Source organism: Isoptericola sp. F-RaC21, from assembly GCF_038593535.1.
In the GTDB taxonomy this organism is placed as follows: Bacteria; Actinomycetota; Actinomycetes; order Actinomycetales; family Cellulomonadaceae; genus Isoptericola.
In genome coordinates this window covers 57,672-113,991 of sequence record NZ_JBCFYX010000004.1, presented here as the reverse complement: position 1 = coordinate 113,991, position 56,320 = coordinate 57,672, and the positions used below count along the sequence as shown (strand labels likewise).

At 74.7% G+C, this 56,320-nt stretch carries 54 protein-coding genes and 1 tRNA gene (2 of these 55 only partly in view); 32 read left to right on the top strand and 23 right to left on the bottom strand.

What is annotated here, in order from left to right; all coding sequences use genetic code 11:
• Positions 1-75 carry the final stretch of a GNAT family N-acetyltransferase gene (locus AAG589_RS15335; RefSeq protein WP_430568144.1) on the top strand. The gene continues 495 nt to the left of window position 1, outside the view, so only the last 75 of its 570 coding nucleotides appear in the window; its start codon lies beyond the left edge, outside the window; it ends in the stop codon at positions 73-75.
• 222 nt (positions 76-297) lie between these two features.
• Here AAG589_RS15335 and AAG589_RS15330 read toward each other — a convergent pair whose 3' ends face one another.
• Positions 298-1,131, bottom strand: coding sequence for an HAD family hydrolase (locus AAG589_RS15330; protein WP_430568143.1), 834 nt, complete (start codon positions 1,129-1,131; stop codon positions 298-300).
• A gap of 105 nt (positions 1,132-1,236) precedes the next feature.
• Here AAG589_RS15330 and AAG589_RS15325 point away from each other — a divergent pair, with 105 nt between their 5' ends.
• The 9 genes from AAG589_RS15325 to AAG589_RS15285 all read left to right on the top strand — a co-directional run bounded on the left by AAG589_RS15325 (position 1,237) and on the right by AAG589_RS15285 (position 7,992).
• Positions 1,237-1,863: a winged helix-turn-helix domain-containing protein gene (locus AAG589_RS15325; RefSeq protein WP_430568142.1), complete on the top strand. Its 627-nt coding sequence runs from the start codon at positions 1,237-1,239 to the stop codon at positions 1,861-1,863.
• Positions 1,860-3,179, top strand: coding sequence for an MFS transporter (locus tag AAG589_RS15320; protein ID WP_430568141.1), 1,320 nt, complete (start codon positions 1,860-1,862; stop codon positions 3,177-3,179). Before AAG589_RS15325 ends, AAG589_RS15320 begins: the two co-directional genes overlap by 4 nt.
• A gap of 91 nt (positions 3,180-3,270) precedes the next feature.
• Entirely contained in the window at positions 3,271-4,098 is an 828-nt protein-coding gene (ssd, locus tag AAG589_RS15315) for a septum site-determining protein Ssd (RefSeq protein WP_430568140.1), read from the top strand.
• Positions 4,095-5,255: a TadA family conjugal transfer-associated ATPase gene (locus AAG589_RS15310; protein WP_430568139.1), complete on the top strand. Its 1,161-nt coding sequence runs from the start codon at positions 4,095-4,097 to the stop codon at positions 5,253-5,255. The genes ssd and AAG589_RS15310 overlap by 4 nt, the downstream gene beginning before the upstream one ends.
• Positions 5,243-5,947 carry a type II secretion system F family protein gene (locus tag AAG589_RS15305; protein WP_430568138.1) on the top strand — a complete coding sequence of 235 codons (705 nt, stop codon included), beginning with the start codon at positions 5,243-5,245 and terminating at the stop codon, positions 5,945-5,947. Before AAG589_RS15310 ends, AAG589_RS15305 begins: the two co-directional genes overlap by 13 nt.
• The gene (locus tag AAG589_RS15300) at positions 5,944-6,537 is read left to right on the top strand and encodes a type II secretion system F family protein (RefSeq protein ID WP_430568137.1); all 594 of its coding nucleotides are present in this window, start codon (positions 5,944-5,946) and stop codon (positions 6,535-6,537) included. The genes AAG589_RS15305 and AAG589_RS15300 overlap by 4 nt, the downstream gene beginning before the upstream one ends.
• 149 nt (positions 6,538-6,686) lie before the next feature.
• Complete coding sequence (locus AAG589_RS15295; RefSeq protein WP_430568136.1) at positions 6,687-6,959, top strand: DUF4244 domain-containing protein; 273 nt, start codon at positions 6,687-6,689, stop codon at positions 6,957-6,959.
• A gap of 74 nt (positions 6,960-7,033) precedes the next feature.
• Complete coding sequence (locus AAG589_RS15290; RefSeq protein ID WP_430568135.1) at positions 7,034-7,351, top strand: TadE family type IV pilus minor pilin; 318 nt, start codon at positions 7,034-7,036, stop codon at positions 7,349-7,351.
• Between the two features lie 149 nt (positions 7,352-7,500).
• A complete protein-coding gene (locus AAG589_RS15285; protein WP_430568134.1) occupies positions 7,501-7,992 on the top strand; it encodes an Rv3654c family TadE-like protein in 492 nt (163 codons plus the stop codon).
• A gap of 56 nt (positions 7,993-8,048) precedes the next feature.
• Here the strand turns inward: AAG589_RS15285 and AAG589_RS15280 are convergent, their stop codons facing one another.
• Complete coding sequence (locus tag AAG589_RS15280) at positions 8,049-8,918, bottom strand: HpcH/HpaI aldolase/citrate lyase family protein (protein WP_446719751.1); 870 nt, start codon at positions 8,916-8,918, stop codon at positions 8,049-8,051.
• Complete coding sequence (locus AAG589_RS15275) at positions 8,915-11,509, bottom strand: DEAD/DEAH box helicase (protein WP_430568133.1); 2,595 nt, start codon at positions 11,507-11,509, stop codon at positions 8,915-8,917. The genes AAG589_RS15280 and AAG589_RS15275 overlap by 4 nt, the downstream gene beginning before the upstream one ends.
• 181 nt (positions 11,510-11,690) lie before the next feature.
• On the opposite strand from AAG589_RS15275, the gene AAG589_RS15270 reads away from it, so the two are divergent.
• Both AAG589_RS15270 and AAG589_RS15265 read left to right on the top strand, forming a co-directional pair.
• The gene (locus AAG589_RS15270; protein ID WP_430568132.1) at positions 11,691-12,560 is read left to right on the top strand and encodes an LPXTG cell wall anchor domain-containing protein; all 870 of its coding nucleotides are present in this window, start codon (positions 11,691-11,693) and stop codon (positions 12,558-12,560) included.
• Between the two features lie 154 nt (positions 12,561-12,714).
• Positions 12,715-13,503, top strand: a complete 789-nt coding sequence (locus AAG589_RS15265) for a transglycosylase family protein (protein ID WP_430568131.1) — start codon at positions 12,715-12,717, stop codon at positions 13,501-13,503.
• Between the two features lie 170 nt (positions 13,504-13,673).
• Here AAG589_RS15265 and AAG589_RS15260 read toward each other — a convergent pair whose 3' ends face one another.
• The 3 genes from AAG589_RS15260 to AAG589_RS15250 all read right to left on the bottom strand — a co-directional run bounded on the left by AAG589_RS15260 (position 13,674) and on the right by AAG589_RS15250 (position 17,099).
• On the bottom strand, positions 13,674-14,981 hold the full coding sequence (locus AAG589_RS15260; protein WP_430568130.1) for a M18 family aminopeptidase: 1,308 nt from the start codon (positions 14,979-14,981) through the stop codon (positions 13,674-13,676).
• 64 nt (positions 14,982-15,045) lie between these two features.
• Positions 15,046-16,476: a hypothetical protein gene (locus AAG589_RS15255; RefSeq protein ID WP_430568129.1), complete on the bottom strand. Its 1,431-nt coding sequence runs from the start codon at positions 16,474-16,476 to the stop codon at positions 15,046-15,048.
• Positions 16,473-17,099: a sigma-70 family RNA polymerase sigma factor gene (locus tag AAG589_RS15250; RefSeq protein WP_430568128.1), complete on the bottom strand. Its 627-nt coding sequence runs from the start codon at positions 17,097-17,099 to the stop codon at positions 16,473-16,475. Before AAG589_RS15250 ends, AAG589_RS15255 begins: the two co-directional genes overlap by 4 nt.
• A gap of 202 nt (positions 17,100-17,301) precedes the next feature.
• On the opposite strand from AAG589_RS15250, the gene AAG589_RS15245 reads away from it, so the two are divergent.
• Positions 17,302-19,590: a sodium-translocating pyrophosphatase gene (locus AAG589_RS15245; RefSeq protein ID WP_430568127.1), complete on the top strand. Its 2,289-nt coding sequence runs from the start codon at positions 17,302-17,304 to the stop codon at positions 19,588-19,590.
• Positions 19,591-19,755: 165 nt separating this feature from the next.
• Here the strand turns inward: AAG589_RS15245 and AAG589_RS15240 are convergent, their stop codons facing one another.
• Positions 19,756-20,334 carry a DinB family protein gene (locus tag AAG589_RS15240; RefSeq protein ID WP_430568126.1) on the bottom strand — a complete coding sequence of 193 codons (579 nt, stop codon included), beginning with the start codon at positions 20,332-20,334 and terminating at the stop codon, positions 19,756-19,758.
• A gap of 81 nt (positions 20,335-20,415) precedes the next feature.
• On the opposite strand from AAG589_RS15240, the gene AAG589_RS15235 reads away from it, so the two are divergent.
• A complete protein-coding gene (locus AAG589_RS15235; protein WP_430568125.1) occupies positions 20,416-20,793 on the top strand; it encodes an MmcQ/YjbR family DNA-binding protein in 378 nt (125 codons plus the stop codon).
• A gap of 146 nt (positions 20,794-20,939) precedes the next feature.
• Complete coding sequence (locus tag AAG589_RS15230; RefSeq protein ID WP_430568124.1) at positions 20,940-23,600, top strand: M14 family zinc carboxypeptidase; 2,661 nt, start codon at positions 20,940-20,942, stop codon at positions 23,598-23,600.
• A 58-nt stretch (positions 23,601-23,658) separates the two neighbouring features.
• On the opposite strand, the gene AAG589_RS15225 is transcribed toward AAG589_RS15230, so the two are convergent.
• Positions 23,659-24,531: a hypothetical protein gene (locus AAG589_RS15225; RefSeq protein WP_430568123.1), complete on the bottom strand. Its 873-nt coding sequence runs from the start codon at positions 24,529-24,531 to the stop codon at positions 23,659-23,661.
• A 43-nt stretch (positions 24,532-24,574) separates the two neighbouring features.
• The gene (locus AAG589_RS15220) at positions 24,575-25,117 is read right to left on the bottom strand and encodes a DinB family protein (protein WP_430568122.1); all 543 of its coding nucleotides are present in this window, start codon (positions 25,115-25,117) and stop codon (positions 24,575-24,577) included.
• Between the two features lie 99 nt (positions 25,118-25,216).
• Between AAG589_RS15220 and AAG589_RS15215 the strand changes: the two genes are divergently transcribed.
• From AAG589_RS15215 to AAG589_RS15200, 4 genes are all read left to right on the top strand, one after another.
• A complete protein-coding gene (locus AAG589_RS15215) occupies positions 25,217-25,792 on the top strand; it encodes a hypothetical protein (RefSeq protein ID WP_430568121.1) in 576 nt (191 codons plus the stop codon).
• A 43-nt stretch (positions 25,793-25,835) separates the two neighbouring features.
• Positions 25,836-26,465: a hypothetical protein gene (locus AAG589_RS15210; protein ID WP_430568120.1), complete on the top strand. Its 630-nt coding sequence runs from the start codon at positions 25,836-25,838 to the stop codon at positions 26,463-26,465.
• Positions 26,462-28,084: a DUF7059 domain-containing protein gene (locus AAG589_RS15205; protein ID WP_430568119.1), complete on the top strand. Its 1,623-nt coding sequence runs from the start codon at positions 26,462-26,464 to the stop codon at positions 28,082-28,084. Before AAG589_RS15210 ends, AAG589_RS15205 begins: the two co-directional genes overlap by 4 nt.
• A 187-nt stretch (positions 28,085-28,271) precedes the next feature.
• Positions 28,272-28,805 (top strand): hypothetical protein, encoded by a 534-nt coding sequence (locus tag AAG589_RS15200; protein ID WP_430568118.1) that lies wholly within the window; start codon positions 28,272-28,274, stop codon positions 28,803-28,805.
• Between the two features lie 57 nt (positions 28,806-28,862).
• On the opposite strand, the gene AAG589_RS15195 is transcribed toward AAG589_RS15200, so the two are convergent.
• Positions 28,863-30,287, bottom strand: coding sequence for a TrkH family potassium uptake protein (locus AAG589_RS15195; RefSeq protein WP_430568117.1), 1,425 nt, complete (start codon positions 30,285-30,287; stop codon positions 28,863-28,865).
• Positions 30,288-30,415: 128 nt separating this feature from the next.
• On the opposite strand from AAG589_RS15195, the gene AAG589_RS15190 reads away from it, so the two are divergent.
• From AAG589_RS15190 to topA, 3 genes are all read left to right on the top strand, one after another.
• On the top strand, positions 30,416-31,576 hold the full coding sequence (locus AAG589_RS15190; protein ID WP_430568116.1) for a S1 family peptidase: 1,161 nt from the start codon (positions 30,416-30,418) through the stop codon (positions 31,574-31,576).
• Between the two features lie 320 nt (positions 31,577-31,896).
• Entirely contained in the window at positions 31,897-32,880 is a 984-nt protein-coding gene (locus AAG589_RS15185; protein WP_430568115.1) for a phosphatase PAP2 family protein, read from the top strand.
• A 134-nt stretch (positions 32,881-33,014) separates the two neighbouring features.
• Entirely contained in the window at positions 33,015-35,759 is a 2,745-nt protein-coding gene (gene topA / locus AAG589_RS15180) for a type I DNA topoisomerase (RefSeq protein ID WP_430568114.1), read from the top strand.
• Positions 35,760-35,783: 24 nt separating this feature from the next.
• Here topA and AAG589_RS15175 read toward each other — a convergent pair whose 3' ends face one another.
• Complete coding sequence (locus AAG589_RS15175; protein ID WP_430568113.1) at positions 35,784-35,990, bottom strand: hypothetical protein; 207 nt, start codon at positions 35,988-35,990, stop codon at positions 35,784-35,786.
• 73 nt (positions 35,991-36,063) lie between these two features.
• Between AAG589_RS15175 and AAG589_RS15170 the strand changes: the two genes are divergently transcribed.
• Together AAG589_RS15170 and AAG589_RS15165 are read left to right on the top strand one after the other, a co-directional pair.
• The gene (locus AAG589_RS15170) at positions 36,064-36,522 is read left to right on the top strand and encodes a MarR family winged helix-turn-helix transcriptional regulator (RefSeq protein WP_430568112.1); all 459 of its coding nucleotides are present in this window, start codon (positions 36,064-36,066) and stop codon (positions 36,520-36,522) included.
• Between the two features lie 46 nt (positions 36,523-36,568).
• Entirely contained in the window at positions 36,569-37,630 is a 1,062-nt protein-coding gene (locus AAG589_RS15165; protein ID WP_430568111.1) for a Gfo/Idh/MocA family protein, read from the top strand.
• 7 nt (positions 37,631-37,637) lie between these two features.
• On the opposite strand, the gene AAG589_RS15160 is transcribed toward AAG589_RS15165, so the two are convergent.
• A complete protein-coding gene (locus AAG589_RS15160) occupies positions 37,638-38,036 on the bottom strand; it encodes a pyridoxamine 5'-phosphate oxidase family protein (protein ID WP_430568110.1) in 399 nt (132 codons plus the stop codon).
• A gap of 101 nt (positions 38,037-38,137) precedes the next feature.
• Here AAG589_RS15160 and tmk point away from each other — a divergent pair, with 101 nt between their 5' ends.
• From tmk to AAG589_RS15135, 5 genes are all read left to right on the top strand, one after another.
• Positions 38,138-38,860, top strand: coding sequence for a dTMP kinase (gene tmk, locus AAG589_RS15155; RefSeq protein WP_430568109.1), 723 nt, complete (start codon positions 38,138-38,140; stop codon positions 38,858-38,860).
• A complete protein-coding gene (locus AAG589_RS15150; protein WP_430568108.1) occupies positions 38,857-40,008 on the top strand; it encodes a DNA polymerase III subunit delta' in 1,152 nt (383 codons plus the stop codon). The genes tmk and AAG589_RS15150 overlap by 4 nt, the downstream gene beginning before the upstream one ends.
• A 118-nt stretch (positions 40,009-40,126) precedes the next feature.
• Positions 40,127-41,812 carry an enoyl-CoA hydratase-related protein gene (locus tag AAG589_RS15145; protein WP_430568107.1) on the top strand — a complete coding sequence of 562 codons (1,686 nt, stop codon included), beginning with the start codon at positions 40,127-40,129 and terminating at the stop codon, positions 41,810-41,812.
• Complete coding sequence (locus AAG589_RS15140) at positions 41,809-42,405, top strand: hypothetical protein (protein WP_430568106.1); 597 nt, start codon at positions 41,809-41,811, stop codon at positions 42,403-42,405. Before AAG589_RS15145 ends, AAG589_RS15140 begins: the two co-directional genes overlap by 4 nt.
• 139 nt (positions 42,406-42,544) lie before the next feature.
• A complete protein-coding gene (locus AAG589_RS15135; protein ID WP_430568105.1) occupies positions 42,545-44,134 on the top strand; it encodes an alpha/beta hydrolase in 1,590 nt (529 codons plus the stop codon).
• On the opposite strand, the gene AAG589_RS15130 is transcribed toward AAG589_RS15135, so the two are convergent.
• Positions 44,089-45,015, bottom strand: a complete 927-nt coding sequence (locus AAG589_RS15130) for a PrsW family glutamic-type intramembrane protease (RefSeq protein WP_430568104.1) — start codon at positions 45,013-45,015, stop codon at positions 44,089-44,091. The two genes, AAG589_RS15135 and AAG589_RS15130, sit on opposite strands and share 46 nt — an antisense overlap.
• A 147-nt stretch (positions 45,016-45,162) precedes the next feature.
• On the opposite strand from AAG589_RS15130, the gene AAG589_RS15125 reads away from it, so the two are divergent.
• A tRNA-Thr gene (locus AAG589_RS15125) sits at positions 45,163-45,238 on the top strand.
• A gap of 60 nt (positions 45,239-45,298) precedes the next feature.
• On the opposite strand, the gene AAG589_RS15120 is transcribed toward AAG589_RS15125, so the two are convergent.
• The 5 genes from AAG589_RS15120 to AAG589_RS15100 form a co-directional block, all read right to left on the bottom strand.
• Positions 45,299-46,408: a tyrosine-type recombinase/integrase gene (locus AAG589_RS15120; protein WP_430568103.1), complete on the bottom strand. Its 1,110-nt coding sequence runs from the start codon at positions 46,406-46,408 to the stop codon at positions 45,299-45,301.
• A 290-nt stretch (positions 46,409-46,698) separates the two neighbouring features.
• Positions 46,699-47,157: a hypothetical protein gene (locus AAG589_RS15115; RefSeq protein WP_430568102.1), complete on the bottom strand. Its 459-nt coding sequence runs from the start codon at positions 47,155-47,157 to the stop codon at positions 46,699-46,701.
• Positions 47,158-47,467: 310 nt separating this feature from the next.
• A complete protein-coding gene (locus AAG589_RS15110; protein ID WP_430568101.1) occupies positions 47,468-47,884 on the bottom strand; it encodes a hypothetical protein in 417 nt (138 codons plus the stop codon).
• A 582-nt stretch (positions 47,885-48,466) separates the two neighbouring features.
• Positions 48,467-49,450 (bottom strand): aldo/keto reductase, encoded by a 984-nt coding sequence (locus tag AAG589_RS15105; RefSeq protein WP_430568100.1) that lies wholly within the window; start codon positions 49,448-49,450, stop codon positions 48,467-48,469.
• A gap of 1 nt (position 49,451) precedes the next feature.
• Positions 49,452-50,156, bottom strand: a complete 705-nt coding sequence (locus AAG589_RS15100; RefSeq protein ID WP_430568099.1) for a TetR/AcrR family transcriptional regulator — start codon at positions 50,154-50,156, stop codon at positions 49,452-49,454.
• 74 nt (positions 50,157-50,230) lie between these two features.
• Between AAG589_RS15100 and AAG589_RS15095 the strand changes: the two genes are divergently transcribed.
• Positions 50,231-50,542, top strand: coding sequence for a DUF3467 domain-containing protein (locus tag AAG589_RS15095; protein WP_430552441.1), 312 nt, complete (start codon positions 50,231-50,233; stop codon positions 50,540-50,542).
• A gap of 42 nt (positions 50,543-50,584) precedes the next feature.
• On the opposite strand, the gene AAG589_RS15090 is transcribed toward AAG589_RS15095, so the two are convergent.
• The 3 genes from AAG589_RS15090 to AAG589_RS15080 form a co-directional block, all read right to left on the bottom strand.
• A complete protein-coding gene (locus AAG589_RS15090; RefSeq protein ID WP_430568098.1) occupies positions 50,585-51,979 on the bottom strand; it encodes an FtsX-like permease family protein in 1,395 nt (464 codons plus the stop codon).
• On the bottom strand, positions 51,976-52,701 hold the full coding sequence (locus AAG589_RS15085) for an ABC transporter ATP-binding protein (protein WP_430568097.1): 726 nt from the start codon (positions 52,699-52,701) through the stop codon (positions 51,976-51,978). The genes AAG589_RS15090 and AAG589_RS15085 overlap by 4 nt, the downstream gene beginning before the upstream one ends.
• Positions 52,702-52,811: 110 nt before the next feature.
• Positions 52,812-53,498 (bottom strand): UdgX family uracil-DNA binding protein, encoded by a 687-nt coding sequence (locus tag AAG589_RS15080; protein WP_430568096.1) that lies wholly within the window; start codon positions 53,496-53,498, stop codon positions 52,812-52,814.
• 102 nt (positions 53,499-53,600) lie between these two features.
• Between AAG589_RS15080 and def the strand changes: the two genes are divergently transcribed.
• Positions 53,601-54,287 (top strand): peptide deformylase, encoded by a 687-nt coding sequence (def, locus tag AAG589_RS15075; protein ID WP_430568095.1) that lies wholly within the window; start codon positions 53,601-53,603, stop codon positions 54,285-54,287.
• A gap of 24 nt (positions 54,288-54,311) precedes the next feature.
• On the opposite strand, the gene AAG589_RS15070 is transcribed toward def, so the two are convergent.
• The gene (locus AAG589_RS15070; protein ID WP_430568094.1) at positions 54,312-55,604 is read right to left on the bottom strand and encodes an ABC transporter substrate-binding protein; all 1,293 of its coding nucleotides are present in this window, start codon (positions 55,602-55,604) and stop codon (positions 54,312-54,314) included.
• A gap of 137 nt (positions 55,605-55,741) precedes the next feature.
• Positions 55,742-56,320: the 3' portion of an alpha/beta hydrolase family protein gene (locus tag AAG589_RS15065; protein WP_430568093.1), read on the bottom strand. 24 nt of this gene lie beyond the right edge of the window; the window shows 579 of its 603 coding nt (coding positions 25-603); its start codon lies beyond the right edge, outside the window; the stop codon is at positions 55,742-55,744.

Here is a 56,320-nt window from a genome sequence, read left to right as displayed (position 1 = left end):
TCGTGGCACGCCGAGCTGGGCTGGGTCGACGGCTACACGTACGGCATCCTCGCCGAGGAGTGGCTCGCGGGCTGAGGCTCCGGGCCGAGAGGCGCCGGACACGAGGACGGCGCCCGGGAGACAAGTCGTCCGAGCGCCGTTCTCGCCAGCCCGGACGCGGGTAGCAGGCGCTTGGTCCGATCACTGGGTAGGGTCGTTCCCACCGAGTGGGTCCTCAACCGGGGACTTCCTTAGCGTGGGTCCCGCGTCCGGCTGTCTCCTCCCATGGAACGCCCGCCCGGGCGGACCTGCAAGCGCTCAGGCGTGCCGACGCCGCCACCAGCGGCGGAGCAGCCAGGCGGCCACACCGGCGACGACGACGACGCCCGCGGCGAGGGCCACGGCGGGCGGCCGGATCGCGGAGCGGAGGGCCACGGGGCGGGAGAACGTGAGCACGCCCCAGCCGTTCTCGGCGGCCACGCGGCGCAGCGTCTTGTCCGGGTTGACGGCGAAGCCGTGGCCGACGGCGCCCAGCATCGGGGCGTCGGTGACAGAGTCCGAGTAGGCGTAGCTGCGCTCGAGGTCGTAGCCGCGCTCGGCGGCGAGCTCCCGCACGGCCTCGGCCTTCTGCTCCCCGTACGCGTAGAACTCGATCTCGCCGGTGTAGCGGCCGTCGTCGACCGCCATGCGGGTGGCGACGACGTGGTCGGCGCCCAGCACGGTAGCGATCGGCTCGACGAGCTCGGCGCCGGAGGCGGACACGATGACGACGTCGTGCCCGAGCTCGTGGTGCTCGGCGATGAGCTCCACGGCCTCGGCGTACACGTAGGGGTCGATGAGCTCGTGCACGGTCTCGGCGACGATCTGCTGCACCTTGCTCACCTCCCAGCCGGTGGCGAGCTCGGACAGGTGCTTGCGCATCCGCTCCGTCTGGTCGGCGTCGGCGTTGCCGGCGTAGAAGAGGAGGTGCGCGTACGCGCTGCGGAGCACGTCGCCGCGGGTGATAAGACCCCCGGCGTAGAACGGCTTGGAGAACGCTGCCGACGAGCTCGTCGCGATGATCGTCTTGTCGAGGTCGAAGAACGCGGCCACGCGCGCCCGGGGTGTCGCCGCCGGCGGCGGTGACGTCTCGCGCGGTCCCTGGTCGGTCACGGGCCCGAGCCTAGCCGGGCGGAGCGTCCCGACGTCCGGCATCTCATGCACGGTTCCTGTGCAGAACTCTTGTGCAGAATGACTGTGCATGATTACTGTGCACGCATGGAACCGACGCCGGAGCGCCCGTACACCCACCTCGAGCTGACCGCCGAGGCGGCCAAGGTGCTCGCCCACCCGTTGCGCTCGCGGCTGCTCGGCGCGCTGCGGCGTGGCGGCCCGGCGTCGGCGACGGCGCTCGCGGCCGAGCTGGCCACCAACACCGGCGCCACCAGCTACCACCTCCGCAGGCTGGAGTCCGTCGGCCTCGTGACCGACACGGGGGAGGGCCGCGGCAAGGAGCGCCTCTGGGCGGCGGCCACGCAGAGCCACGGCTGGCGCGACTCCGACTTCGGTGGCGACGAGGACGCGCAGACGGCGCTCGGCTGGCTGGTGCGCGACTACCACCGGCAGTTCGACACCAACTACGCGCACTGGCTCGACGTCGCGGACAGCTGGCCGAAGGAGTGGACCGACGTCTCCGGGATGACCGACACGTGGGTGGAGGTCACGCCGGAGCAGGCGGCCGCGATGGCCGAGGAGCTCGAGGCCGTGGTCACCAAGTACCTGCGCGTCGGCACCGGCGACCCCCGCGCCCGGCGCCTGCACCTGTGGCGGTTCCTCTTCCCGCTCGACGCCGACGACGTGCCCGACGCCGGCGCGGGGACCGTGGAAAAGGACGACGAGTCATGAGCCCGCAGCGGGTCTTTCTCCTCCTGACGGCGACCCGGTGGTTCCCGGTCGGGCTGGTCGTCACGGCCACCACGCTGCTGCCGATCGAGCGCGGGCTCACCGTGGCCCAGACACTCACGCTCGCCTCCGTGACGGGGTTCGTCGTGTTCGCGCTCGAGCTCCCGACCGGCGGCACCGCCGACGCCGTCGGGCGCCGCCCCATGCTGATCGCCTCCGCCGTCGTGCAGGTGCTGGCGGCCACCACGTTCCTGCTGGCGCAGTCGGTCTGGGCGTTCGTCGTGGCGGCCGCGCTCATGGGCATGTTCCGCGCGCTGGACTCGGGGCCGCTCGAGGCGTGGTTCGTCGACGCCGTCCACGCGAAGCACCCCGGGGCGGACGTCGACCGGACGCTCGCGCACCAGGGCACCGTGCTCGGGGTGTCGATCGCGCTGGGCGCGCTCGTGTCCGGCGGCCTCGTCTGGTGGCACCCGTTCGCCGGGTGGTCCGCGCTCGCGCTCCCGTACGCCGCCTACTGCGTGCTCGCCGTCGTGCACCTGGTGATGGTCGTGCTGCTGGTGCGCGAGGTCCGCGCGACGCCGGTCGCGGCGGTCGGGGCGGTTGCGACAGGGGCCCGCCGACGGTGGGGCGCGGCGCTGCGGTCGGTCGTGAGCTCGGCCCGGCAGGCGCCGGCGAGCGTCGCGTCGGGGCTGCGGCTGGCCCGGGACAACCGGGTGCTGCGCGGCCTGCTGCTCGTGGAGCTGTTCGCCGCCGCCGCGATGGTCGTGTTCGAGTCGTTGCAGCCGGTGCGGCTCGCGGAGCTGCTGGGCGGCACCGCCCAGGCGGGCGCCGTCATGGGCCCGGTGGCATCGGTCGGGTGGGGGACCTTCGCCCTCGGTGCGGCGCTGTGCGGCCTGGCGTCGCGGCGGTTCGGGGTGGCCCGCACGGCGATGGCGGCGCGCGTCCTCAACGGCCTGGGCGCCGTGTGGATGGGGCTCGCGGGCGGCCCGGCGATGCTGATCGTGGCCTACCTCGTCACCTACGGGCTGCACGGCAGCTCGGGGCCGAGCTACAACGCGCTGCTGCACCGGGAGGCGCGGCACGACAACCGGGCCACCGTGCTGTCCATGGCGTCGATGGTGGGGTTCGCGTCGTACGCCGTCGCGTCGCCCGCGCTGGGTTGGGTGGCGCAGACCGCGTCGACGCCGCTGGCGATGATGCTCGGCGGCGGGTTCAGCGTGCTCGGCGTGCTGTGCTTCCTGCCGGCGCTGCGTGCGGAGCGCGAGCGGGGCCGGCGGCCCGACGTCGTCGAGGTTGCCGAGGACGCCGCCGCGGCCTGACGCCGCGCGGAGCCCGCCCCCAGGGCACCTCCGTCCACAGACCGTCGCCCGTGGCCCGGGCGGGCTCTCCCGCCGGACCAGCCTGGGGCGCATGGACGACGCACCCACCCGCACGCTGCCCCGGCCGAGCACCGGTTCGACGGACGCCAGGCCGCCGACCCCCTGGCCCCCGCCCGGTCCCGCGCCGTGGGCGTCGGGGCAGGGGCGTCGCACGGTCGCCGTCGTCGGCGCCTGCGGCGGCGCCGGGGTGAGCACCCTGGCGGCCGCCCTGGCCCAGGGGCTGCGGCGGGCGGGCGAGGGGGCGGTCCTCGTCGACCTCGACCTTCCCGGCCCCGGCGTCGACGTGCTGCTCGGCATCGAGGACGAGCCCGGGGCCCGGTGGCCCGAGCTGGCCGCCGCCCGCGGCGACGTGGACGGCGTCAGGCTGGTCGCCGCGCTGCCCCGCTGGCGGTCGGTGCCGGTGCTCTCCGGTGCCCGGCTGAGCCCAGGGCGCCCCGACGACGCCGTGGTCGTGGACGTCTGCACCGGGCTGCTGCGCGGCGGCGAGACCGTGGTGCTCGACCTGCCCCGGCCCGCCGCCTGGAGCGCCGCCGCGCGGATGCTCGTCACCACCGCGGACGTGGTGCTGCTCGTCGCGCCGTGCACGGCGCCCGGCGTGGCCGGCGCGCTCGCGACGTGGGCAGAGCTCGTCGAACTCGGCGTGCGCGACCCGTGGCTCGTCGCACGGCGTCCCGCGCCCGGCCGCGTGGACGCCGCCGCGCTGGGGGACGCCGTCGGCCTCCCGGTGGCCGCGACCGTGCGTGCGGACCCGCGCCTGGCCGCCGCGGTCGACCGCGGCGACGGGCCGCCGGTCGGCCGGCGCACCCCGCTCGGTCGTGCCGCGGCCTCGCTCGTGTCGGTGATGGCGGGTGCGTCGTGACCGGCCGGACACTCGTCGACCGCGACCTGCTCGACGACGTCCGGGCGCGCGTCGGCGCGTCCGGCTCGGCACTCGACGACGCCGCGGTGCGCGACGCGCTGCGGGCCACCGGCCGGGTGTTCGGGTCGGCTGCGCTGACCGACCTCACGCGCGCGGCCCGCGCCGAGCTCACGGGCGCCGGCCCCCTGCAGGAGCTGCTCGACGCTCCCGACGTCACGGACGTGCTCGTCAACGGCCCGCACGACGTGTGGGTCGACCGCGGCGACGGCCTGCGGCGCGTGGACCTCGACCTCGGCACGCCCGCCGCCGTGCGCGCGCTGGCCGTGCGGATGGCCGCCGTCGCCGGACAGCGGCTCGACGACGCCGCCCCGACCGTGGACGCGCGCATGCCCGACGGCACCCGGCTGCACGCCGTCGTGGAACCCGTCGCGCCGGCCGGGGCGGTCATCGCCCTGCGGGTGCTGCGGCAGGCCGCGCACTCCGTGGGCTCGCTCGTCGCCGGCGGCGGGCTGCCGCCGCAGTGGGAGGCCGTGCTGCAGGGCCTCGTCGTCGGCCGGGCCAACCTGCTCGTCACGGGCGGCACCGGCACCGGGAAGACGACCCTGCTCGCGGCGCTGCTGTCCCTGGTGCCGCCCGCCGAGCGCGTGCTCGTCGTCGAGGAGGCCCGCGAGCTCGCGCCCCGGCACCGGCACGTGGTGTCCCTGGCCGCCCGGCGCCCCAACGTCGAGGGCGTGGGCGAGGTGACGCTCACCGAGCTGGTGCGCGGTGCGCTGCGGATGCGGCCGGACCGGATCGTCGTCGGCGAGTGCCGCGGCGCCGAGGTGCGCGAGCTGCTCCTGGCGATGAACACCGGGCACGACGGCGGGATGGCCACGGTGCACGCCAACGCCGTCGAGCACGTGCCCGCGCGGCTCGAGGCGCTCGCGGCGCTCGCCGGGATGCCGCGGGACGCGGTCGCCGCGCAGGCCGCCGCCGCCCTGGACGTGGTGCTGCACCTGCGGCGCCGCGGCGGGCGGCGGCACCTCGCCGAGATCGGCCTGGTCGGGCGGGACGACGACGGGCGGCTGACGGTCCGCCGCGCTGCCGAGTGGTCACCGGGAGCGGAGCCGCGGCGTGACGCCGCCTGGGAGGAGCTCATGGGGCGGTGGGCGTCGTGACAGGGCTCGCGACCGGACTCGTGGCGGGCCCCGGCCCGGCGGTGGTCGGCCTCTGGGTGGCGCTCGCCGCCTGGCTGGCGCTGGCCCCCGGCGGGCGGAGTGCGGACGCTCTCGCGCGCGGCGCCGCCGTGCGTCGGCGCGACCGGGCACGCGCGTGGCTGCACCGCGGGCGGGACGCGTCGACGGGGGCGGACGCGGTGCGCGTCGCCGTCGCCCAGGTCGTCGCGCTGCTGCGGGCCGGCGCTCCGCCGGCCGCGGCGTGGTCCCGGGCGCTCGCGGTGCCTGTCGACGCCACCGGCGTCCCCGACGAGGCGGCACTCGCGCCGGTGGTCGGCGGGGCCGGGCACGCGCGGTCGATCGCGACCGCGGCGGTGCTGGCGCGCGACGTCGGGGCGCCCCTGGCGTCCGTCCTCGACGCCGTGTCCGGGGCACTGGTCGCCGAGGCGGAGGCTCGCGGGGAACGGGAGGCGTCGCTGGCCGGGCCGCGGGCCACCGCGCGCGTGCTCATGTGGCTGCCCCTGCTGGGCGCGCTGCTCGGCTGGGTGCTCGGCGCGGACCCGCTGGCGACGGCGCTCGACGGCGGCGTGGGCTCGATCGCCGTCTGCCTCGGGCTGCTGCTGCTCGCGGCCGGATGGGCGTGGACCGGGCGGCTCGTCGCGGCGGCACGGGCGGCCGGGGAGGAGGCGACGTGAGCCCCTTCCTCGCCGTCGCGGGGACCGCGCTGCTCGCCGTCCTGCCGTGGTGGGTGGCGCGCCGTGCCGCCGACCGCCGGGTGCTCGGGCTGGGTGCGGACGGGCGTGCCGCTGCTCGTGGTGTCGGTGCCCGGCGCGAGCCCGTGGACGTCCCCGTGGTGCTCGAGCTGCTGGCCGCCGCGTTGCGCTCCGGCGCCGGAGTACCCCGCGCGCTCGAGGCCACGGGTGCTGCGCTGGACGTCGACACCACCGGCCGGGCCTCGTCCGACGGCGCCGCGCTGCGCAGGGCGGCGGACGCGCTGCGGCTCGGCGCGGACTGGGACGGCGCGTGGCGCGGCGCGCCGGACCGCCTCGGCCCGGTGCACCGGGCGCTGCGCGGGGCGTGGACCGACGGGGCGTCCCCGTCGGGCGCGCTGCGGGCCGCGGGCGAGGAGCTGCTGCGCGCTCGCCGGGCGGCGGCATCGACGGCGGCGGCCCGCCTGGCGGTGCGGCTGGTGCTGCCGCTCGGGGCGTGCTTCCTGCCCGCGTTCGTGCTGATCGGCCTGGTGCCCGTGCTGCTCGCGCTGGGCGTCGACCTGCTGTCCGGGTGACCGTGCCCGGCCCACGACGACCCGGGCGCCGCCCGGGTCCGCCGCGCCCGCCCGGCCGGGCGGACGCGGCACGACCTGCCCGGAACCGCCGGCGCAGGCCGCGAGAAGGACACCGCAACGAATACCGACGAGGGGAACACGGAGGAGCCATGACGAACGAGGACGAGGGCCGCGCGGCGGCCGACCACGAGCAGGAGCCGGGGGCCGCCGCGACGAGCGGCGCGAACGCCGGACCGGCCAGGGGCGCGGAGGCCGGGCCGGCCCCCGACCCGACGGACCCGGAGGCGGGGCTGGCGACGGCGGAGTACGCGGTCGCCACCGTGGCGGCGGTCGGGTTCGCCGGCCTGCTCATCGCGGTGCTCAAGAGCGACACCGTGCGCGGCCTGCTGGAGGGCATCATCAGCTCGGCGCTGTCGGTCTGATGCGCCCGCACCGCAGCAGAGGAGCCCGCGACCGGCGGGCACGCGACGTGCGGCCCGGTGGAGAGCGGGGCGCCGTGACGGCGGAGCTCGCCGTCGGGCTGCCGGTGGTGGTCCTCCTGCTGGTCGCGGTGCTCAGCCTCGCGGCCGCGTCCACGGCGCAGATGCGCGCTCTGGACGCGGCCCGGGCCGGGGCGCGCGCCTACGCCATCGGGGAGGACGACGCGGCGGCGCGGCAGGCCGTCGCGCAGGTCGGCGGCGACGACGCCGAGGTGAGCGTCTCCCGCGACGGCACGTGGGTGCGCGTCACGGTGACCCGGCCGGTCGTAGGTGGGTGGTTCGCGGGCGCGCCCGTGCGGGCCTCCGGCGACGCGACGGCGTGGGTGGAGCCGTGATGGCCGCGCCTGGGACGCCCGCGGGCAGTGCGCACGCAAGCGGCGCGCCCGCAGGCAGCGCGCCCGGAGGGGCCGCGCCCGGAGGGGCCGCGCCCGGAGGGGCCGCGCACGGAGGGGCCGCGCCCGGAGGGGCCGCGCACGGAGGGGCCGTGCACGGAGGCACCGCGCACGGAGGCACCGCGCACGAGGGCGGGGCGGAGCAGCAACGGACGTCCGCGAGCCGCGAGCGTGGCGCGGGGACGGTCGTCGTGCTGGCGCTGGCGGCGGTGGTCGTGTTGCTCGCGCTGGCCGTCGGCGCGCTGGGTGCCGCACAGCGGGCGCGAGGGGCGGCCCAGGCCGCTGCGGACCTGGGCGCGCTCGCCGCCGCGACGGCCTGGCGGCAGGGGGCCGATCCGTGCGCGACAGCGACCGAGGCCGTGCAGCGCAACGGCGGTCAGGTGGTGGAGTGCGCGCCGGAGGACGGCGGCACCGTCGGGGTCAGGGCGTCACGCGCGGCGCTCGGCCCGGAGGTGGGGCCGTGGGCGGGCGCGCTCGGAGACGCCACCGCGCACGCTCGCGCCGGGCCGAGGCCCGGCGGGTCACCCGAACAGGAGCGGGCGGGCGGGACCGAGCCGCCACCGCGGCCCGAGCGGTCGCCGTGAGGCGCGCCCGGGCCGCGGTGCGGCCGAGGCGCGCCCGGGCCGCGGTGCGGCGGCGATCAGGAGGGGTTGACGTGGAACAGCGCGGCGCGCTCGCTGATCTTGCGGGCGCGGGCCAGGCGGGGCTTGTCCGAGCCGTCGCGGATCACGGAGCCGGAGGCCTCGAAGTCGGCGAGGAAGTCGACCGCCCACGCGACGTCCGCGCTGGACGGGCTGAACGACTCGTTGATGACGGCGGGCGTCTCCAGGTCCAGGCAGAGCTTGCCGGTGAGGCCGAGGGCGACGCCGTCCGCCGACTGCTCGCGCAGCAGCGCGTGGCTGGTGCCGACGGTGGGGCCGTCGATCGGGCCGGGGAGGCCGCCGATGCGGCTGGCGGTGACGAGGCGCGAGCGCGGGTACGCCATCGCGAGGGACTCGTTGGCCGTGCCCGTGTCGCGACGGTAGTCGCCGGACCCGAACGCCAGCCGGAAGGCCCCCGGGGCGCGCGCGATGCTCACGGCGTCCTCGATGCCCAGCGCCGACTCGACCAGCGGGATCACCGGCACGCTGCCGCCGAGCCGCTGGGCCGTGTCGATGACCTGGTCCGGCGACTCGGTCTTGGCGAGCATGACGCCGCGCAGGCCGTCGGAGTCCCACAGGGCGCGGACGTCGTCGGCCCAGGCCTGCGAGCCGCGCTCGTTGATGCGCACCCAGGCGCGGCCGCCCGCGGCGAACCAGTCGAGCACCTTGGTGCGGGCCTCGTCCTTGCGGCTGTCGTCGACCGCGTCCTCGCAGTCGAGGATCACCTGGTCGGCTCGGGAGAGCTGGGCGGCGTCGAACATGTCGTCGCGCAGCGCGGACAGCAACAGCCACGAGCGGGCGTTGGCGGGGTCCACGCGCGTGTCCTCGCGGGAACGTCGGCGTTCGGCGAGGTCGATCTCGGTAGTCACCTCACGATGGTAGGTTCCGCCGGCGCGTGGCTCAGCACGGCATCCAACAAGCGCAGGGCCGCGGACTTGTCGAGGGGCGCGTTGTCGCTGCCGCACTTCGGTGACTGGACGCACGCCGGGCAGCCCTCCGCACAGGCGCACGCGGCGATCGCGTCGCGCGTGGCGCGCAGCCAGCGGGCGCCCAGCTCGTACCCGCGCTCGGCGAACCCGGCGCCGCCCGGGTACGCGTCGTACACGAAGACGGTGGCCTCGCCGGTGTCGGGGTGCACCTCGGTGGACACGCCGCCCAGGTCCCACCGGTCGCACGTGGCCAGCAGCGGCAGCAGGCCGATCGACGCGTGCTCGGCGGCGTGCAGCGCGCCCGGCGTCTCGTCGGGGGAGACGCCGGCGGCCCGCAGCACGAAGTCCGGCACCGACCACCACACGGCGGTCGTGGCGAGCGTGCGCGACGGCAGGTCGAGCGCCTCCGTGCCGAGCACCTGCATGTCCGGCAGCCGGCGGCGCTGGAAGCTCACCACCTGGCTGGTGACCTCCACCGGGCCGAGGCCCCACCGCACAGGCCCCCAGTCGCGGCCCTCGACGGGCCGGTGGCCCTCCTCGTCGATGGCGATCTCCATGACCTCGTGCGACCAGGTGCCGTGCTCCACGTCCTTGCGCACCACGAGCGCCACGTGGTCGGCGAGGTCCAGGCGGTCGACGACGAACGTCGCGCCCTGGTGCACGTACACGGCGCCGTCGTGCACCTGCCCGTCGGCCGACCCGGCGTCGACGGTGCCGAGCATCCGCCCCGTCGTCGCCTCGACGACCCGCACGGGCCGCCCGCCGGACCCGCGCAGGTCCGCCATCGCCGACGCGGGCTGCGCGTGCGTCCAGTACCAGCCGGACGGCCGGCGCCGCAGCGCCCCGCGCGCGACGAGCACGTCGAGCACCTCGCGCACGGCCCGCGGGTCGCCGAACGCGGCGAGGTCGTCGGCGCGCAGCGGCACCTCCTGCGCGGCGGCGCAGAGCTGGGGCGCGAGCACGTGCGGGTTGGCCGGGTCGAAGACGGTGGCCTCGAGCGCGGCGTCGAACACCGCCTCGGGGTGCGTCACGAGGTACGTGTCCAGGGGGTCCTCGCGCGCGACGAACGCGACCAGGCCCTCGGCCCCCGCGCGGCCGGCACGCCCCGCCTGCTGCCAGAGGGAGACGCGGGTGCCCGGCCAGCCGGCGACGAGCACGGCGTCCAGCCCCGAGATGTCGACGCCCAGCTCGAGGGCGTTGGTCGTGGCCAGCCCGCGCAGCTCGCCGGTGCGCAGCGCCTGCTCCAGCTCCCGGCGCTCCTCCGGCAGATACCCGCCGCGATAGCTGGCGACCCGGTTCTCGAGCCCAGCCGCCACGGGGCGCAGGTGGTCGCGTGCCTGCTGCGCCACCGACTCCGCCCCGCGCCGCGACCGGGTGAACGCGAGCGTCCGTGCGCCGTGGGCGGTGAGGTCGGCGAGCAGGTCCGCCGCCTCGGCGGTGGCCGACCGGCGCGGGTGCTCGGCCGCGCCGCGGGTCGTGAGCACCGCCTCGGCCTCGTGCTCGGTGTGCGCCGGGTCGAGCGGGTCGGGCAGCGCCCAGGGGTCGTCGTCGTGCGTGGGCGTGTCGCCGGTCGCCCGCGACCGGTCGAACGCCGCCACCTCCGGCGGCTGCCACAGCGCGAAGGTCCGCCGCCCCGCCGGCGAGGCGTCGGCGGTGACCGCGACGACCTCCTCGGGCGGGACCCCGACCAGCCGCGCCGTGCTCGCCGCGGGCTCCGCCGTCGTCGCGCTGGCCACCACGAACACGGGCGAACTGTCCGACCCTGGGCCTGCTCCGGTGGGTCGTGCGTCCGACAGGCCGGCGGGCGTCGCGCGCGTGCCGGACGCCCCGCCCACCGCGGTGAACCGGGTGTCCGACGGAGGGCGGTAGTGGGCCGCCAACCGCGTGAGCCGCCGCAGCACCAGGGACACGTGCGCACCGAACACGCCGCGGTAGGCGTGGCCCTCGTCGACGACGACGTACCGCAGCCCGCGCAGCAGGCGCGCCCAGCGCCGGTGGCCGGGCAGCAGCGAGAAGTGCAGGAAGTCGGGGTTGGTGAGCACCACGTCGGCGTGCTCGGTCACCCAGCGGCGCTCCTCGGTGGGCGTGTCGCCGTCGCACGTCGCGACGCGGGGCCGGTCGCCGGGCATCCCCGCGACCAGCCGCTCGAGCCCGGCGAGCTGGTCGGCCGCCAGCGCCTTGGTGGGGGAGAGGTAGAGCACGGTGGCGGGCTCGGGGCCGCGCACCGCCGTGAGCGCGGGCAGCCAGAACGCGAGGGACTTGCCCGAGCCGGTCGACGTCGCGAGCGCCACGTGCCGCCCGGACCGGGCGGCGTCCGCGGCCTCGACCTGGTGGGCCCACGGGCGCTCGACGCCCAGCGCGCGGTAGCCGGCGACGACGCCCGGGTCGGCCCAGGCGGGCCAGTCCGCCGTCACCCCGTCGCGAGCGGGGAAGGTGCGCACGTGCGTGAGCCGGTCCGCCCGCGCCCCGTGCGCGGTGAGCACGTCGAGCAGCGGGTGCTGCTCGGGCTCGGGGGCGGAGACGGCGGGCACGGGCGACAGTCTCGCACCGTGCGGCACGCGAACGGTCGCGCCGGCGGGAGCCGCGGGCGCGGGTGAAACCTGTCCGGATATAGGGGGCAAAGCGACCAAGCAGCGTATTGTGGACGCGCCGTGCGCCGCTCCGGGTCTCGGAGCCGGGCCGCGCCCTCCCGACGCCGACGAAGGACCCACGATGCGCCACGCCTCCGTGGCGGCGACCGCCGCTGCCCTCCTCCTGATCTCCGCCGGGCCGGCGGCCGCCGGAGGCTCCGACGACGAGCCGCCGTACGAGGTCACCGCGGACGGGCTCACCTTGCCGGCTGGGGAGACGTTCCACTCGGCATCACACGTGAACGTCAAGTTCACGCTCCCGGGTGAGGACACCGTCCACGAGAACAACCTGCACGTGGAGACGACGGGATCCGGCAACTGGGCGGACCTGGACGGGAAGTCCTTCGTGCCCTGGGGCGCGTTCGGCGCGGTGCCCGCCAAGCGCGCCGACGTCAATCTGAGCGACCTGGACTCGTTCTGCATCACCTGGGTGCAGGTGGAGGGCTACGACGAGCACTTCGGTGAGGGTGAGCAGGAGCCGGTGTGCACCTCGACCACCGAGCCTGCGCCTGAGCCGTCCGAGTCCCCCGAGTCGTCGGAACCCCCTGTCACGGAGACGCCGTCGACGCCCGACGGGGCGCCCGCCCCCGAGACCTCGTCCCCGGCGACGCCCCCGCGGGAGGACGTGACCGAGGGTCCGGCCGCTCCTGGCCCCGCGACCGAGACGGCCGACGCCGGGTCCGGCGGCGACACGCAGCCTGCGCCTGCGGACGAGCCCGTGACGGCCCGACCCGAGGCGGCGGTGACGTCGGGCGACGCGCTGCCGGCGGTCGACGCCGAAGCTCCGGAGCAGGCGGTCGCGCTGGCGGAGGGCGACGTCGACCAGGCGACGCCCGTCGCCGACGAGCTGCCGCAGACGGGCGCGGCGGTGGTGTGGACGGCCGTCGCCGCGGCGGCGCTCCTGGCCGCGGGAGCCGTGCTGCTGCTCGTGCGGCGCCGTCGTCGCGCCTGAGGGGCAGGTCGGGCATGTCCCGACTTGGGTGAACCGCGCGGAGGCGGAGCCCTGTCGCGTTTTGCGACGGAATGGCGTCCGCATCCCGTGAAGAGGGTGTGACCGTTCCCGCACCGGTTTTGTTATCCGATCGTGACATCGTTCCCTGGTACGCATGCCTCGATCCACCGCCCGTCGATCCGTCGTGGCCGCAGTCGCCGGCGCGCTCGTCACCTCCGCCATGGTGGTGCCGGCCGCGGCCACCGCCGCCCCCGCCTCCGCCGCCCCGGCCGCCGTGTCGTCGTCGGTGCGCACCGCCGCCACGAGCGGCGGCGTCCGCTGGGTGAAGTGGAACAGGGCCACGCTGACCAAGACGCCGTCCAGCAGGTCCCGGGCCGTCGCCCGGCCCGACGACGGCACCCGGCTGCGCGTCCTCGACCGCGGCACCCACCGCCTCCAGGTGCGCACGCCCGCCGGCAAGGTCGGCTGGGTGTCCAAGAACGCCGTCACGTCCGTCAAGCTCAAGGACGTCTCCGGCACCCGCTACACCCGGGGCAAGGTCGCGCTGACGAAGGACGTCGGCGCGGGCTCGAAGGTCGTCAAGCGGGTCCGCCTCGGCACCAAGGTCGCGGTCCTGGCCCGCACCACGGGCCGCGAGCACAACCGCGTCAAGGTGCGCGTGCCGGGCGGCAGGACCGGCTGGATCTCGACGAGCCGCATCACGAAGCGCAACGTGTGGGGCCAGCTCGCGCGCTGCGAGTCGGGCAACAACCCGCGGACCAACACCGGTAACGGCTTCTACGGCCTGTACCAGTTCACCGGCCGCACGTGGCACGCCGTCGGCGGCAAGGGCATGCCCCACCGCCACAGCCGGTCCGAGCAGACCAAGCGCGCGCAGATCCTCCAGGACCGCGCCGGCTGGGGCCAGTGGCCGCACTGCACCCGCAAGCTCGGCCTGCGCTGACGCCGCGCCCCCGGTGATCGAGCCTGTCGACATCCGGGGACCGGGTTTCGACAGGCTCAACCAGCGGTCACAGGTCCGACAGGCTCAACCAGCGGTCACAGGTCCGACAGGCTCAACCAGCGGTGACAGGTCCGACAGGCTCAACCAGCGGTGACGGGGTTCCGACAGGCTCAGCCGGCGAGCACGGCCTGCATCGCGCGGGACAGGTACCAGGGGTCGACGACGGCGGTGAGCTCGCGCGCGGAGTGCATCGACAGGATCGCGGCGCCGACGTCGACGACGCGGATGCCGAGGCGGGTCGCCGTGATCGGCCCGGTGGTGGAGCCGCACGGCACCACGTTGTTCGAGACGAACTCCTGGCTCGGCACGCCGGCCGCGGCGCACGCGGCCTGCCAGCGGGCCGCGCCGTGAGCGTCGGTGGCGTAGCGCTGGTTGGCGTTGATCTTGAGGATCGGCCCGCCGCCCGCGTGCGGGTGGTTGGCCGGGTCGTGCCGCTCGGGGTAGTTCGGGTGCACCGCGTGCCCGACGTCGGACGAGACGCACAGCGAGGCCGCGAACGACCGGGCCCGCTCGTCCTCCGACGCGCCGAGCCCGGCCGAGACGCGGCGCAGCACGTCCTCCAGGAAGGGACCGGCGGCGCCCGAGCGCGAGCCCGAGCCGATCTCCTCGTGGTCGAACGCCGCGACGACGCCGATCCCGGCGAGGTCCTCGGGCTCGACGGCGAGCAGCGCCGCGATCGCGGCGTGCGTGGAGAGCTGGTTGTCCAGCCGCGGCGACGCCCACAGCGCCTCGCCGATGCCGAACGCGCGCGGCGGCTGCGTCTCGGCGAGCATCACGTCGTAGCCGAGCACGTCCGCGGCGTCCACGCCCTCGCCCGCCGCCGCGGCGAGTTCCGCCAGCACGTCGGCCTGCGCCACGTCGCCGAGCCCGACGACGGGCTGGGTGTGCCGCTGCTTGTCGAGCGTCAGGCCGTCGTTGGCCGATCGGTCCAGGTGAATGGCGAGCTGCGGGATGCGCGCGATCGGGCCGGTGCGCACCAGGTGCTCGGCGGTGCCGCCCGAGCCGTCCGACGTGACGAGGCGGCCGGCGAGCTCCACCTCCCGGTCCAGCCACGAGTTGAGCAGCGGCCCGCCGTACACCTCGACACCGGCCTGCACCCAGCCGTCGCGGCCGGTGGTCGGCCTCGGCTTGAGCTTGAAGCCGGTGGAGTCGGTGTGCGTGCCGAGGATCGTGAACGGCGTCGTCGCGCCCGCCGTCGGCGGCACCGCGAACGCGATCACCGACCCGTCGCGCACGACGACGTAGCGCCCGCCGGGTGCGACGTCCCACGCGGCCGTCTCGTCCAGCCGCACGTATCCGGCCGCCTCCGCGCGCCGGGCCACCTCCTGCGCGGCGTGGTACGACGACGGCGAGGCGGAGACGAAGGCTCCCAGGTCCTCGGTGTGGGCGCGGGCTGCTGCGGGGACGACGTCGGGCATGACCGTCATCTTCCCACGCCCGACCGGGCCGGTCCCGGGCGCGACGTCGAGCGGGTGCCGGGTGTCAGCCGCCGGCCGTGATGTCGTCCCACGAGCCGGTGACGAGCTGGTCCCACGAGCCGTCGGACCCGTCGATCACGAGCCGCCAGCCGGTGTACCCCTCCGAGTCGGCGGGGCGCATCCGCTCGGCCTCCTCGGCGGTGACGGCCCCGGCGTCCACCACAGCCTCCCAGTCGCTGTCGTAGGTGGAGCAGGACGCGTCCCGGGTGACGGCGGGCCAGTACGTCAGCGACTGGGGCACCAGGCGCCCGTCGCCGGTGCTGATCGTCCCCTCCGAGGTGCAGGCGCGGGTGCCGGAGAGCAGGCGGGCGAGGATGGCGTAGACGTCCTCGTCCTTCTCGGCGGCGGGGAGCTCGAGGAGCTCGCGCGCCGTGCGGTTGCCCCAGTTCGCCGGGTGCCGCTCGGAGTCGGCGAGCTCGATCAGCCGCTCGTCGTCGCACGCGAGCGCGGCGTCCAGCATCGCCGTCGCCGTCGCCTGCACGGTCGCGGGGAGGTACGTGAGGTCCGGGGTCGGCAGGTCGAGGCCGGCGGCCGAGCAGCCGCCCTCGCCGGACGACGGCTCGACCCCCGCGTCGCCCCCGGGGGCGACGAGCGTCGCGCCCTCCGCGTCCACCCGGACGGAGAGCCAGGGGCCGGCGACGACCACGGACTCCCGGAAGTCGTCCGACCACACGACGTCGTAGGGCGTGACCTGGTACTCGCCGTCGGGCAGCGAGGCGCCGTACGCGGTCGTGCCCTCGGTCTCGCCGTCCGGCGCGCACGTGGTGAGGGTGGAGTCCTCCGCCGTCCGCTCGAACGTCCCGGGGTGGATGTCGACGGAATCCTCGGTCATGTCGATGCCGAGGTCGACCACCTGACCGTCCTGCGCCCACAGCAGGGTGGGGCCGACGAGCACGCCGTCGTCGGGCGGCGTCTCGTCCACGGTGGTCCAGGTCGGCAGGCGAAGGGTCGCCGGCTCGTCCGTGGCGGGGCCGCCCAGGTGCGGGTCGTTCCCTGTGACGACGATCTTGTAGCCCTGCGCGCGGGTGGTCGGCACGTCGCCCGCCGGCATGCCGCACGTCAGCCCGGTGCCCTCGAGCCAGCCCGGCTGGTAGCCCGGACGGACCAGGTCGGCGGCGCGCGCGCTGTCCGCAGAGGTCTCGGTGCCGGACGGCGACGGCGTCGGGCTGGTCGCGGGCCCGGGCGCGGGCTGCGGCGTGTCGGGCAGCAGCGCGGCGCCGCCCAGCACCAGCCCGGCGGCGACGGCGAGCGTCGTGGCGCCGATGCCGGCCTGCTTGGCCGTGCGCCGGCGCCGGACCCGGCGTCGGACGGACCCCAGCGCGTCGTCGAGGGCCGACGCGGTCGCCCCCAGGCCGGCCAGCGCGTCCAGCTCGCGGCGCAGCGCCTCGTCGGTGCGGGCGTCCGCCCAGTCGTCCCGCGCGTGGTTCGTGCTCATCGTCCGGCCCTCCGTCCCGCCGTGGTGCTCGTGCTCGCGGTGGTGCTCGTGGTCGTGCCGGCCGCCGTTCCGGTGGCGCGCGCGGCGCCGTCGTCGGGGACGCGCAGCACGTCGCGCAGCGTCGCCGTCGCGTCGGCGAGGTAGCGCTTGACCGTGCCCTGGGCGAGGCCGAGCGCGCCGGCCACCTGGGGCACGGTGAGGTCCTCGAAGTAGCGCAGGACGACGCACGCCCGCTCCCGCGGGGCCAGGCGCCCGAGCGCGGCGGCGACGTCCGCCCGCGCCGTCGCGCCGGACGCCGCGCCGCGGACCCGGTCGTCGGTCGCCACGAGCGGGCGCGCGGCCTGCCACCGCTTGCGCCGCCGGTGCTCGTCGAGGAAGAGGGTGAGGACCGCGCGCCGCACGTACGCCTCGCTGGTGCCGCCCCCGTCCAGCGGGTGCACGCCCGCCCCGTCGGGGACGTCGCTCGACGGCGCACGGCGCAGCCGCGCGAACACCTTGACCAGCGCGTCCTGCACCAGGTCCTCCGCGAGCCGCTGGTCCCCGCAGAGCACGTAGGCGTACCCGACCAGGGCGCGCCCTCGCACCCGTGCGAGCTCGGCGAGCTCGTCCTCCCAGCGACTCATGGGTCCCCTCCCGTGCCGTCCTCACCCCCTGGGACGGTCGGGGGGCGGGAAACGTTGGGGCCCGGTTCCCACGGCGGTTCGTGACGGCCGTCACATGTGGGTAGACTCCCCGCATCCCGCCGTCAACGGCGACGGCGGGACCTTACCGCCGGACGGTCAACGCCGTCCCCGCCGGGTCGAGGAAGCACGTCAAGGAGGACGGATGCTCACGTTCGGTTCCAGCAGCATCACGATCGTCGCGGTCATCGCCGTCATCGGGCTGGCCGCGCTCGTGTGTGCGGCCACCCTGCGGCGGCAGGTGCTCGCCGCCCCCGACGGCACGCCCGGCATGCAGGAGATCGGGCGGGCCGTGCAGGAGGGGGCCTCGGCGTACCTCAACCGCCAGTTCCGCACGCTTGCGCTCTTCGCCGTCGTGGTGTTCGCGCTGCTGTTCCTGCTGCCGGGAGACGGCGGGGTCCGGGTGGGGCGGTCGATCGCGTTCCTGGTGGGCGCCGCGTTCTCCGCCGCCATCGGCTACCTGGGCATGTGGCTCGCCGTGCGGGCGAACGTGCGCGTGGCGGCCGCGGCGACGCGTGCCGACGGGCGCGCCGAGGGCGCGCGGATCGCGTTCCGCACCGGCGGCGTCGTGGGCATGTCGGTGGTGGGGCTGGGCCTGCTGGGCGCGGCGCTCGTCGTGCTCGTCTATCGAACCGACGCGCCCGCCGTGCTGGAGGGCTTCGGCTTCGGCGCCGCGCTGCTGGCGATGTTCATGCGCGTCGGCGGCGGCATCTTCACCAAGGCTGCCGACGTCGGCGCGGACCTCGTCGGCAAGGTGGAGCAGGGCATCCCCGAGGACGACCCGCGCAACGCCGCCACCATCGCCGACAACGTGGGCGACAACGTCGGCGACTGCGCCGGCATGGCCGCCGACCTCTTCGAGTCGTACGCGGTGACCCTCGTCGCCGCGCTCATCCTCGGTAAGGCCGTGATGGGGGAGCAGGGCCTCGTCTTCCCGCTGATCGTCACCGCCGTGGGCGCGTTCGTCGCGCTGCTGGGCGTGCTCGTCACCCGGGTGCGGGGCAGCGAGAACGGGCTCAAGGCCATCAACCGCGGCTTCTACCTGTCCGCCGTCGTCGGGGCGCTGCTGGCCGCCGTCGCCGCCTTCGTCTACCTGCCGTCGTCGTTCTCCGAGCTGGGCGGCACCGCCGAGCTCGGCGACGTCACCGCCGACCCGCGCGTCGTCGCCTCGCTGGCCGTCGTCATCGGCGTCGTCCTCGCGGGCGTGATCCTGTGGATCACCGGCTACTTCACGGGCACGACGTCGAAGCCGACGCTGCACGTCGCGGCGACGTCGCGCACCGGCGCGGCCACCGTGGTGCTGTCCGGTATCGGGGTCGGCTTCGAATCCGCCGTCTACACCGCGGGCGTGATCGCCGCGGCGATCTGCGGCGTCTTCCTGCTCGCCGGCGGCTCGCTGTGGCTCTCGCTGTTCCTCGTGGCGCTCGCGGGCTGCGGCCTGCTCACCACGGTCGGCGTCATCGTCGCGATGGACACCTTCGGGCCCGTGAGCGACAACGCGCAGGGCATCGCCGAGATGTCCGGCGACGTCGACGACGAGGCCGCGCAGATCCTCACCGACCTCGACGCGGTGGGCAACACGACCAAGGCCATCACGAAGGGCATCGCGATCGCGACGGCGGTGCTCGCCGCGACAGCCCTGTTCGGGTCGTACGCCGACGCCGTGTCGACCGCGCTGGCCGACGTCGCCGAGCGGGGCGCCGGGCTCGTCCCGGCCATGCTCAGCTTCGAGATCGTGTCGCCCGTGACGCTCGTGGGCGTGATCCTCGGCGCGGCGACCGTGTTCCTCTTCTCCGGCCTCGCCATCGACGCCGTGACGCGCGCCGCCGGCGCGATCGTCTTCGAGGTGCGCCGCCAGTTCCGCGAGCACCCCGGGATCATGACCTACGAGGAGCGGCCCGAGTACGGCCGCGTCGTCGACATCTGCACCCGCGACTCGCTGCGCGAGCTCGCGACCCCCGGCCTGCTGGCGGCGTTCGCGCCCATCGCGGTCGGGTTCGGGCTCGGGGTCGGGCCGCTCGCCGGGTTCCTCGGCGGGGCGATCGGCGCCGGCGTCCTCATGGCCGTCTTCCTCGCCAACTCCGGCGGCGCGTGGGACAACGCGAAGAAGATCGTCGAGGACGGCGCGTTCGGCGGCAAGGGCTCCGAGGCGCACGCCGCCACCGTCATCGGCGACACCGTCGGCGACCCGTTCAAGGACACCGCCGGCCCCGCGATCAACCCGCTCATCAAGGTGATGAACCTGGTGTCGGTGCTCATCGCGCCCGCCGTCGTGATGCTGAGCGTGCCGGCCGACGCGAACCAGGCGCTGCGCATCGTCATCTCGCTCGTCGCCGCGGCGGTCGCCTTCGGCGCGGTCGTCATGTCCCGCCTGCGCGCCGCCCGCGTGGACCGCGAGCAGGCCGACGAGACGGCGAGCGTCCCCGCGACGTAGTTCCCGACCCGCCGAGGTAGTTCCGGGATCCCCGAGGTAGTTCAGATTCCCGCGAGGTAGTTCGAAACCCGGCGAAGTAGTTCAGAACCCCGCGAGGTAGTTCCGAACTACCTCGCGGGAATCTGAACTACCTCGCCGGGTTTCGAACTACCTCGCGGGGGCGGGCTACTGGCCGGTGCGGCCGTCGATGCACTCGCGCAGCAGGTCGGCGTGCCCGGCGTGGCGGGCGTACTCCTCGACCAGGTGCTCAAGGATGTCCCGCACGGTCGAGCTGGTGTCGTCGAACGCGACGTCGCGGGCCATGTCGTCGTCGGTCTGGCCGGCGAGCCAGGCGTCCGCCGCCGCGGTCTCGCGCCGCCAGGCGGCCCACGCCTCCGCGACGACGTCCGGGTCGGCGACCGCGCCGTCGAAGTCCCAGTCCGGGCCGCCGTCGGCGACGTAGAGCTTCGGCAGGTCCATCCGCCCCTGCAGCACGCGGCGGAACCACGAGTGCTCCACCTTCGCGAGGTGCCGCACCAGCCCCAGCAGGGAGAGGGTCGACGGCGGCACGGAGCGGCGCGCGAGCTGCTCGGCGTCCAGCCCCTCGCACTTCATCTCGATCGTGGCGCGGTAGGAGCGCAGGTAGGACCAGTGGGTCTGCAGCTCGCCCACCGGGTCGGCCCACTGCTCGCGGGGGTCGTCCTCGGGGTCCACCCACAGGTCGGGGAACCGGCGCACCTCGGACGTGGCAACGGGGTCTGTCATGACGGCCATCCGACCCCCACGCGCGGTGCGAGCACAAGGTGATTTGCGGTGGGTCACGCGGGCGTGGGCTAGCCTCACGACGTGCCCGACGACGACGTCGACCCGCTGGAGCGCGTGCGCGCGCTGTGCCTCGCGCTGCCCGAGGCCACCGAGCGGCTGAGCCACGGCGAGCCCACCTGGTTCGTGCGGCGGTCGTTCGTCATGTACTCCGACCACCACCACGGCGGCCCGCTGGCCGTCTGGTGCGCGGCCGCGCCGGGAGTCCTCGAGGAGCAGGTCGAGCGGGAGCCGCAGCGGTTCTTCCGCCCGCCGTACGTCGGGGCGCGCGGGTGGCTCGGCGTCCGGCTCGATGTCGACGTCGACGGGGACGAGCTGGCGGGGATCATCGAGGACGCCTACCGGCAGGTGGCGCCCGCGCGGCTGGTCGCGCGGCTCGACGAGGTCTCCGGGGCGTCGTGACTCTCGGGCGGCCGGCCCGGTGAACTCTGTGTTTCCGGCCGTGCCGAGCTGCCCCGGGCGCGCCATGCTGGGGGCGCGGGACGGCCCCTCGGGTGCCGTCCCCGGCGGGACGACGGCGTCCACGCCCGACGACGAGAAGGGGACCCATGAAGCTCTCACGCACCGTCGCGGTGCTCGGCACCATGACTCTCGCAGCGACCACCTTCCTCAGCCCGGCGGCGGCGGACGACCGCCCCGACAGTCCGGGCCGCGGGCCCGAGCGCGACGCGGCGTCGGCCGGCGCCGCGTCGTTCGCCGAGCTCGCGCGCACGGCCCAGCGCTCCGGCCCCGGCCACCACGGCGGCAGCGGCGGCGGCACGACGACCGGCGCGATCGACATGCCGCGCGCCTACCCCTACCAGCCCGACCTGACCGTGTTCCCGCCGGCCGACGACGACGCCACCGACCTCAACGGAACGATCGCCCACGACCAGCTCGCCCCGCGGCTGACGGAGCTGATGGAGTCGAGCGACCGCGTCTCGACCCAGGTGGTGGGGCGCTCCACGGCGGGTCGCGACCTGTACCTGGTGACCGTGACGGCGCCGGAGTCCCGCCGCGAGACGGAGCGGCAGTCCCGCTGGCGGGAGGAGATCCGCACCGCCCCGGAGCGCGCGGCGTCCGACCGCCGTCTGGCCGCGGGCTACAAGACCCCGCTGTGGATCAGCGCCAACATCCACGGCAACGAGTGGGAGGGCACCGACGCGGCGATGCAGGTCATCGAGTACCTGGCGACGGCGGACGACCGGGCCACCGCCGCGCTCCTCGAGGACCACCGGCTCTACTTCTCGCTGACGCTCAACCCCGACGGACGCACCCTCGGCACCCGGGCGACGAGCCTGAGCCTCGACGCCAACCGCGACATGATCACCGGGGCGACGCCGGAGTCGCGGTCGTTCGTCGCGACGGCACAGGCGCTCCAGCCGCTCTACGCGGCCGACTTCCACGGGTACACCGACGTGCTGCAGGTGGAGCCGTGCGGGCCGCCGCACGGCCAGAACTACGAGTACGACCTGTTCATCCCGCACGGGTACGCGATCGCGCGCCAGGTGGAGGACGACGTGGTCGCGGCGCAGATCCCCGGGAACACCTACTACGACCCGGCGACGGACGAGGCGGTCGACGAGAACACCGGCTTCATCAAGATCCCGTACCGCGACACGCCGTCCGGGTGGGACGACTACCCGCCGATCTTCACCGCCCAGTACGCGGCGTTCCACGGCGCCACGACCAGCACCGTCGAGCTGCCGAAGGGACGGACCGGCCCGGCCACCACGCCCGAGGACGCCGCCATCAACACGGCGGTGGCGAAGCGGACGATGACCTCGATGATCGACTACCTGGCCGGCCACGACGACGCCATGCTGGCCGACCAGATCGAGGCGTTCCGCCGGGGCGCGGAGGGAGAGCCGAAGGACGCGCTGTCGGTCGACGACGTAGCGGCCGTGCCCGGGCCGGACGAGTGGAAGCAGCACTGGGACGTGGTCGACGACCAGGACCCGGTCGACCTGCCGCGCGCCTACGTGATCCCCGTCGGAGACGGTCAGCGGTCGGCCGCCGACGCCGAGGCACTGGTGGACCAGCTGCTGTTCCACGGCGTGGAGGTGGGCACGCTGACGCGCAGCACCCGTGTCGGCGGGACGACCTACCCGCGCGGGTCGTTCGTCGTGGACCTGCACCAGCCGTTGCGCGGCCTGGCGAACGCCCTGCTCGACCTCGGCACCGACATCTCGGCGAAGGTGCCGTCGATGTACGACATCTCCGCGTGGAGCCTGGCGTCCCTCTGGGGCGCGACGGTCGACCGGGTCGGGTCGACCACGGACGGTCCGGTCGGAAAGGTCGTGCCGCTGCGCGGCGAGCCGTCCGACGCCCGCGTGCCGCACGGGGCGCGGCACGTCGCCTTCGACGTCGCGGGCGTCGAGGACTACCGCGCCCTCAACGCGCTGCTCGACGAGGACGTCCCGGTCTGGCTCCTGGACGACGGACGGGCCGTCGTCGGGCGTGCCGACGGCCGGATCCTCCGGGAGGTCGCGCGCGAGCACGACGTGCCGTTCGAGGCGGCGACCCGGCAGGAGCTGCGCCGGCTCGACGCGGCGGCGCAGCTCGACGACCTCACGGTCGCGTACGCCGGCACCCAGGACGACCTGCTGTCCCTGACCGAGCTCGGTTTCGACGACCTGGTCCGGGTCACCGCGGCCGGCATCGAGGCCGGCGCGGCGACCGGGACGACGGGGCTCGAGGACGCCGACGTGCTCTGGGTCGGGTCGTCGCTGACGCTGCCCGCCGGCGGCGCGGGCCGGGAGGCCGTGCAGGACTGGGTGGACGACGGCGGCTCGGTCGTGGGCCGCACCGCGGCCGCGTTCGCCGTGGCCGAGACGTACGGGCTCGTCGAGGGCACGGCGGTCACGGGCAACCGGGCGGGCAACGGGATCGTCGACGTCGACACCGCGGGCTCGTCGTTCCTGTCGGCGCACCCGCAGGACGAGGCGTTCGTCTACCCGGCGACCTGGTTCACCGACCTGGGCGAGGGCACCACGGTCGAGCAGTCCTACGACGCGGACCGGCCGTTCCTCGCCGGCCACTGGGCGCCGTCGGACGCGGGGTCGGACGGCCCCGGCGCGGCGGCAGGTCAGGCGGCCGTGGTCTCGGGCGAGGCGGACTCGGGGGCGCGGGCCGTCGTGTTCGGCACGTCGGTGTTCTTCCGCACCCACCCGAAGGGCGGCCTGGGCCAGGCCGCGCAGGCCCTCTTCTGGGCGACCTCCGGCGACTGACCCGCACCTGCCGCCCGGGCCGACGCCCCGGGCGGCAGGGCGGGGCCGGACCGCAGGATCAGGACGCGCGGCCGCGCCGCACCACCCCGCCCGCGACCGCCGCTCCGACCCCCACCGCCGCGGCGACGCCGAACGCCCACCACAGCTGGGTGCGCAGCGGCACCAGCAGCGCGTCGACCGTGTCGTCGAGCACCTGCCGCCCCGACTCGCCGACGTCGAGCCCGGCGAAGCCCGCGTGCACGGCCTCGGGCAGCAGCACGAGCAGGAGCAGCATCGCCACGGCGACCAGCGCGCCCGTGACGGCCACGGTGCGCAGGCGCCGCCCCGGTCGCGCGACGAGCGCGGCCAGGACGGCGAGGAGCACGGTGGCGGGCAGGGCCCACGGCGTCCACCGGTCCAGCGCCGCGACCGCCGACTGCGCCGTCGACAGGTCGTCCGACGCGTACAGGACGACGTCGGCGCCCGTGGTCGCGAAGCCCTCCGGGACGGGGAGGCCGCGGTTGCGCAGCGCCTGCCCGACAGCCTCCAGGAACGGGTCCAGCGGCAGCGTCACGACGCCGTCCGCCGCCTCGACGACGTCGCTGTCGTCGCGGAGCACGGCGACCGCGGAGGCGTGCCCCTGCCGGCCGGCCTCCTCCCACGCGGGCGGGAACGCGTCGGACCGCACGAACACGTCCGCGACCTCGCCGACCACGGGCTTCAGCGCCCCGGCGAGCACCCCCGAGTCGATCTGCCCCGTGACCGCGTCGGTCAGCGCCTCGGCGACGGCGTCCTGCGTCGTGATCTCGTGCGCCAGCGGCGCGGTCGCGGCGACGTACGCGTCGGTGTCGAGCACCGTGCCCTCGACGTACCGCGCCGGCATGGTGACCACCGCCGCGAGGACGGCCAGCGCGACCAGCACGCCACTGAGGAAGCTCCGCACACCTGCCATGGCTGGCACGCTACGCGGCCCTCGAGGTCGCGACAGCCCGGCGCTACAGCCCGGTGCGCCCGTCGATGCACTCGCGCAGCAGGTCGACGTGCCCCATGTGCCGGGCGTACTCCTCGAGCACGTGCAGCAGGACGTCGCGCGCCTCGACGGTGCCGCCGTCGTAGGGCACCTCGCGGCCCATGTCCTCACCGGCGAAGCAGTCGTCGGCGTCCTCGACGGCGCGGTGCCAGGCGTCCCAGGCCTCGTCGACGCAGGTCGCGTCGGGCAGGGCGCCGTCGAAGTCGACGTCGGGGTAGCCGGGCAGCTCGAAGGGGCCACGCTCGTCGCGGCCCTGCAGCACGCGGCGGAACCAGTGGTGCTCGACGTTCGCGAGGTGCCGCACCAGCCCGAGCAGCGACAGCGTCGACGGCGGCACGGAGCGGCGTGCGAGCTGCGAGGCGTCCAGGCCTTCGCACTTCATGACCAGCGTCATGCGGTAGCGGCACAGGTATTCCCAGAGGGTCTCCTTCTCGCCGACCGGATCGATTCCCGTCGCTCGTGGGTCGTTCTCGGGATGCACCCAGAGGCCGGGCGTGGTAGTGGTCACGCGCGTAATCTGGCCGAACGCCCGCCACGGGTCAAGCGACCCCCTCCCACCTGCGACGACGTTCCGGCGCGCCGGGCTCTCCCGGTAGCCTTCGGCAGCATGAGGGCCAGCAGGAGACGCGCCGCGGGCCCGTCCCGCGGCCCCTTCGGTCGCCTGAGGCGACCGGTTCCGGGGCCGTGGCGCCGCCCCGTCTCCCTCGCCGCCGCGGGGGCGCTTGCACTGCTCGCGGGGCTCGGTGCCGGCTTCGCCTCCGGCGTCGTGTCGGACCGCGGCGCTCCGGCCGCCGTGGTCGACCTGACGGGCCCGCCCGACGAGTGCCCGGTGGTCCAGGCGGCGTGGTCGAGGTCGGCGGCGCTGCAGGTCGAGATGACGGCCGACGACCCGGCGACCCTGCGCCGCGGCTTCCTCGGCGCACGGGACGCGCTCGCCGACGCCGTGCCGCCTGCTGCGGTCCGTGACGACTGGCAGACCGTCGCGACCTACGTCGGCACGGTCGCCGACCGGATCGAGCAGGCCGACGAGGACGACGTGGCCGCCGCCGTCGCCGGGGCGCTGGCCGCCCTGGACACCGAGGCGATGACGGCGGCGTCGAACCGGGTCACGACCTTCCTCAAGGACGGCTGCGGCGCCGCGGACGCCGACCGCGACCCGCAGGACGACGCGCCCGCCAGCTGACCGGTGATTTCCGCGCGCGGGGGCGGTGACGCACCATAGGGGGATGCGTCGCGCCCGCCTCCTGCCCCGCCACCTCTCGGTCGTCGTCGTGGGGACGCTCCTGACGGGGGGCGCGCTGGCCGGGTGCGGGTCGTCGGGCAGCGCCGACGAGCCGGTCGCGGAGCCCGCGCCGGCGGTGTCGATCCCGGGCGACCTCTCGATGGGGGTCGAGGGGGAGCCGAGCCGGTCGAAGGACTCGGGGTCGGACTCCGCGGCGTCGCCCGACCCGAGCGACGCCGCGAAGGACGACGGCGACGCCGGCAAGGACGAGAGCAAGGACGACTCCGGTCTCGACCACGAGACGTGCGCCGGCCTGCAGCAGGCCTGGTCCACCACGAACCGGGCACTCGTCGACCTCAGCCCCGAGCACCCGCGCGCCCTGGTGCAGAGCTTCCGCACCGCCGACGACGCGATGACGGAGGCGGAGCCGCCCGCCGACGTGGCGAAGCCCTGGGGCGCGATGGCGGACTACCTGGGCAGCGTGGCGACGGCGTTCGAGGGCGTCGACGAGGACGACGCGAACGCGGTGAGCTCCGCGATGGCGGACGCGATCACCGCCGACGACACGGCGGCCGCGACGGCGGCGGCCAAGGACATCACGTCGTTCCTGTCGACCGAGTGCGCGGGCCGATGACGACGGCCGGCTCCGCGCCGACGCCCGCCTCGACCCCCGTCCCCGGCGCGCGGGACGAGGCGGCGGCCCTCGTCGAGGCCCTGCGGACCGGACTGGCCGCGGCGGGCTACACGGTGGACGGCGTCGGCGAGCTGCTGGGCGACGTGGCGTCGGCGGCGCTGCACCGCGAGCAGACGGTGCCCGCGCGCCGCGCCCTCGCGCGCGTCGCCGCTGCGCACGAGCCGCGCGCGGCGCTCGCGAGCCTCTTCCTGCTCGGCGACGACGTGCCGCGCGGAGCCCTGGACCGCGCGCTGCCCGGCCTCGGCACCGCCGGTGCCGTCCGCCTCGGCCTCGTGGCTGCCGCCGGCGAGGCCGCCGACGACGCGGTGCGTGCCGTCGTCGACCTGCGCCCGTACGCCGCCGTGGACGCGGGCGGCGAGGCGTCGTGGTGGCTGGCGAGCGACCTGGCCGAGCTGGCCACGGGCGGCCGGCTCGCGACCGACCACGTGCTGGGCGCCGGCGGCGCCTCCACCACGCTGGCGCAGGTCACGGCCCGCACGCCGGTGGGCCGCGTGCTGGACCTCGGCACGGGCTGCGGCATCCAGGCCCTGCACGCCGCCCGGCACTCCCGCCACGTCGTGGCGACCGACCTCTCCCGGCGCGCGCTGGGCTTCGCCCGGTTCAACGTCGCCCTCAACACCCCGGCGGCCGAGGTCGAGCTGCGGCAGGGCTCGATGCTCGAGCCGGTGGCGGGGGAGAGCTTCGACCTCGTGGTCTCCAACCCGCCGTTCGTCATCACCCCGCACGCCGGGGCCGCGGGAGCCGCGGTGGCGGAGGCGCTGGGCGACTACGAGTACCGCGACGGCGGCCGCTCCGGCGACGACCTCGTCCGCGACCTGGTGCGCGACGTCGCCGACGTGCTCGCGCCGGGCGGCGTCGCGCAGCTGCTGGGCAACTGGGAGCACCGGCGCGGCGAGCCGTGGGACGAGCGCGTGGGCGCGTGGCTCGACGCGGCCGGCCTCGACGGCTGGGTGATCCAGCGTGAGGTGCTCGACCCGGCCGAGTACGCCGAGACCTGGATCCGCGACGGCGGCACGACGCCGGAGCGCGAGCCCGGCGCGTGGGCCGCCGCCTACGGGGCGTGGCTCGACGACTTCGCCTCGCGCGACGTCGAGGCCGTCGGCTTCGGCATCGTCACGCTCCGGCGGCCGGCGGACGGCGCGCGCCCCACGCTCCGGCGCCTGGAGGAGCACACCGGGTCGGTGCACCAGCCGCTCGGCGCGCACGTCGCGGCGTCATTGGCGGCGCACGACTGGCTCGCGTCGCGCGACGACGCGGCGCTCGAGCGGGAGCACCTCGTGGTGGCCGACGACGTCACCGAGGAGCGGTTCCACACGCCCGGGCAGGCCGACCCGAACGTCGTCGTGGTCCGGCAGGGCGACGGGCTGGGCCGCGGCGTGCACGCGTCGACCGGGTTGGCGGCGTTCGTCGGGGTGTGCGACGGCGAGCTCGCGGTGGGGCAGATCGTCGGCGCGCTCGGCGCGCTGCTCGACGTGCCGGCCGACGACCTGCGGGCCGAGCTGCTGCCCGCCGTCCGTGGCCTGGTGCGCGACGGCTTCCTCCGCCCCCTCGAGGGTTGAGCCCGTCGAGACCCGGATCCGGGATCTCGACAGGCTCGATCACCGGACCCGGTGGTTGAGCCCGTCGGGACCCCGCCCCGCCCGGTACCTCTCCTGGGAGCCGGCCGGACGTGGGCTGTGCCACATGGGGAGATCTCCCCGTCGCGCCGGGGCGCGCGAACGGACGCGGTCGGCGACCATGGTCACCATGCGCAACCGACTGACCATGACCCGTGCCACCGCCCTTGCCGCCGGCGCCCTGCTCACCCTCGGCCTGGCCGCGTGCAGCGGCTCGGGCGACTCGGGGTCCGACTCCTCCGGCGAGGGCACGACGACCGCCGCCGAGGAGCAGGCGCCCGAGGAGAGCACCGCCGCCGAGGAGGAGGCTCCCGCCGACGAGGCGGCCGGCGGTGACGTCTGCGGCGCCGTCCAGTCCCTCACCGAGGCGTCGTCCGCGATGAGCGACGTCGACCCGTCCGACCTGCAGCCCACGGTCGACAAGCTCGAGGAGCTCACCACCACGCTCGAGGGCGTCAGCGAGCCGCCCGCCGAGATCGCCGACGACTGGGGGACGCTCACGACGTCGTTCCGCACCGCGTCGGACGGCATCGCCGCCGCGGCCGAGAACCCCACGGACGCCGAGTCGATGACCAAGCTGCAGGACGCCATGTCCGCGATGACCGGCTCCGAGTTCCAGGAGGCCGCGCAGGCCGTGGGCACCTACGCCGGGACGAACTGCTGACCTTCGATCCTGACGGGGCCCCGCCGAGCGTGCTCGGCGGGGCCCCGTCGTGCGTCGTCAGCCGATGACGACGGCCGCCTCCGGGCGCCTGTACCGGCGCTGCCGGTCGCGCATCGCGAGCCCGGTGCCCAGCGTGATCGGGCCGAGGCGCCCGAGGAACATCAGGGCCACGAGCACGAGCTGGTGCCACGCCTGCATGTCCGCGGTGATGCCCGTGGACAGGCCCGTGGTGCTGAACGCGGAGATCACCTCGTACAGCACCTGGTCGAGGGTGAACCGGCCGGTCGAGAGGGTGATCGCGAGCGTGGGCACCACCACGGCGGCCACGCCGACGAGCGCCACGGTGAGCGCCTGCCGCTGGGTGCCCGGCGCCAGCCGCCGGTCCCAGAGCGTGGCGTCGGGGTCGCCGCGCAGCTCGGACCAGATGGCGACGGCGAGGACGGCGAACGTCGTCACCTTGATGCCGCCGGCGGTGCCGCCGGAGCCGGCGCCCACGAACATGAGCATGTCCGTGAAGAACCACGTGCCGTTGTTGGCCTGGGACAGGTCGACGGAGTTGAAGCCGGCGGTGCGCGGCATGACCGACTGCGTGAACGCGGCCAGCACCTTCGCCGGCGGGTCGAGCGGGCCGAACGTGCCGGGGTTGCCCCACTCGGCCGCGAGGAAGAACAGCGTGCCGACCACCAGCAGCACCGCCGTCATCAGCAGGGTGAGGCGGGTGTGCACGCTCCAGCGCGACAGCCGGAGCAGGTCGGTCGGGCCCTTCTCGGTGCGCCGGGTGCGGTGCAGGCGCCACAGCTCGAGCAGCACGGGGAAGCCGAGGCCGCCGATGACGATCGCCGCGCAGATCGGCAGGCACACCCACGGGTCGGCGACGAAGGGCACGAGGTTCTGGCTGTAGATCGAGAACCCCGCGTTGTTGAACGCGGACACGGCGTGGAACACGCCCGACCAGACGGCGTGCGCGAGCGGCTCGTCGTAGGCGGCGGCGAAGCGGGCCGTCAGCAGCGCGGCCACCACCAGCTCGGTGACGACGGTGAACCGCAGCACCCCCAGCAGCACGCGCCGCACGTCGCCCATCCCGACGGACCGGGTCGACTCGGTCGCCACCAGGCGCGTGCTCAGCCCGAGGCGGCGGGTGAGCAGCAGGCCGAGCAGCGACGCGAGCGTCATGACGCCGAACCCGCCCACCTGGATGAGCAGCAGGATCACGACCTGCCCGAACGGCGTCCAGAACGTCTCGGTGTCCACGACGGCGAGCCCGGTCACGCAGGTCGCGGACGTGGCCGTGAACAGGGCCTCGACGAAGCTCGCGCTCCGGCCCTCGGCGCTGACGGGCAGGCTGAGCAGGGCCGTGCCCGCGGCGATCGTCGCGAGGAACGCCAGCGTGACGAGCTGGGCCGGGCGACGGCGCAGGCTCGCGGGCGAGGCGGCGGAGGTCGTGGGCGGCCGGTGCGGGCGCAGCCACGGGATCAGGTGCACGAAGGGTCAGTGTGGCACCACGCCCGGCGCACGGCCCCACCTGGACGCGCTCTGGCCGTGGGCTGGTCGCGCCCGTAGCGTGAGGTGCGCCGGGCAACCGTCCGGTCCCTGACGGAAGGACAGCTCCGATGAGACGCACGACCTTCAGGACGATGGCCGCCACGGCCGCCGGGCTCACGCTCGCGGCGACCGCGGCGACGGCCCAGGCCGCCGGTCCGAGCCCCGACGACGACGTCGCGGGCGCGGACCGATATCCGGCCGGGCTCCTGCAGGCCATGACGGACGACCTCGGCGTGTCGACGGCGCGCGCCGTGGAACGCCTCGACTTCCAGGACGACGTCGCGGCCGCGCAGGAGCGGCTGCGGGAGAAGCTCGGTGACGAGTTCGCCGGAGCCTGGCTCGACCCCGAGCGCGACCGGCTGCACGTGGCCACGACGGGCGGTGTCGACGACGTCGCCGATGCCGCCGGCGCCGTCGACGGCCACGCTGTGGACGCCGTCGAGGCCCGGTACTCGCTGGACCAGCTCGAGGGCTGGGCCGCCGACCTGGGCGACGGTGCGGTGCCCGTCGCGGGCGGTGTGACCGGCTGGCACGTGGACGTGCAGGACAACACGCTCGTGGTCGAGACGCTGGCGGGCGCGGGCGCCCGGGCCGACGTCGACGGCGCGCTGGCCGCGGCGGGGGTGCCGAGCGGCGCCGTCACCGTGAGCACGACCGCCGAGCGGCCGCGGGTGCTCGACGACGTCGTCGGCGGCAACCCGTACTTCATCAACGACGCCGCGCGCTGCTCCGTCGGCTTCGCCGTCACGGACGGGTTCGTCACCGCGGGGCACTGCGGCTCCGCGGGCGACACGACGTCGCAGCCCGCGGGGACGTTCGCCGGGTCGAGCTTCCCGGGCGACGACTACGGCTACGTCCAGGTGGGCCTCGGCAGCACACCGGTGGGCGCCGTCAACGACTGGGCCGGCGGCCAGGTCGCGGTCGCGGGCGCGGAGCCCGCGCCGGTGGGCGCCCAGGTGTGCCGCTCCGGATCCACCTCGGGCTGGCACTGCGGCACCGTCGAGGCGCTCGACGTCTCGGTGTCCTACGCCGAGGGCACCGTCGACGGGCTGATCCGCACCGACGTCTGCGCCGAGCCGGGCGACTCCGGCGGCTCGCTGCTGGCGGGCGACCAGGCGCAGGGCGTGACGTCCGGCGGGTCCGGCGACTGCACCTCCGGCGGCACGACGTACTTCCAGCCGGTGGGCGAGATCCTCGACGCCTACGACCTCACCCTGGTGACCGGCTGACTCGCGAGGTAGTTCACCACCCCGCGAGGTAGTCGAGATCTCCGCGAGGTAGTTCAGAACACCGTGAGGTAGTTCGGATCCTCGCGAGGTAGTTCGAAAAGGCCGCGAGGTAGTTCTCATCGGCCGCGTGGCGCGCCATCTCGCCCGATCTGCGAACTACCTCGCGGCCCCTCTGACTACCTCGCGGAGATCTCGACTACCTCGCGTGCTCTCGGACTACCTCGCGGGCTCTCGGACTACCTCGCGGTCGGTCACAGGAGGCTGACAGGTCCCCACGCCGCGCGTACGTTTCCGTCACACCGAGTCGGTAGCGTGATCCCGTGCTCACCGAGACGCGCCCCCAGACGCCGCCGACCCCATCGCGGGGGACGGCGGGAGTCGGCGCGCCCATCCTGCCGGTCGGTGCGTGGCGCGGGCCGCAGCCCGTCCCGCAGGCGCGGACCGCCCCGCGCGTCGCGGCCGCGGTCGTGGCCGTGCTGGCCGTGCTCGGGGTGTGGCTCACCTGGCGGTTCTTCGTCGGCACGACCGCCGGCCAGCGGGTCGACGAGCTCGCGTTCCTCGGCGCGACGCACGGCCAGGGCCGCCTGTGGCGGGTCGCGGAGCCGGTGCTCGACGTCGTGTCCGTGGCGTTCGTCGTCGCGGGCGTGGGGGTGGCGATGCTCGTCGCCCTGGTGCGACGCCGCTGGGTGCTGGCCCTGCAGGTCGCGGTGCTCGTGGGCGGCGCGAACGTGACCACCCAGGTGCTCAAGCACGGCGTCCTCGACCGGCCCGAGCTGCTGGCGGGGTGGACCGGCCCCAACACCCTGCCCAGCGGCCACACCACCGTCGCGGCCTCGGTGTCGGTGGCGCTGCTGCTCGTCACGCCGCGGGCCTGGCGCCCGGTCGTCGCGATCCTCGGTGCCGCCTACACGGGGGCCACCGGCGTCTCGACGCTCGTGGGCCAGTGGCACCGGCCGTCGGACGTCGTCGCCGCGGTGCTCGTCGTCCTGGCGTGGGGCGCGGTCGTGTGCGCCCTCACGCCGGCGTCCTCGACGGACGAGCTGCGCCGCCCGGGCGGGTCGTACGCGGCGCCCGGGTCGTACGTCGTCGCCGGGCTGCTCCTCCTCGCCTCGGTGGTCGCCGCCGGGGTGTCGGTCGCCACGGCCGTGGGCCTGGTCACGAACGGCGGCAGGGTCCCCCTGTCGCCCGACCTCACCGCGTACGCGGCGGGCGCCCTGGCGGCGCTCGCGGCGACCGGGGCGGCGTTCGCCGTCCTGCTCGTGCTGCGTCAGCTCACCGCGCAGCCCCGCCTCACGTCTCGGTAGAGTGCCGCCCGGCGGCCGTGTCGGGGAAGTGACGAGCAGATGTCGTACCGTGACATGACCGGTCGGCCGGCCACCATCACCGCCGCACCAGCACGCCGCCCGCACCGCCGCAGCACCAGGGAAAGCAGGAACGGATGCCCCAGCCACGCAAGCTCGTGATCGTCGAGTCGCCCACCAAGGCTCGCAAGATCCAGGGCTACCTCGGCGACGACTTCGAGGTCGAGGCGAGCGTCGGGCACATCCGGGACCTCCCGCAGCCGCGGGACCTGCCGGCGGACATGAAGAAGGGGCCGTACGGCAAGTTCGCCGTCGACGTCGACAACGGGTTCGACCCCTACTACGAGGTGCACGCGGACAAGAAGCAGAAGGTCCGCGAGCTGAAGAAGGCCCTCAAGGAGGCCGACGAGCTCTACCTCGCCACCGATGAGGACCGCGAGGGCGAGGCCATCGCCTGGCACCTCATCCAGGAGCTCAAGCCCAAGGTCCCGGTCAAGCGGATGGTGTTCCACGAGATCACCCGCGAGGCGATCGTCCGCGCGCTGGAGAACACCCGCGAGCTCGACGAGGACCTGGTCGACGCGCAGGAGACGCGCCGCATCCTCGACCGGCTCTACGGCTACGAGGTCTCGCCCGTGCTGTGGCGCAAGGTGCGCCAGGGCCTGTCCGCGGGGCGCGTGCAGTCCGTCGCGACGCGGCTCGTCGTGGAGCGCGAGCGCGAGCGGATGGCGTTCGTCCCCGCCGACTACTGGGACGTCACGGGGCAGTTCGCCCCGACGACGGGCGACGACGCCGGGCAGGCGTTCCGCGCCCGCCTCACGGGCCTCGGGACGGACCGCGTCGCCGCGGGCCGCGACTTCGACGACCGCGGCCGGCTCAAGGTCCGCACCGGTGTGGTGCAGCTCGACGAGGCGTCCGCGCACGCCGTCGTCGCCGGGCTGGCCGACTCGGGGTTCGCCGTCCGCTCGCTCGAGACGAAGCCGTACTCCCGCAAGCCGGCCGCCCCGTTCACCACCTCGACGATGCAGCAGGAGGCGGGCCGCAAGCTGCGGATGAGCGCACGGCAGGCGATGCGCACGGCCCAGGCGCTGTACGAGAACGGCTACATCACCTACATGCGCACGGACTCGCCCTCGCTGTCCGCGGAGGCGACCGACGCCGCCCGGCGGCAGGCGGCCGAGCTGTACGGCCCCGAGTACGTGCCGGGCGCGCCCCGCCTGTACGCCCCGAAGAACAAGGGCGCGCAGGAGGCGCACGAGGCCATCCGCCCCGCGGGCGACTCGTTCCGCACCCCCGCCCAGGTGGCGCGGGAGATCTCCGGCGACCAGTTCAAGCTCTACGAGCTGATCTGGAAGCGCACGGTGGCGTCGCAGATGGCCGACGCGAAGGGGTCGACGGCGTCCGTGCGGCTCGCCGCGACGCTGTCCGGCGCCGCGGGCGAGCTCGCCGGCAGCGAGGCCGTGTTCTCGGCGTCCGGCACCGTCATCACGTTCCGCGGCTTCCTCGCCGCGTACGAGGAGGGGACCGACGTCGCGGAGGGCGCCGACGCGTCCGCGAAGGACGCGCGCCTGCCGCGCATGGCGGAGGGCGACCCGCTGCGCGGCGACGACCTGACCGCCGAGGGCCACTCGACGACGCCGCCCGCCCGCTACACGGAGGCGTCGCTGGTCAAGGCGCTCGAGGAGCTCGGCATCGGCCGCCCCTCCACGTACGCCGCGACGATCTCCACCGTGCAGGACCGCGGCTACGTGCGAACCAAGGGGCAGGCGCTGATCCCCACGTGGCTCGCGTTCGCCGTCGTGAAGCTGCTCGAGGAGCACTTCCGCTGGCTGGTGGACTACGACTTCACCGCGGAGATGGAGGCGGACCTCGACCAGATCGCGTCGGGCAGCCGCGACCGCGTGGCCTGGCTGACGCGCTTCTACTTCGGCGACGGCTCGGGCGAGAGCACCGGCTGGGGCCTGCACGAGCTCGTCGAGAACCTGGGCGAGATCGACCCCGTCGCGATCAACTCCGTGGAGATCGGCGAGGGCATCCGCGTCCGCGTCGGCCGGTACGGCCCGTACGTCGAGGACCTGGGCGCCGAGGTCGCCGAGGGGCAGAACCCGCCCCGCGCCTCCATCCCGGACGACGTCGCCCCCGACGAGCTCACCGTGGCGAAGGCGCGCGAGCTGCTGGCCGCCGGCGCCGAGGACGGCAAGGTGCTCGGCACGGACCCGGTGTCCGGCCATGAGATCGTCGCGAAGAACGGCCGCTACGGCCCCTACGTGACCGAGGTCCTGGACCTGCCGGAGATCGACCCGAACCTGTCCGCGGCGGCGCAGAAGAAGGCGAAGGCCGCGCAGCCGAAGCCGCGCACCGGCTCGCTGCTCAAGACGATGACGCTCGAGACCGTCACGCTCGACGACGCGCTGAAGATCCTGTCGCTGCCGCGCGTCGTGGGCACGGACCCGGAGTCGGGCGACGAGATCACCGCGCAGAACGGCCGCTACGGCCCGTACCTCAAGAAGGGCACCGACTCGCGGACCCTCGCGTCGGAGGAGCAGCTCTTCACGATCACGCTGGACGAGGCGCTGAAGATCTACGCCGAACCCAAGCGCGGCCGGGGCGCCCGGGCGGCCACCCCGCCGCTGCGCGAGCTGGGCGACGACCCGACCAGCGGCAAGCCGATCGTCGTGAAGGACGGCCGCTTCGGCGCGTACGTCACCGACGGCGAGACCAACCGGACGCTGCCGCGCGACCTCACGCCCGAGAGCATCACGCCCGAGCGCGCCGTCGAGCTGCTGGCGGAGAAGCGGGCGGCCGGGCCGGCGAAGAAGCGCACGACGCGCAAGCCGGCTGCGAAGAAGCCCGCGGCGAAGAAGTCCACCGCCAAGAAGTAGCGCCCGCTCACCACACCGTCGCGGTCAGTCCTCGCGCTCGACGAGGTACACGTGGCCGTCGGCCCGCGTGACGCGCTGCAGCGACCGGCGCAGGGCGGCGTCGCGGGCCACCTCCTCGGGGGTCGGCGGGATCGGCGGGGTGCGGCGGATCGACGCCGGCCCGAAGAACCGCAGCAGGCTCTCGGTCACCCTCATGCCCCAGGTCCGGTCGTCGTCCTCGCGGCGTGCCATGACACTCCCTCGTAAAAACTTGGTGGGCCAACCATTGGTGCGCCAACTATATGTGCGCTCGTAGGCTGGGCGCATGGACCTGCCCGCCGACCCGCTGCGCCTCGAGGCGCAGGTCTGCTTCTCGCTGTCCGCGGCCGCTCGGGCGATGGTGTCGATCTACCGGCCGATCCTCGAGCCGCTCGGCCTCACGCACCCGCAGTACCTCGTGATGCTCGGCCTGTGGCAGGACGACCGCGCCGGCGCGACGACGACGGTCACCGGGCTGAGCGCCCGGCTCCTGCTCGACCCGGGCACGCTGTCGCCGCTGCTCAAGCGGCTGGAGCGGCAGGGGCTGCTGGAGCGCCGCCGCGCCGCCGGGGACGCGCGCGTCGTCGAGCTGCACCTCACCGCCGCCGGCCGGGCCCTGCGGGCCGAGGCGGAGCAGGTCCCGGCGAAGGTGGTCGCCGCCAGCGGGCTGAGCCTGGCCGAGCTCGAGCAGGTGCGCGACGTCGCGAACCGGGTGGTGGCGGCGTCGGGCGGCGTCCCGGCCTGACGCCCCGCCGTCCGCGGCGTGCGGCCCGCCGGGTACGGTGTCGCCCATGACCGACGTCACACCCGCCTCGTTCGCGCCCGGACTCACCACCGACGACCTCGCGGGGACGGTGCCCGACCCGCGGACCGCTCCCGCCGTGCGCTGGGGCGTGCTCGGCGCCGGCAACATCGCCGGGTCGTTCTCCGACGGCGTGCGAGAGCACACCGCGTCGTCGGTCGTCGCGGTCGGCTCGCGCGACCTCGCCAAGGCGGAGGCGTTCGCCGCGGCGCACGCCCCGGGCGCGCGGGCGCACGGCGACTACGACGCGCTGGTCACGGACCCGGAGGTCGACGTCGTGTACGTCGCGACCCCGCACAGCCACCACCACGAGCACGCGCTGCTCGCGATCCGCGCCGGCAAGCACGTCCTGGTCGAGAAGGCGTTCACGCAGGACGCCGCGCAGGCGCGCGAGGTGCTCGACGCCGCCCGCGAGGCCGGCGTCTTCGTCATGGAGGCCATGTGGACGCGGTTCCTGCCGCACGTGGCGGCGCTGCGCGGCGTGATCGCGCGCGGCGAGATCGGCCGCGTCGTCGGCATGATCGCCGACCACGGCCAGCAGTTCCCCTTCGACCCGGCCCACCGGCTGTACGCGCCGGGCCTCGCCGGCGGCGCGCTGCTGGACCTCGGCGTCTACCCGGTCTCGTTCGCGCACGACCTGCTCGGTGCGCCCGAGGCGGTCAGCGCCGTCGGTGCGCTCACCGAGACGGGCGTCGACGGCCAGATCGGGATGGTGCTGGGCTACCCCGGCGGCGTGCAGGCCACGCTGTCCACCACGCTGTGGGCGCGCACCGCCAACACGGCCGTGATCTCGGGCACCGAGGGCCGCATCGAGGTGGCCCGCACGTTCTACGCGCCGACGTCGTTCACCGTCGAGCGGCACGACGGCGCCACCTGGGCGTACGACGGCTTCCGCGGCGAGGGCAAGCAGTACCAGGCGGCCGAGGTGGCGCGCCGGGTCGCCGCGGGGGGCACCGAGAGCCCGCGCATGTCGTGGGACGGCACGCTCGAGGTCATGGACACCCTCGACGAGGTGCGCCGGCAGACGGGCGTCGTGTACCCGGGGGAGTGAGGGCGGGTCAGCCGCGCGCGATCCGGCGGCCGCTGACCTCCGTGGGCGTGATGCTCACCCAGACGTTCTTGTCGTCGTTCTGGAAGCTCACGAGTCCCGTGCCGCGGGCGGCGGCGAGCTCGGCGTCCGTCTCGAGGATGCGCGCGGTGCCCTTGACCACGACGCTCGTCGCGACGTCCTCGCCCCACTCGTCGGCCTCGAAGGCGACGCGGGAGTTCACCGTCAGCTCGACCAGCTTGGTGCCGGGGCGGGTGCGGAAGTAGACGACGCCGTCGCCGGCGGCGAAGCTCACCGGGAAGATCTCGGCCTCGCCGCCCACGGCGGTGGCCAGGCGCCCGACCGACTGGGTGCGGAGGAACTCCCAGGAGTCGTCCTCGGTGAGCAGGGTGACGGGCGAGGTGGACATCGAGCCTCCAGTGCGTCGGGAACCACTGCCATCGTCTCCCCGGCCGGTGCCCGGCGCTACGCGGGAGAGCGGTGTCGTCGGTCACCGTTAGGGTGTCCGGAGTGAGCAGCGCACCCGGGTACTTCGTCTCCTTCGAGGGCGGCGACGGCGTCGGCAAGACCACGCACGTGCGGCTGCTGGGCGACTGGCTGCACGAGGTCACCGGCCGCGAGGTCGTCGTGACGCGGGAGCCGGGCGGCACGCCGCTGGGCCTCGAGCTGCGGCGCCTGGTCATGCACGGCGACGACATGGACGCCCGCAGCGAGGCGCTCCTCTACGCCGCCGACCGCGCCCACCACGTCGCGACGGTCGTGCGGCCGGCGATCGAGCGCGGCGCGGTCGTCCTGACCGACCGGTACCTCGACTCCTCGGTGGCGTACCAGGCCGGCGGGCGGGAGCTGTCCGAGGAGGAGGTCGAGGCGCTGTCGCTGTGGGCCACCCGCGACCTGCTGCCCGACGTCACCGTCCTGCTCGACCTGGACCCGGTCGTGGGCGCCGCCCGCCTGTCGGGGGAGCCGGACCGGCTGGAGCGGGCGGGCGACGAGTTCCACCGGCGCACGCGCGAGACGTTCCTGCGCCGGGCCGCGGCCGACCCGGAGCGGTGGGTCGTGGTCGACGCGTCCGCGCCGCTCGACGACGTGCAGGCACAGGTGCGCGTGGACGTCGCCGCCCGCCTGGACCTCACGCCCGCGCTGGTCGATCCCGTCGACGTCTCCTCGCTGGTTGAGCCTGTCGAAACCCGGTGGCGTCTCGCTCGACCGGCGGACGAGGAGGGGCGCGAGTGAGCGTCTGGGACGACGTCGTCGGGCAGCCGGACGCCGTCGCCGTGCTGCGTCGCGCGGCGACCGACCCTGCCGCGATGACGCACGCGTGGCTGCTCACCGGGCCGCCCGGCTCGGGCCGGTCGGTGGCGGCCCGAGCCTTCGCGGCGGCGCTGCAGTGCACCGGGTCGGACGGTGAGACTGGCGGGTGCGGGCGGTGTCGCGCCTGCACGACGACGCTCGCCGGGACACACCCGGACCTCACGGTCGTGGCGACGGACAAGGTCGTCATCACCATCGACGAGGTGCGCGACCTCATCATGACGGCGTCCCGGACGCCGTCGTCGGGCCGCTACCGCGTGATCGTCGTCGAGGACGCCGACCGGATGGCCGAGCGCACCACCAACGTGCTGCTCAAGGCGATCGAGGAGCCGCCGCCGCACACGGTCTGGGTGCTGTGCGCCCCGAGCGCGCAGGACGTGCTGCCCACGATCCGGTCCCGCTGCCGCGGCGTCGTGCTGCGCGTGCCGCCGGCCCAGGACGTGGCGGACCTGCTCGTGCGCCGTGACGGCATCGACCCTGCGGTGGCGCTCACCGCGGCGCGCGCCGCCCAGTCGCACGTGGGCCTGGCGCGCCGGCTGGCCCGGGACGCCGACGCCCGGGAGCGCCGGGACGCCGTGCTCGAGATCGCCCGCCGCATCCGCGGCGTCGGCGACGCCGTGCTCGCGGCCGGGGAGCTGGTGGACGTCGCGAAGGCCGAGGCCGTGGCGGCCACGGCGGAGCGCGACGCCGTCGAGAAGGCCGAGCTGATGCGCGCCCTCGGCGTGCAGGAGGGCGACACGCTGCCGCCGCGGCTGCGCTCGCAGCTCAAGCAGCTCGAGGACGACCAGAAGCGGCGGGCCACCCGCCGCCAGCGCGACGTCCTGGACCGCTCGATGGTGGACCTGCTGTCCCTGTACCGGGACGTGCTCGTGGTGCAGCTCGGCGCGGCCGTCGACCTCGTGAACGCCGAGCACGACGGCGCCGTGCGCGCGTTGGCGGCGGACTCGACGCCCGAGCAGACGATCCGCCGGATGGACGCGATCGGGGTCGCGCGCGAGCGGCTCGAGGGCAACGTGGCGCCGCTGCTGGCGCTCGAGGCGATGACGGTGGCGCTGCGCCCGCAGGGCTGAGCGCCCGTCTCGACCAGCGCGACGTATCACCAGCGACAGTTGCCTCATCACCCCTTCATGCGGTGAGGTGTTCCGCGGCGGGGGCCATGGTGGCCCCGCGACCTGACTGGGGGTTGGCATGAGGATCCTGCTGCTCGTCTCGGCGTTCAACGGGCTCACGCAGCGTGTGTGGGGGTACCTGGCGGACCGGGGCCACGACGTAGGCGTCGAGCTGGCGCCGACGTTCGGCTCGCCGGAGGAGCTCACGGCGCGCGTCGAGGAGATCGGGCCGGACCTGATCCTGGCGCCGTTCCTCAAGCACCGCGTGCCGGAGGACGTGTGGCGGCGCTGGACCACCGTCGTCGTGCACCCCGGCCCGGTCGGGGACCGCGGGCCGTCGTCGCTGGACCACGCCATCCTGGACGGCCGCGACCGCTGGGGCGTCACCGCGCTGTCCACGGTGGAGGAGATGGACGCCGGCCCGGTGTGGGCGACGTCGACGTTCGCGCTGCCGGAGGTCCCGGTCGCCAAGAGCGCCCTGTACAACGGCCTCGTGGCCGACGCCGCGCTGGCGTGCGTCGAGGAGGTGCTGCGCAAGGTCGCGGCCGGCGAGGAGCCGACGCCGGCCGACCGGCTCGAGCGGGAGGTGCCGGGCACGGGCGAGCTGCCGCTGCTGCGCCGGGCCGCGTTCGAGCTCGACCCGTCTCTTCCGGCCGCCGAGCTGGCGCGCACGATCGCCGCGGCCGACGGCGCCCCCGGCGCCCCCGTGACGCTGCAGGGCGCGCGCTTCTGCCTGTTCGATGCCGTGGCGGTCCCCGAGGCGGTGGACCCGGCGGCGGCGCCCGGCACGCTGGTCGGCCGGGACGAGGACGCGGTCGCGATCGCCACGGGCGACGGCACCCTGTGGGTCGGGTACGCCGCGACCCTGGCCGAGAAGCGCGGCACCAAGCTGCCCGCGGCGTGGGTGCTCGACGTCGCCGGCGTGCCCTTCCGGCCGGCGCCGGCCGCGCTCGCGGAGTCGGTCTACGAGCGCGACGGCGACGTCGGCTACCTGACGATCCGGTCGTACAGCGGCGCGATGCACACGCAGCAGTGCCGCCGCCTGACGACCGCCGTCGAGAAGGCGCTGACCGAGGACACCAGGGTGCTCGTGGTGCGCGGCACCGAGCACGCGTTCTCCAACGGCATCCACCTCGGCGCGATCGAGGCGGCCGACGACCCGGCCGCGGAGGCGTGGGCCAACATCCAGGCCATCGACGACCTGTGCGAGGCGATCGCCGGGGCCGACCAGCTCACCGTCGCCGCCTTCACCGCGAACGCGGGCGCGGGCGGCGTGATGGCCGGGCTGTGCGCGGACGTCGTCGTCGCGCGCGACGGCGTGGTGCTCAACCCGTACTACGACATGGGCATCTTCGGCTCCGAGCTGCACACGTGGACCGTCGCGTCCCGGCTCGGCGAGGTCGACGCGGACCGGCTGCTGAGCGCCAAGCTGCCGGTGTCCGTCGCGGAGGCCGCGCGGATCGGCCTGGTCGACGCCGTCGGCCCGCGCGACCCGGAGCGGTTCGGCGCGTGGCTGGCCGACCGCGCCGCCGCGCTGGCCACGCCCGCGGGGCGGGCGGAGGCCGCCGCCGGCGCCCAGGTGCGCGCGCCCCGCCGGCCCCTGTCGTACTACCGCACGATCGAGCTGGCCGAGATGGCGCGGGACCTCTTTGACGACCGGCGCGGGTTCGCGGCCAAGCGGCGCGACTTCCTGCGCAAGGCCGCCCCGCAGGCGACGCCCGAGCGGTTGCGGTTCGCGGACGTCCGCGAGACGGTCGCCGGGTGACCGACCGCACCCTCCGCGCCCTGCGCGGCCCCCTGCTGGCCGGCGCCGCGGCGGCTCTCGCGGTGCTCGTGACGGCCTGCGCGTCCGGCGGCTCGCCGGGCGGCGGGCCGTCCTCGGGAGCGTCGTCCGCCGAGGCGTCGCCGTCGTCGAGCCCGTCGGCCGACCCGTCCATGGAGCCGTCGGCCGACCCGTCGACAGAGGGCCCGGCCGCGCCGGCGCCGGGCGAGCACCAGCGCGGCCTGCCCGACGGCGCCCAGGGGACGTTCGACAGCCCGGCCGGGGCGGCGTGGTCGCCCACGCCGGGCGTGCTGCTGGTCGTGACGTACGGGTCGAGCTCCTGCCCGCGGCTCGCCGAGGCCGAGGCCGGCTGGGACGGCGCCCACGAGGCGGTCGACGTGGGCATGGTCGAGCCGGACCCGGGCCCGTGCACGATGGACTACGCCCCGACGACGAGCGCCGTCGCCGTCCCGCCCGACGCCGACGCCGGGGCGCCCGTCACCGTCCGGCTCGGCGACCTGGGCGAGGTCGAGGTGACGCCCCGCGCGGCGGACGGCGAGGCGGGCCCGGTCGCCTGGGTCCCGGCCGCCGACTGAGCCTGTCGAGACCCGGTTGTGAACGTCGGTCGAGCCTGTCGAGACCCGGTTCTGGACGTCGGTCGAGCCTGTCGAGACCCGGTTCGCCTGGTGGGACGGCACGTCCGGGGCAGTCCGTGAGCGACGGTAGGTTGGGCGGGTGATCTCCGACGAGCGCCGCCCGACCGCCCGCCGCACGACCGCTCGCCGCTCGAGCCTCCGCAGTACCGCCGCCGTCGTCGTCGCGGCCGGGGCGCTGCTGCTCGCCGGGTGCACGGCGCCCGCCAAGGAGCAGTCGCCGGTGGGCTCGGCGTCGGGCCCGGCCGCGTCGCAGGCGCCGGACGGCTTCGAGCAGTACTACGGGCAGACGCTCGAGTGGAAGGACTGCGAGGACGGGCTGGAGTGCGCGACGGCGTCGGCGCCGCTGTCCTGGCAGGACGCGGACGCGGGCAGCATCGAGCTGGCCCTGGTGCGCAACCCGGCGGACGGCAAGGACCCGGAGGGCTCGCTGCTGGTGAACCCCGGCGGTCCGGGCGCGTCGGGCGTCGACTTCGTCCGCAACGACGCCCAGGCGGGCGGCTCGACGTTCGGGAAGAAGCTCCAGGACGCGTTCGACATCGTCGGGTTCGACCCGCGGGGCGTGCAGGGCTCGAGCGGCGTGACGTGCTTCGACGACGCGCGCAAGGGCGAGTCGCTCGCCAAGGACTTCGACCGCAGCACGGACGCCGGCCTCGAGGCGATGAAGGCCGAGTACGAGGCGTGGAACGCGGCGTGCGCCGAGAACTCGGGCGAGGTGCTCGGCCACGTGGACACGCAGAGCGCGGCCCGCGACATGGACATGCTGCGCGCGGTGCTCGGCGACGACGCCCTGAACTACCTGGGCTTCTCGTACGGCACGCAGCTCGGCGCGACGTACGCCGGGCTGTTCCCGGACCGCGCGGGCCGGCTGGTGCTGGACGGCGCGATCGACACCACGCTGAGCTCGGAGGAGATCTCCCACGGCCAGGCCGTCGGGTTCGAGAACGCGCTGCGGGCGTACGTGCAGGACTGCCAGGCGGGGGCGGACTGCCCCCTGACCGGCTCGGTGGACGACGGGATGCGGCAGATCCGGCAGGTGCTGGACCACGCCTACGAGCGGCCGTACCCCACGTCCACGTCCGACCGCACGGTCACCCAGAGCCTCGCGTTCTACGGGATCGCCGTCACGCTCTACAACCAGGGCAGCTGGCCCGCCCTGACGCAGGGCCTCGACGAGGCGATCAACCAGGGCACGGGCGACGTGCTGCTCTACCTCTCCGACCAGTACTTCGACCGGAACGCGGACGGCAGCTACTCCTCGAACTCGGAGGAGGCCATGCGCGCGGTGAGCTGCCTGGACGACCGCGCCACGACCGACGTCGACCAGATGCGCGCCGACGCGGCCGCCATCGAGAAGGACGCGCCGACCATGGGCTCGTTCTTCGGCTACGGCGGCCTGACCTGCGCCGGGGCGAAGTACCCCGAGGTGGAGCAGGAGTTCGACGTGCACGCGAAGGGCGCCCCGCCCATCGTCGTGGTCGGCACCACCAACGACCCGGCCACCCCGTACGTGTGGGCCGAGGGCCTCGCGAAGACGCTGGACTCCGGCACGCTCCTCACCTACGAGGGCGAGGGGCACACCGCCTACTCGCCGTCGCGGCCGTGCGTGGCGGACGCCGTCGAGTCCTACCTGGTGGACGGCGACGTGCCGAAGGCGGGCGCCACCTGCTGACGGCCGGTGCGTGACCAGTGCCGCAGGGCGAGCACGCCGAGCACGGAGATGACGACCAGCCCGACGACGTAGAACACGGTGGACCACGTGGAGGCGTTGTCGGCCGCGACCGGCAGCAGCTGCCCGTAGGCCAGCTCGTAGTGCAGGCCGCCCGTGACCTTGAGGGCCAGGTACGCGGCGATGAAGCCCATCGAGTCCCAGGCGGCGTGCAGCGCGACCACGACGACGTAGGCGAGCAGCACGCCCCCGGTGAAGCGGTACTTGCCGGCCGCGGACGCCGCGCCGAAGATCGCCGCGCCCAGGATCGCCGTCCACAGCACGTGCCCGACCGGCGTGAGCAGCCCGCGCACCGCCTCCGTCTGCAGCAGGGCGTTGAGGTCGATCTGGCCCAGGCGGGTCAGGCTCGCGTTGAACGCGTAGCCCGCGGACTCGAACGCCGCGAACCCGGCGCCGACCGTCGCGCCGAGCAGCGCGCCCTTGAGCCCCGTCTTCTCGGCCACACGCGCGCCCACCACGAGGAAGACGGCGATCTTCACGGCCTCCTCGATCGCGCCCACGCCCACGTAGATCCACAGCGACGGCGACAGGTGCGACTCCAGGATCGACGCGCCCAGGACGCCGAAGATGCCGCCGAAGAAGAACGCCGCCAGCAGCAGCATGATGTCGATCGAGCCGTGCGCCTTCTCCACGACGAACAACACCACGCTGAACGGCACCAGGAAGCTGCCCAGCAGGATCACCGTCGGGATGAGGTTCGAGTTCTGCGTGCCGAACGTCACGGCGGCGGTGACCGCCCAGAGCAGCACGCCGAGGACGAGCGTCTTCCACCACCACCCTCGGCCCGTGATGATGGCGGAGCTCTGCGACGTCGTGGGCTGCATGGGCACGAGTATGCGGAGGTCAGCGCGGCCTGTCGCGCGGAAGCGGCGGCGTCGGAGGAGGCGGCTGCCGCGCGTTTTGGAGACGGCCCCGCGCGTCAGGTACTGTAGGCGCGCTCGTTGATCCGGCAGCACGCCGGTGCGCAGCACGCCGCCTTAGCTCAGTCGGTAGAGCGATTCACTCGTAATGAATAGGTCGTCGGTTCGATTCCGACAGGCGGCTCCACCACGAGAACCCCCGCTGACCTGGACCATCGGTCCAGGGAAGGCGGGGGCTTTCCGCATGTCAGGCACCCCTGCGGTCATCTCGCGCACCCCCCGCGCTCCCCGGGCCCCGATTCAGCCTCTCCAGACCGGCCCGATCGGCCCCCGTCCCGAGGAAGTGGACGTACAGGTTCGTGGTCGCGATCGACTCGTGCCCGCACCACGCTTGGACCGTCCTCGGGTCCACGCCACGAGCCAGCCACAGGCACGCCGCGGTGTGCCGCAGGTCGTGCAGACGGCGTCCCCGACCGGTCCCGACGTCGTGCCCCGCCGCGTCCTTCACCGACCAGTCCAGCGCGCGCAGCGTTTGGGTGCGCCAGAACTGCGCGCCGCCCGACGTCGTGAACAGCAGGTCGCGCGACGACTTGCCCGCCGCGAACTCCCGGACGATGGGCAGCACCCGGTTCGCCACCGGCACCCGACGAGTGCGCCGGCCCTTGGTCGACTTCACCGCGTACCGCTCGGGCTGGTTGCGCCGCACCATCAGCGCCGGCGTCGGCACCTCGAGGAACGACGAGACCTGCATGGCGCGCATCTCGCCCCAGCGGAGCCCGGTCCACCCCATGACGAGCAGCACGTCAGCGATCCGCTCGTCCTTCTGCGCCCAGACCAGGTACGCCGCTTCGAGCTCGTCCTCGGTGAACGGGTCCATCTCGTCGACCTCGGCCGAACCCTTCGGGACCCGGACGCCGGTCACCGGGTTGCTGCTCACCAGCTTCTCCCGCAGGCACCAGGCGTAGAACGCCGACAGGCTCGCCCGGAAGCGCACCACCGACGACTCGGCGAGGCCCTGCGACAGCAGCAGCTCGAACGACCGCGCCACCTTCCGCTCGGTGATGGCCGACAGGTGCACGTTCCGCATGCTCGTCGGCATGATCCGGGCCATGTTCTTGTCGGCGTAATAGGTCGTCGGCGCGACCGTCCGCTCCCGCACCGCGAGCCACCGTTTCAGGACGAGGCTCGTGCGCTCCTTGCCGGCGCGCGGGTCGTACCCGCCGTCGAGCGCGGCACGCTTGCGACGAAGCCACGCATCGGCCTCGCGCTTGGTGCCGAACGTCCGCGACGTGACGAACTCACGTCCGCTCTTGAGCTGCGCCCGGAACCGGCCGCTCGGCGTCTTGCGGACCGTCATGGCCACTGAGTATCGGTTTGACGGGGCTCGCGAGGATGAGCGCGACGTGCGAATCGAAGACGGGATCGACTGGCGGTAAGGACCGCTGCCTTGCCCTGCGTCGGGTTATGTGCGATATCGGCGCGCCATCTGATGTGCGACATCTGGACTAGGAAATTGAGGGGTTCAGCGGTCCGCGGCCTTGTCCTGTCTCGGGACCTGCTTGACACATCTGTCTCAGGACGTGCTTGACGCCCGGCTGGGGGGAGCGGGCCAGGCGTCGCATCGGACGAGCTGGTTACGTCCGATCGTCAGGCCGTCCCGAAGCCCCACCCGTCCATTGCCTTCGCGCGTTCGGCCCCCTCGAGCCACCGAACCCGCAGCATCCGCTCCTGCTCGGGGTCCTCCGCATCACCAGAGTTCTCGTAGAAGCCGTACTGACCGTTCCTCAGTTCATCAAGCCACCGGGAAGGCGATTCAGCCCACCCCGCCTCGCTGACCACCTTGTCAGGGTCGGGCGCGTCGGCAGCGTTCAGCCAGAGAGTCTCGATGAACTCGACATACTCCACGCCGCGCGCCCATCTGGTCCACCTGAGGAACCCGCCGGTCCGGGTCCACCTCGGCTCGACTCGGAAGACGACGAATCCGGTCGTCGAGTCATCGAAGACCTGGGCCACGCTGTCTCGGAAAATGTCGAGGCTGGGATCGCGATCGAACGCGCTCCCTTCAGGTCGCCAGGGCATCACCTGCCTCCCTTCGATGAGCTGCACAGGCTAGCGCCACGCTGGGTCGAAGCATCGGTCGCCGAGCCAGGGCCGTCAAGCACGTCCTGAGACAGATGTGTCTAGCAGGTCCCGCTTCAAGACAGCGGTCCGCGGGCTTGGCGGTGAGGACTTTCTCTACTGACTCAAGCGCGCGGCTCCGCCGCGCGGGTCGGCCTCCCGGGCGGGGCCCCGCGCTCCGCTCGCAAGCTCGCTCCGCGCACCCCACCCGTCCGGCTTCCCACGACACGACGAAGGCGGCCCGAGTCATTCTCGGAGCCGCCTCGTTGTGTAGCACTCGGAGATGGCTCTGCTGCCATCACTCGGCCGCAGTCGCCGGTGCTATCGCATCCTGTCCCCGCCGCCTCGCGTCCATCTGTGCCGCAACGTGCCGGGCGGCGATCCACATCAGCCCGTACGAGGCCACAGCTCCGATGGCGCCGGGGACTGGCCCCCAATGTCGCAGCGCGTAGAACGTCGCGACGAGCGCCAGCACGACGGCGCTTAGGGCGACAGCGATCCGGAGGAACGTCTTCGCGTCTGCCTGGGGGTGCAAGCGTCGCTTCCGTGCCTGCACCGACATCAGGACGAGCGTCCCCGGAGTCAGTGCGGTGAGCCAGAGAACGAACGCCGCTGGCGGGATCGGAACGAGGAGGGCAGCCGCCAGGGTCGGCGGTCCCAGCAACGGAAACGCCCAGAGCCGAAAGTTCCTCGTCCAGGCGTTCATGCGGTCCACCCAGGCAGGCTGACTAGGCACCGACCTCACGACAGCTCTTCCCTTCCGGCGTCCGAGCCGGCGAGACAGCCGGTGGCAGAACGGTAGTGGAAGGTGGCCGTCCGGCCCCGCACCGACAGCCGAGCATCCGGCCGTCTCCGGACCGCGTCAAGGGCGCCTTCGGCGTCGCTGCGCGATGGCCTGCGGCCACCCTTGACCCGGGCCTCCGACGACCTCTTGTGCTCCGCTATCGGGACGGCGCCTCCGAGTGTCCCCGCCCCTTCGAACGCGCACCCCCCGCGCACCCCCGACCCTGCAACAGGGGCGTCGAGCGCACCCGATGCGCACGGAATGACGCCGAAAATCGGGCCTCGGAACCGTCCACAGGCGCTCGTAATGAATAGGTCGTCGGTTCGATTCCGACAGGCGGCTCCACCACGGAAACCCCCGCTGACCTGGACCAACAGTCCGGAGTCCGCGGGGGTTTTCTCGCATGTCAGGCGCCCCACGAGCCCCACGCGTCGGCCTCGACCACGGCTGCCGTTGCTGGCCGCTTCGGCCGCTGCTGAGCCCGGCCCGGGATACCGGGTCGGCCGTCAGCCTCTACCGGCGGGACGCAGATGCTCGCCGGCGGCGGGTGAGGGCGTCGATCATCTGGGTCGACATCGTGTCCAGGGACGCGGACTTCTCGTCCTCGACGGCCGTCAGCGCGTCGACCTCCTCCTCGGTCAGTGCAGCAGCGACCTCGGTCGCGCGAAGGTTGTCCGTGAGGTGTTCGAGGGACGAGGTGCCCGGGATCGGGACGATCACCGGCGAGCGGCGCAGCAGCCAGCCCAGGGCGACCGCCGACGTCGAGACGCCGAGACGCTGGGCCGGTCGGGTGAGCGCGGGCGGATCGCCGAGCGCTCCGGTCGCGAGAGGGAAGTAGGGGACGAAGGCGATGCCGTCACGCTCGCACGCCGCGAGCACCTCGACGCCACTGCGATCGATGAGGTTGAACCGGTTCTGCACCGCCGCGATCGGCGTCAGGCGCTGTGCGCGCTCCAGCAGCTCGGGCGAAGCGCCAGAGATGCCGATGTGGCGGACCTTGCCCTCGTCGCGCAGCTCGACGAGGGTTCCGAGCGCGTCCTCGAGCGGCACCTCGTCTCCGGGAGAGGCCCCGGGCGCCTGACCGTCGCCCCGCAGGCGCAGGTAGGTGAGCTGGCTGGCCTCGGCCCGCAGGTCGAGCAAGGCGTCCTCGACCTGGGCGCGCACGATCTCCGGGCGGCTGTCGGTCAACCACTCGCCCGCAGGACCGCGTCGGGCTCCGACCTTGTTCCCGATCACGAGATCGTCGGAGTACGGGCTGAGCGCCCGCCCGATGAGCTGGTTGACGGTGCGGGGCCCGTAGGCGTTGGCCGTGTCGAAGAACTGCACACCCTGCTCCACCGCGCCGTGCAGCACGTCGATCGCGCCGAGCACGTCGTCGGGCAGTCCGATGACTCCCCGGCCCGCCAGCTGCATGGCGCCGTACCCGAGACGGGCGACCCGGTCAGTTCCTCCCAGCAGGTGGGTGGGCGTGAACTTCTCGTCGGCCGACATGGTCATCTCATTCCTCCTTGTCCGGTGCGTCGTGTGTGGTCGTGACGCGGTCGGCGAGGGTGCGCAGCCATTGCCTCAGCAGCGCTTCCTCTGCCGAGGTGAACAGCGCAGGAGCCGAGCCGAGCCGAGCGAGCAGCAGTGCCGCGGTGTGCTCGGGGGAACCGGGCTCCTGGGCGCGCCCCGTCAGCTCGGACATCAGCGCCGCGCGCATCGTGTCGGCGAGCGGCACGGTCGCGGATCCGCCGTCGTGGATCAGCCGCATGACGCAGCCCACCGCCATCGCGGTCGTGAGGTCGACGGCCTCGTCCACCTCCATGCGGAGCAGTCCCGCGTCTGCTAGCCGCTCGAGGCCGCGGCGCAGCTCGGCTTCGGCCGTCCGGGCAGCGGGGGACCGGTGGTCCGCAGGCCCGTACATGAGGGCATAGAGGGCCGGGTTCTCCGTCCCGAATCCCACGTGCATGTCCCAGCCCGCCGCGAAGTCGGCGAGCAGGTCATCGCTCCGCGGAACCGCCCGCTTGCGCTCCAGATACTCGGCGAATGCCGCCTCGGTCACGGCCTGCAGGAGGCCGTCCTTGTCGCCGAAGTGGTGATACAGCGTCGGGGCGGCCACGCCCGCCGCCTCGTACAGCTCACGGGTGCTCGGGACGCGCCCCGGTTGCGCCGCCAGCATCGAACGTGCCGCCTCGATCAGGCGATCTCTACCGGACTCCATGTGTACCGACGGTACGCTCGTATGGGCCAGATGTGAATCATCGGTATACGAAGCGCCGGTGCGAGAGTAGGCCCATGGCGAGCAACGAGGTGAAGTTCAAGATCGACGTCCCCACCGAGCTGGAGGGCGGTGTGCCGGCGGACTTCGCGTCCCTGTGGCACACGTCGACGTCGTTCGTCATCGACTTCGTCGCGGCCACGAAACCGCCGCAGCCGGTGACCGACCCGGACACGGGGGCGGTCACCGGCCGCGTGGTGCCGGGGCGGGTGGTCTCGCGCGTGCGCATCCCGCCGCAGCAGGTGTTCGAGCTGGCGCGAGCGCTCACCCAGCAGCTCGACGCGTGGGAGCGGGAGACGGGCAAGAAGACCGACGGCTCCGCCGGCTGAGTCCCTCGGAACCGGGCCTCGACAGGCTCGACCGGCGGACGGTCAGAGCGCGCGCTCGGGCCGGGCGAGGATGCCCGGCACGAGGCGCGCACTCAGCGCGGCGGCGCCGCGGACGGCGAGGAACCCGAGCGCGAACACGGCCAGGGCGGTGGCGATGGCGATCGGCTGGATGAAGATCGCCATCCCGACCAGGGGGAAGATCAGGACCGCCGCGCAGAGGGCGGACCCGCCGGCCACCATCCACAGCGCCGACATCACGGCCCGCCGCGACGCCTCGCTCATCACCGAGCGCGGCACGCCGAGCCGGTCCAGGGAGACGTGCACGGCCGCGCGGTCGAGGGTGCCCGCGGCCTGGTTGATGCCCACCGAGCACGCGACCATGAGGAACGAGATCGCGACGGTGACGAGCACGCCCGTCGAGATGTCCTGCATGAGCCACTTCTCGTCCGCGTCCATGCCCTCGGTCGACGTCATGTGCGTCAGCGCCAGGCCGACGGCGCCGAAGACGCCGACGAAGCTGGTCATCGCGACGCCGCTCACCTGCCGCCAGGCGGCCTTCGGGTCCTCGAGCACCATGCGGGCGGCGAGCAGCTTCGGCACGGTCTGGGCCTTGCGCGCCTGCCGCCGGGACCGCACCCGCACGAACCACGGCCCGAGGGCGTCGAGCGCCAGCAGCATGCCGCCGAAGATCGCGGCCAGCGTCGCGATGATCGCGACGACGCCGCCCAGGTTCCCGAGCACGCCCAGCATCTGCATCAGCACCATGCCGAGCAGGAGCACGCCGACGGCGATCAGCACGCGCACCCAGTGCGCGGTGCCCGCGCGCTGGCGGGTGCGCACGCCGAGCGGCGTGACGACGACCGCGCGCAGGCCGACGACGGCGCTCGCCGCCGCGAGCAGCCCGACGCCGAGCACGGCGAGCGGCAGCCACCACCACGGCACCCACATCTGCGAACCGAGCGCCTCGCCGCGGAACCGCAGCAGGCCGACCACGGGAGCCAGGACGGCGTACCCGGCGACGCCGACGACGGCGCCGACCAGGGCGGTCGCCGCGGCCTCCAGCACGGTGAGCACGGTGATGGTGCCGGTGGTCGCGCCGAGCAGCCGCAGGGATGCCAGCCGCTCGTCGCGGCGTCGCGCCGCGAGCCGCGCCGCCGAGGCACCCACCGTGGCGAGCGGCACCAGCAGCAGCACGACGGCGATGATCGCGAACGCCTCGTAGGTGAACGCCAGGTCGTCGTCCCAGCGGAAGAAGGCCTGCGCGCCGCCCAGCACCACCAGCAGCAGCGCGGTCACGACGGCGAACGCGGCGACGGGCAGGACGGTCGCGAGCCGGTCGCCGTCGCGCCGGCGGGCGAACAGCGGAGCCAGGCGCCAGGCCGTGGTGAGCGCGCCCGCCGGGCGGGCGCCGGGGAGGGCGGCCGGGGCGGCGGTCATCGCGACACCTCGGTCGCGGGAACGGCGGGGGCGGCGGCAGCGGTGTCCGAGACGACCCGCCCGTCGCGCAGGACGACGGTGCGGGCGCAGCGGCGCGCGACGTCGGCGTCGTGCGTGACGACGACCAGCGTGCGGCCCTGCTGGGTGGCGGACAGCAGCAGGTCCAGCACCTCGACGGAGGTGGCGGAGTCCAGCGCGCCGGTGGGCTCGTCCGCGAAGATCAGCCGGGCCCCGGTGACCTGGGCGCGCGCGATCGCGACGCGCTGCGCCTGCCCGCCCGACAGTTCGCCGAGGCGGCGCTGCTCCAGGCCGGCCAGGCCCAGGTACTGCAGCCACTGCGCGGCCTCGGCCTCCGCCTGCCCGCGCGGCACGCCGGCGAGCATCCGGGCCACCGCCACGTTCTCGAGCGCGGTGAGCTCGTCGAGCAGCAGGCCCTGCTGGAACACGAAGCCGAGCTCCTCGCGCCTCAGCCGCGAGCGCTCCCCGTCGTCGAGCGACTCCACCCGCACCGGGCCCTGCGCCGACGCGAAGGTCACCGAGCCGGCCGTGGGCCGCAGGATCCCGGCGAGGCAGTGCAGCAGCGTCGTCTTGCCCGAGCCGGACGCGCCCATGATCGCCACGGACTCGCCCGCGGCGATGTCCAGGTCCACGGCGTCCAGGGCGGGCGTGGTGCCGCCGGGGTACTGCATCGTCAGTCCGCGCGCGCTCAGCAGAGGTGTCATGACACCTACAGTGCCCGCGGCGACCCGCCGGCCGCGTCGGACCACGAGCGGATTCGGCCCGGGCCGGCGTCCCCCTGGGGTATGACCCGGGTCCGGGACACCCCGGAGGATCAGGCTCCGCGGGCGGCCCGGGCCGCGGTGCCCAGGTCGGCGACCAGGGCGGCGAACGCGTCGTCCCAGCCGGACCGGTCGCGCAGCCGCAGCAGGGACGATGGGTGCGTCGTCACGACGACGGACGCGACGGCGGGTACGGCGGCGAGCGGGCCGTCCTCGGGGACGTCGAGCACCTGGCCCCGCACCTCGCCGATGCGGGTCGGGGCGCCCAGCACGGCCCGGGCGGCGGTGGAGCCGAGCGCCACGACGACGCGCGGCCGCACCGCGGCCAGCTCGGCCTCCAGCCACGGGAGGCAGGCGCGCACGTGCGCGACGTCGGGCGTCTTGTGCAGCCGGCGCTTGCCCCGCTCCGGGCGCTCGACGTGCCGGAAGTGCTTGACGGCGTTGGTCAGGTAGACGGCTTCCGCGTCCACGCCGGCGGCGTCCAGCGCGTCGGCGAGCACGCGCCCCGCCGGCCCGACGAAGGGCTCGCCCTCGCGGTCCTCCCGGTCGCCGGGCTGCTCGCCCACGAGCGCGAGGTCGGCATCCGGCGGCCCCGCGGAGAACACCACCTGGGTGGCGTCGCGCCACAGCTCGCAGCCGCGGCATGCGTGGGCAGCCTGGGCGAGGGCGTCGACGTCGCCCCGCTCGGCGCCGTCGGGCACCCAGCGTCCGGCGCCGGGGCGGTCAGGGGAGCGGGGCACGGGCACCTCCGGGGTCGACGGCAGGCGCTGCCAGGATGGCGCTCCCGCCGCGTGCTCGCCGGGCGGGGCGGGCGAGCGGCGACCTCACCTAGGCTTCGTGCCATGGCTTGGAGCTTCGGACGACGTCGGCCCACCACGTACCTGCTGGGGGAGCCGGCCGACCCGTACCCGGCCCAGGCGCCGGAGGCGGCGCGTGGCCGCGTGCTGCGGATCACCGAGATCGGCGAGCCGGTGCTGCACGCCCCGGCCGCGACCGTCGAGGAGTTCTCCACCCCCGAGCTCGCGCGCCTGGTCGACGACATGTTCGCCACGATGGAGAACGCCGAGGGCGTCGGTCTGGCGGCGCCGCAGGTCGGCGTCGGGATCCGGCTGTTCGTCTACGACGTCACCGACGAACGGGGCGACCGGCACGTGGGGCACGTCGTCAACCCGGTGCTCGAGATGGACCACGACGCCGAGCCGGAGACCGAGGACGAGGGCTGCCTGTCCGTGCCCGGCGCGTACGAGCCGCTGGAGCGGCCCGGCGCCGCCACCGTGCGCGGCGTCGACCAGCACGGCGGCCCCGTGCAGCTCACCGGCCGCGGCTTCCTCGCCCGCGCCTTCATCCACGAGACGCAGCACCTGGACGGCACCCTGTACTGGGACCACCTCTCGCCCGAGCTGCAGGCGGACGCGCTGCGGCAGCGCGACGAGGAGCGGGCCGACATCCTCGCCGGGCGGCGCGAGCTCGCCGTCGAGCTGGGCAAGAAGCCCGCCGAGTATCCCGAGCGGCCCGCGGGCGGCCGGTGACCGACCGCCCGCGGGGGGTGCGGCTCAGCCCAGCATGCCCGGCGCGACGGAGAAGAACTCCTTGACGCCGTCGTCCAGGCTCGTCGAGCCGAACGCGATGTCCTGCGCGATGCGGGTGAACTCGACCTCGACGGCGCCGGCGCCCTCGGGCGGCGGCGGGGGCGTCTCGTCCGCGACCTCGGCGATCTCGGCGGCGTAGTCGAGGATCTGCTGGTCCAGCTCGTCGGGGTCGAGCGCGTCGGCGGCCGCCTGCGAGATGGGGCCGCCGCGGGACAGCCCGAACTCCTTGCTCACGGCGGGGTCGTTGGCGATGAAGTCGATGAACTTCGCCGCCTCGTCGGGGTGCTCCGTGTTCGCCGACATCGACAGCTCCAGCGACGGCTTGAGGTACAGCCCCCGGTGGCCCGCGTCGTCGGCCGGCGGCAGCAGCATCGCGAAGTCGCCCTCGGCGCTGCCCTCGGAATAGCGCACCAGGAAGTTGAACCAGCTGATCTCGCTCGCGGAGATCCCCGTGCCGAGCGCGTCCTCGCCGGACAGCTGCTCCACGCGGGCCTGGTCCACGAAGCCGCCGTCCTCGAACAGCGGCTCTCCGCGCTGCCACCACGCGGCCAGGTCGGCCTCGTCGAAGCCGAGCGCGCCGTCGGGCGTGAACAGCGCCTTGCCCTGCTGGCGCAGCCAGACCTCGAAGACCGACCACACCTGGGTGTACGCCACGGCGCCGCCCACCACGGGGTCGTGCTCCTTGCCGGCCTTGCCGACGGCGGCCAGGACGTCGTCGTACTGGTCCCACGTGAGGTCGCCGTCCGGCACGTCGACGCCGAGCTCGTCGAGCAGGCCGGTGTTGACGAAGGTGGCGAACCCGCTGGTGCTGGTCGGGACCCCGAAGATCTGGCCGTCGACCTTCGCCGCGGGCATCACCGACTCCGGGAACGAGGAGACGTCGATGGCGCCGCTCTCGGTGTACTCGTCCAGCGGCGCGATCTGGCCGGTGCCGCCGTACTGCGACAGGTAGGACACGTCCATCTGGAACACGTCCGGGAGCGAGCCGCTCGCGGCCTCGGTGTTCCGGGCGGTCCAGTAGTCGCCGAACCCGGCGTACGACGACTGGATCGTGACGTGCGGGTTCTTCTCCTCGTAGAGGTCGATCGCCTTCTCGTACCGCTCGGCGCGCGACGCGTCGCCCCACCACGCGAACGTGAGGGTGACGTCCTCGCCGCCACCGCCGGAGGCGTCGTCGCCGCTGCAGGCGGTCAGCGCCGCCAGGGCGCCGACGGCGAGGAACGCGACGCCGGGGCGTCGGAGCTTGCTCGTGGACATGAGGGCCTCCTTGCTCACATGTGCTCACCTGTGCCGTCGGGCGACGGTCGTGACGGGACAGATGCTGGCAGGCCGTGGGGCGCACCGAGCGCGAGCGGACAAAAGCGCGCATCGGTGGACATGCGGTCGCGAGCGGGTCAGAGCGTGCGCGCCCAGTCCGCGACGGCGGCCGCGACGTCGTCATCCTTGCCGCGTACGTCGTGGGCGCCCCGCAGCGTGACCGTCGTGACGGGGCCGGGGATCGCCGCGGCGTGCTCGGCCAGCTCCTCGGGGCTGCCGAACGGGTCGCGGTCGCCCGAGACGAAGAGCACCGGCACCTGGAGGTCGCCGAAGTGCTCGACCCGCAGCCGCTCGGGCTTGCCCGGCGGGTGCAGCGGGTAGCTGAGCAGCACGAGCCCGGCCGCGGGCAGGCCCTCGGCCACCGCCATCGAGCACATCCGCCCGCCGTACGACCTGCCGCCCAGCAGGAGCGCGTCGGTGCCCACGCCGAGCGAGCCGGCGAACCGGGCCGCCTCCGCGCGCAGGTGCGCGACGGCGACCGGCGGTCGGTCGGGCACCCGCTTGCCCGCCAGGCGGTACGGGAAGTCGACGAGCTCGGTGGGCAGCGGCGGGTCGAGCGCGGCCAGCCGCCGCTCCACCGCCACGAGCGTGTGGTGGTCGCGGCTCGCGCCCGCGCCCGGGGTGAGGATCAGGCCACGGGGCGGCAGTGCTGTCGG

Bases quoted from the DNA above. Each gene is read 5' to 3' on its own strand.
- AAG589_RS15325 (WP_430568142.1), top strand. From the start codon at position 1,237: ATGGAACCGACGCCGGAGCGCCCGTACACCCACCTCGAGCTGACCGCC.
- AAG589_RS15320 (WP_430568141.1), top strand. From the start codon at position 1,860: ATGAGCCCGCAGCGGGTCTTTCTCCTCCTGACGGCGACCCGGTGGTTC.
- ssd (WP_430568140.1), top strand. From the start codon at position 3,271: ATGGACGACGCACCCACCCGCACGCTGCCCCGGCCGAGCACCGGTTCG.
- AAG589_RS15295 (WP_430568136.1), top strand. From the start codon at position 6,687: ATGACGAACGAGGACGAGGGCCGCGCGGCGGCCGACCACGAGCAGGAG.
- AAG589_RS15270 (WP_430568132.1), top strand. From the start codon at position 11,691: ATGCGCCACGCCTCCGTGGCGGCGACCGCCGCTGCCCTCCTCCTGATC.
- AAG589_RS15265 (WP_430568131.1), top strand. From the start codon at position 12,715: ATGCCTCGATCCACCGCCCGTCGATCCGTCGTGGCCGCAGTCGCCGGC.
- AAG589_RS15260 (WP_430568130.1), bottom strand. From the start codon at position 14,981: ATGCCCGACGTCGTCCCCGCAGCAGCCCGCGCCCACACCGAGGACCTG.
- AAG589_RS15255 (WP_430568129.1), bottom strand. From the start codon at position 16,476: ATGAGCACGAACCACGCGCGGGACGACTGGGCGGACGCCCGCACCGAC.
- AAG589_RS15250 (WP_430568128.1), bottom strand. From the start codon at position 17,099: ATGAGTCGCTGGGAGGACGAGCTCGCCGAGCTCGCACGGGTGCGAGGG.
- AAG589_RS15245 (WP_430568127.1), top strand. From the start codon at position 17,302: ATGCTCACGTTCGGTTCCAGCAGCATCACGATCGTCGCGGTCATCGCC.
- AAG589_RS15240 (WP_430568126.1), bottom strand. From the start codon at position 20,334: ATGACAGACCCCGTTGCCACGTCCGAGGTGCGCCGGTTCCCCGACCTG.
- AAG589_RS15230 (WP_430568124.1), top strand. From the start codon at position 20,940: ATGAAGCTCTCACGCACCGTCGCGGTGCTCGGCACCATGACTCTCGCA.
- AAG589_RS15225 (WP_430568123.1), bottom strand. From the start codon at position 24,531: ATGGCAGGTGTGCGGAGCTTCCTCAGTGGCGTGCTGGTCGCGCTGGCC.
- AAG589_RS15215 (WP_430568121.1), top strand. From the start codon at position 25,217: ATGAGGGCCAGCAGGAGACGCGCCGCGGGCCCGTCCCGCGGCCCCTTC.
- AAG589_RS15210 (WP_430568120.1), top strand. From the start codon at position 25,836: ATGCGTCGCGCCCGCCTCCTGCCCCGCCACCTCTCGGTCGTCGTCGTG.
- AAG589_RS15205 (WP_430568119.1), top strand. From the start codon at position 26,462: ATGACGACGGCCGGCTCCGCGCCGACGCCCGCCTCGACCCCCGTCCCC.
- AAG589_RS15200 (WP_430568118.1), top strand. From the start codon at position 28,272: ATGCGCAACCGACTGACCATGACCCGTGCCACCGCCCTTGCCGCCGGC.
- AAG589_RS15190 (WP_430568116.1), top strand. From the start codon at position 30,416: ATGAGACGCACGACCTTCAGGACGATGGCCGCCACGGCCGCCGGGCTC.
- topA (WP_430568114.1), top strand. From the start codon at position 33,015: ATGCCCCAGCCACGCAAGCTCGTGATCGTCGAGTCGCCCACCAAGGCT.
- AAG589_RS15175 (WP_430568113.1), bottom strand. From the start codon at position 35,990: ATGGCACGCCGCGAGGACGACGACCGGACCTGGGGCATGAGGGTGACC.
- AAG589_RS15170 (WP_430568112.1), top strand. From the start codon at position 36,064: ATGGACCTGCCCGCCGACCCGCTGCGCCTCGAGGCGCAGGTCTGCTTC.
- AAG589_RS15165 (WP_430568111.1), top strand. From the start codon at position 36,569: ATGACCGACGTCACACCCGCCTCGTTCGCGCCCGGACTCACCACCGAC.
- AAG589_RS15160 (WP_430568110.1), bottom strand. From the start codon at position 38,036: ATGTCCACCTCGCCCGTCACCCTGCTCACCGAGGACGACTCCTGGGAG.
- AAG589_RS15145 (WP_430568107.1), top strand. From the start codon at position 40,127: ATGAGGATCCTGCTGCTCGTCTCGGCGTTCAACGGGCTCACGCAGCGT.
- AAG589_RS15130 (WP_430568104.1), bottom strand. From the start codon at position 45,015: ATGCAGCCCACGACGTCGCAGAGCTCCGCCATCATCACGGGCCGAGGG.
- AAG589_RS15120 (WP_430568103.1), bottom strand. From the start codon at position 46,408: ATGACGGTCCGCAAGACGCCGAGCGGCCGGTTCCGGGCGCAGCTCAAG.
- AAG589_RS15105 (WP_430568100.1), bottom strand. From the start codon at position 49,450: ATGACCATGTCGGCCGACGAGAAGTTCACGCCCACCCACCTGCTGGGA.
- AAG589_RS15100 (WP_430568099.1), bottom strand. From the start codon at position 50,156: ATGGAGTCCGGTAGAGATCGCCTGATCGAGGCGGCACGTTCGATGCTG.
- AAG589_RS15095 (WP_430552441.1), top strand. From the start codon at position 50,231: ATGGCGAGCAACGAGGTGAAGTTCAAGATCGACGTCCCCACCGAGCTG.
- AAG589_RS15090 (WP_430568098.1), bottom strand. From the start codon at position 51,979: ATGACCGCCGCCCCGGCCGCCCTCCCCGGCGCCCGCCCGGCGGGCGCG.
- AAG589_RS15085 (WP_430568097.1), bottom strand. From the start codon at position 52,701: ATGACACCTCTGCTGAGCGCGCGCGGACTGACGATGCAGTACCCCGGC.
- def (WP_430568095.1), top strand. From the start codon at position 53,601: ATGGCTTGGAGCTTCGGACGACGTCGGCCCACCACGTACCTGCTGGGG.
- AAG589_RS15070 (WP_430568094.1), bottom strand. From the start codon at position 55,604: ATGTCCACGAGCAAGCTCCGACGCCCCGGCGTCGCGTTCCTCGCCGTC.